General features: G+C 71.8%; 43 protein-coding genes (2 of these 43 running past the window's edge). 8 read left to right on the forward strand and 35 right to left on the reverse strand.

Annotation, left to right across the window (positions count from 1 at the left end; translation table 11 throughout):
• On the forward strand, positions 1-92 hold the 3' end of the coding sequence (locus ACFV9M_RS01925) for a M48 family metallopeptidase (RefSeq protein WP_385065169.1). Its footprint begins 1,003 nt before the window's first position; the window shows 92 of its 1,095 coding nt (coding positions 1,004-1,095); the start codon falls outside the window, past its left edge; the stop codon is at positions 90-92.
• A 50-nt stretch (positions 93-142) separates the two neighbouring features.
• Here the strand turns inward: ACFV9M_RS01925 and ACFV9M_RS01930 are convergent, their stop codons facing one another.
• The 5 genes from ACFV9M_RS01930 to proB all read right to left on the reverse strand — a co-directional run bounded on the left by ACFV9M_RS01930 (position 143) and on the right by proB (position 5,275).
• Positions 143-1,213 carry a hypothetical protein gene (locus tag ACFV9M_RS01930; RefSeq protein WP_385065172.1) on the reverse strand — a complete coding sequence of 357 codons (1,071 nt, stop codon included), beginning with the start codon at positions 1,211-1,213 and terminating at the stop codon, positions 143-145.
• A gap of 99 nt (positions 1,214-1,312) precedes the next feature.
• Positions 1,313-1,924 (reverse strand): hypothetical protein, encoded by a 612-nt coding sequence (locus tag ACFV9M_RS01935; RefSeq protein ID WP_385065175.1) that lies wholly within the window; start codon positions 1,922-1,924, stop codon positions 1,313-1,315.
• 78 nt (positions 1,925-2,002) lie between these two features.
• Positions 2,003-3,289: a glutamate-5-semialdehyde dehydrogenase gene (locus ACFV9M_RS01940; RefSeq protein WP_385065178.1), complete on the reverse strand. Its 1,287-nt coding sequence runs from the start codon at positions 3,287-3,289 to the stop codon at positions 2,003-2,005.
• Between the two features lie 93 nt (positions 3,290-3,382).
• Positions 3,383-3,988: a hypothetical protein gene (locus ACFV9M_RS01945; protein WP_385065181.1), complete on the reverse strand. Its 606-nt coding sequence runs from the start codon at positions 3,986-3,988 to the stop codon at positions 3,383-3,385.
• A 159-nt stretch (positions 3,989-4,147) separates the two neighbouring features.
• Positions 4,148-5,275, reverse strand: a complete 1,128-nt coding sequence (proB, locus tag ACFV9M_RS01950; protein ID WP_385065184.1) for a glutamate 5-kinase — start codon at positions 5,273-5,275, stop codon at positions 4,148-4,150.
• Between the two features lie 215 nt (positions 5,276-5,490).
• Here proB and ACFV9M_RS01955 point away from each other — a divergent pair, with 215 nt between their 5' ends.
• Complete coding sequence (locus tag ACFV9M_RS01955; protein ID WP_385065187.1) at positions 5,491-6,888, forward strand: polysaccharide pyruvyl transferase family protein; 1,398 nt, start codon at positions 5,491-5,493, stop codon at positions 6,886-6,888.
• A 507-nt stretch (positions 6,889-7,395) separates the two neighbouring features.
• Here ACFV9M_RS01955 and ACFV9M_RS01960 read toward each other — a convergent pair.
• The 7 genes from ACFV9M_RS01960 to rplU all read right to left on the reverse strand — a co-directional run bounded on the left by ACFV9M_RS01960 (position 7,396) and on the right by rplU (position 16,907).
• A complete protein-coding gene (locus ACFV9M_RS01960; protein ID WP_385065190.1) occupies positions 7,396-9,504 on the reverse strand; it encodes a hypothetical protein in 2,109 nt (702 codons plus the stop codon).
• 166 nt (positions 9,505-9,670) lie between these two features.
• Positions 9,671-11,170: a D-ribitol-5-phosphate cytidylyltransferase gene (locus ACFV9M_RS01965; RefSeq protein ID WP_385065193.1), complete on the reverse strand. Its 1,500-nt coding sequence runs from the start codon at positions 11,168-11,170 to the stop codon at positions 9,671-9,673.
• 226 nt (positions 11,171-11,396) lie between these two features.
• Positions 11,397-12,611 carry a hypothetical protein gene (locus ACFV9M_RS01970; RefSeq protein ID WP_385065196.1) on the reverse strand — a complete coding sequence of 405 codons (1,215 nt, stop codon included), beginning with the start codon at positions 12,609-12,611 and terminating at the stop codon, positions 11,397-11,399.
• Positions 12,612-12,731: 120 nt separating this feature from the next.
• Entirely contained in the window at positions 12,732-14,294 is a 1,563-nt protein-coding gene (locus ACFV9M_RS01975) for an alkaline phosphatase D family protein (RefSeq protein ID WP_385065197.1), read from the reverse strand.
• A gap of 449 nt (positions 14,295-14,743) precedes the next feature.
• Positions 14,744-16,189, reverse strand: a complete 1,446-nt coding sequence (gene obgE, locus ACFV9M_RS01980; protein ID WP_385065199.1) for a GTPase ObgE — start codon at positions 16,187-16,189, stop codon at positions 14,744-14,746.
• A 128-nt stretch (positions 16,190-16,317) separates the two neighbouring features.
• Positions 16,318-16,572: a 50S ribosomal protein L27 gene (rpmA, locus tag ACFV9M_RS01985; protein ID WP_385065202.1), complete on the reverse strand. Its 255-nt coding sequence runs from the start codon at positions 16,570-16,572 to the stop codon at positions 16,318-16,320.
• A 14-nt stretch (positions 16,573-16,586) separates the two neighbouring features.
• Positions 16,587-16,907 carry a 50S ribosomal protein L21 gene (gene rplU / locus ACFV9M_RS01990; RefSeq protein ID WP_004931419.1) on the reverse strand — a complete coding sequence of 107 codons (321 nt, stop codon included), beginning with the start codon at positions 16,905-16,907 and terminating at the stop codon, positions 16,587-16,589.
• A 240-nt stretch (positions 16,908-17,147) separates the two neighbouring features.
• Here rplU and ACFV9M_RS01995 point away from each other — a divergent pair, with 240 nt between their 5' ends.
• The 4 genes from ACFV9M_RS01995 (at position 17,148) to ACFV9M_RS02010 (ending at position 22,641) form a co-directional block, all read left to right on the forward strand.
• A complete protein-coding gene (locus ACFV9M_RS01995) occupies positions 17,148-17,750 on the forward strand; it encodes an acyltransferase (protein ID WP_385065205.1) in 603 nt (200 codons plus the stop codon).
• A gap of 210 nt (positions 17,751-17,960) precedes the next feature.
• Positions 17,961-19,064 (forward strand): non-hydrolyzing UDP-N-acetylglucosamine 2-epimerase, encoded by a 1,104-nt coding sequence (gene wecB, locus ACFV9M_RS02000; protein WP_385065208.1) that lies wholly within the window; start codon positions 17,961-17,963, stop codon positions 19,062-19,064.
• Between the two features lie 194 nt (positions 19,065-19,258).
• Complete coding sequence (locus tag ACFV9M_RS02005) at positions 19,259-20,503, forward strand: glycosyltransferase (RefSeq protein WP_385065309.1); 1,245 nt, start codon at positions 19,259-19,261, stop codon at positions 20,501-20,503.
• Complete coding sequence (locus ACFV9M_RS02010; RefSeq protein WP_385065210.1) at positions 20,500-22,641, forward strand: glycosyltransferase family 1 protein; 2,142 nt, start codon at positions 20,500-20,502, stop codon at positions 22,639-22,641. The genes ACFV9M_RS02005 and ACFV9M_RS02010 overlap by 4 nt, the downstream gene beginning before the upstream one ends.
• A 323-nt stretch (positions 22,642-22,964) precedes the next feature.
• Here ACFV9M_RS02010 and galE read toward each other — a convergent pair whose 3' ends face one another.
• The 8 genes from galE to ACFV9M_RS02050 all read right to left on the reverse strand — a co-directional run bounded on the left by galE (position 22,965) and on the right by ACFV9M_RS02050 (position 36,136).
• Entirely contained in the window at positions 22,965-23,933 is a 969-nt protein-coding gene (galE, locus tag ACFV9M_RS02015) for a UDP-glucose 4-epimerase GalE (RefSeq protein WP_385065213.1), read from the reverse strand.
• A gap of 84 nt (positions 23,934-24,017) precedes the next feature.
• The gene (locus ACFV9M_RS02020) at positions 24,018-25,301 is read right to left on the reverse strand and encodes a nucleotide sugar dehydrogenase (protein ID WP_385065216.1); all 1,284 of its coding nucleotides are present in this window, start codon (positions 25,299-25,301) and stop codon (positions 24,018-24,020) included.
• Positions 25,302-25,310: 9 nt separating this feature from the next.
• Positions 25,311-27,023 (reverse strand): glycosyltransferase family 2 protein, encoded by a 1,713-nt coding sequence (locus ACFV9M_RS02025; RefSeq protein ID WP_385065218.1) that lies wholly within the window; start codon positions 27,021-27,023, stop codon positions 25,311-25,313.
• 110 nt (positions 27,024-27,133) lie between these two features.
• On the reverse strand, positions 27,134-28,153 hold the full coding sequence (locus ACFV9M_RS02030; RefSeq protein WP_385065220.1) for a Gfo/Idh/MocA family protein: 1,020 nt from the start codon (positions 28,151-28,153) through the stop codon (positions 27,134-27,136).
• A complete protein-coding gene (locus ACFV9M_RS02035) occupies positions 28,150-29,265 on the reverse strand; it encodes a DegT/DnrJ/EryC1/StrS family aminotransferase (protein ID WP_385065223.1) in 1,116 nt (371 codons plus the stop codon). Before ACFV9M_RS02035 ends, ACFV9M_RS02030 begins: the two co-directional genes overlap by 4 nt.
• Before the next feature lie 463 nt (positions 29,266-29,728).
• Complete coding sequence (locus ACFV9M_RS02040; protein WP_385065225.1) at positions 29,729-33,982, reverse strand: ribonuclease E/G; 4,254 nt, start codon at positions 33,980-33,982, stop codon at positions 29,729-29,731.
• 273 nt (positions 33,983-34,255) lie between these two features.
• Entirely contained in the window at positions 34,256-35,020 is a 765-nt protein-coding gene (locus tag ACFV9M_RS02045) for a TIGR03936 family radical SAM-associated protein (protein WP_385065226.1), read from the reverse strand.
• Positions 35,021-35,068: 48 nt separating this feature from the next.
• The gene (locus ACFV9M_RS02050; protein WP_385065229.1) at positions 35,069-36,136 is read right to left on the reverse strand and encodes a hypothetical protein; all 1,068 of its coding nucleotides are present in this window, start codon (positions 36,134-36,136) and stop codon (positions 35,069-35,071) included.
• Between the two features lie 285 nt (positions 36,137-36,421).
• Here ACFV9M_RS02050 and ACFV9M_RS02055 point away from each other — a divergent pair, with 285 nt between their 5' ends.
• A complete protein-coding gene (locus ACFV9M_RS02055) occupies positions 36,422-37,420 on the forward strand; it encodes a hypothetical protein (RefSeq protein ID WP_385065232.1) in 999 nt (332 codons plus the stop codon).
• A 72-nt stretch (positions 37,421-37,492) separates the two neighbouring features.
• Here the strand turns inward: ACFV9M_RS02055 and ACFV9M_RS02060 are convergent, their stop codons facing one another.
• The 11 genes from ACFV9M_RS02060 to ACFV9M_RS02110 all read right to left on the reverse strand — a co-directional run bounded on the left by ACFV9M_RS02060 (position 37,493) and on the right by ACFV9M_RS02110 (position 53,059).
• A complete protein-coding gene (locus ACFV9M_RS02060; RefSeq protein WP_385065234.1) occupies positions 37,493-39,442 on the reverse strand; it encodes a TIGR03960 family B12-binding radical SAM protein in 1,950 nt (649 codons plus the stop codon).
• A gap of 64 nt (positions 39,443-39,506) precedes the next feature.
• Complete coding sequence (locus ACFV9M_RS02065) at positions 39,507-41,078, reverse strand: CHAD domain-containing protein (protein WP_385065236.1); 1,572 nt, start codon at positions 41,076-41,078, stop codon at positions 39,507-39,509.
• A gap of 85 nt (positions 41,079-41,163) precedes the next feature.
• Positions 41,164-42,363: a rod shape-determining protein RodA gene (gene rodA, locus ACFV9M_RS02070; RefSeq protein ID WP_385065238.1), complete on the reverse strand. Its 1,200-nt coding sequence runs from the start codon at positions 42,361-42,363 to the stop codon at positions 41,164-41,166.
• Positions 42,360-44,618, reverse strand: a complete 2,259-nt coding sequence (gene mrdA / locus ACFV9M_RS02075; protein WP_385065240.1) for a penicillin-binding protein 2 — start codon at positions 44,616-44,618, stop codon at positions 42,360-42,362. The genes rodA and mrdA overlap by 4 nt, the downstream gene beginning before the upstream one ends.
• A 197-nt stretch (positions 44,619-44,815) precedes the next feature.
• On the reverse strand, positions 44,816-45,484 hold the full coding sequence (mreD, locus tag ACFV9M_RS02080; protein WP_385065241.1) for a rod shape-determining protein MreD: 669 nt from the start codon (positions 45,482-45,484) through the stop codon (positions 44,816-44,818).
• A gap of 12 nt (positions 45,485-45,496) precedes the next feature.
• A complete protein-coding gene (mreC, locus tag ACFV9M_RS02085) occupies positions 45,497-46,429 on the reverse strand; it encodes a rod shape-determining protein MreC (protein ID WP_385065243.1) in 933 nt (310 codons plus the stop codon).
• A 173-nt stretch (positions 46,430-46,602) separates the two neighbouring features.
• On the reverse strand, positions 46,603-47,622 hold the full coding sequence (locus ACFV9M_RS02090; RefSeq protein ID WP_110628156.1) for a rod shape-determining protein: 1,020 nt from the start codon (positions 47,620-47,622) through the stop codon (positions 46,603-46,605).
• Between the two features lie 356 nt (positions 47,623-47,978).
• Positions 47,979-48,392 carry a nucleoside-diphosphate kinase gene (gene ndk / locus ACFV9M_RS02095; RefSeq protein ID WP_385065246.1) on the reverse strand — a complete coding sequence of 138 codons (414 nt, stop codon included), beginning with the start codon at positions 48,390-48,392 and terminating at the stop codon, positions 47,979-47,981.
• A gap of 63 nt (positions 48,393-48,455) precedes the next feature.
• Entirely contained in the window at positions 48,456-48,809 is a 354-nt protein-coding gene (locus ACFV9M_RS02100) for a DUF4233 domain-containing protein (RefSeq protein ID WP_385065249.1), read from the reverse strand.
• A 10-nt stretch (positions 48,810-48,819) separates the two neighbouring features.
• Positions 48,820-50,340 (reverse strand): bifunctional folylpolyglutamate synthase/dihydrofolate synthase, encoded by a 1,521-nt coding sequence (locus tag ACFV9M_RS02105; protein WP_385065252.1) that lies wholly within the window; start codon positions 50,338-50,340, stop codon positions 48,820-48,822.
• A gap of 94 nt (positions 50,341-50,434) precedes the next feature.
• On the reverse strand, positions 50,435-53,059 hold the full coding sequence (locus tag ACFV9M_RS02110; protein WP_385065253.1) for a valine--tRNA ligase: 2,625 nt from the start codon (positions 53,057-53,059) through the stop codon (positions 50,435-50,437).
• A gap of 136 nt (positions 53,060-53,195) precedes the next feature.
• Here ACFV9M_RS02110 and ACFV9M_RS02115 point away from each other — a divergent pair, with 136 nt between their 5' ends.
• On the forward strand, positions 53,196-54,170 hold the full coding sequence (locus ACFV9M_RS02115) for a hypothetical protein (RefSeq protein ID WP_385065255.1): 975 nt from the start codon (positions 53,196-53,198) through the stop codon (positions 54,168-54,170).
• Between the two features lie 71 nt (positions 54,171-54,241).
• Here the strand turns inward: ACFV9M_RS02115 and clpX are convergent, their stop codons facing one another.
• From clpX to tig, 4 genes are all read right to left on the reverse strand, one after another.
• Complete coding sequence (gene clpX, locus ACFV9M_RS02120) at positions 54,242-55,531, reverse strand: ATP-dependent Clp protease ATP-binding subunit ClpX (protein ID WP_385065258.1); 1,290 nt, start codon at positions 55,529-55,531, stop codon at positions 54,242-54,244.
• A 190-nt stretch (positions 55,532-55,721) separates the two neighbouring features.
• On the reverse strand, positions 55,722-56,402 hold the full coding sequence (locus ACFV9M_RS02125; RefSeq protein ID WP_385065260.1) for an ATP-dependent Clp protease proteolytic subunit: 681 nt from the start codon (positions 56,400-56,402) through the stop codon (positions 55,722-55,724).
• A 123-nt stretch (positions 56,403-56,525) separates the two neighbouring features.
• Positions 56,526-57,134: an ATP-dependent Clp protease proteolytic subunit gene (locus ACFV9M_RS02130; protein ID WP_385065311.1), complete on the reverse strand. Its 609-nt coding sequence runs from the start codon at positions 57,132-57,134 to the stop codon at positions 56,526-56,528.
• Positions 57,135-57,621: 487 nt separating this feature from the next.
• A protein-coding gene (gene tig / locus ACFV9M_RS02135) for a trigger factor (RefSeq protein ID WP_385065262.1) crosses the window boundary here: on the reverse strand, positions 57,622-57,671 show its end. It continues 1,369 nt past the right edge of the window; only the last 50 of its 1,419 coding nucleotides appear in the window; its start codon lies beyond the right edge, outside the window; the stop codon is at positions 57,622-57,624.

The following is a 57,671-nucleotide window of genomic DNA, read 5'->3' on the forward strand; positions in this document are numbered from 1 at the left end:
GCGGCCGGGTCCGGCGCGGCTTCGACGGCTTCACCAGCCCCCCGCCGCCGAACGACCGCCCGGCCGACGCGCCCCCGCGCGAGGACGGCTGAGCGGGCGGGAGCGTCACCGTGTCCCGGGCGCCCCGACGAGCGCCCGGGGTTCACACCTTCGGCTGGGCGCTGCCCGCCAGTGATCCGCACAGTGCCGTCGCTCCGCCCGTCGCGTACGGGTCCGTGCCGGCCGGGCCGCCCGCCTTGGCGATCTGGCCGGCGAGCAGGGGCCGCAGGTGGTTCGTGGAGTCGTCGCCGCAGGACAGCGGCCCGGCCTGGACGTAGGAGACGATCAGCTGGGTCTGGCGCAGCCGCAGGTCGTCGCGGTCGAAGCGGAACTGCAGCTCGCGGCGGACGGTGAACAGCGAGGCCGGCGTCCTCGCGTCGGCTCCGGCCGGCCGCAGCGCGTACACGAAGGTGTGGTCGGCGGTGACCTCGAGGGTGGAGGAGTCGGCCTCGGCGGCCTGGAGCGTGCCCTGGACGCGGATCCTGCGGTCGGCGAGTTCCGTCCTGGCCGGGTCGAAGCGGACGAGCCAGCCGGTCGGCGCGTGCCGTCCGTCCGCCGTCGGACGGGCGAAGCTCTGGTCGAACTGGTCGAGCTGGTCGGGGTCGATCAGCACCCGCACGGGTCGCACCTGTCGGCCGGTGAGCACCTCCGGGTAGAGGGAGGAGCGCACGATGTAGTCCTTGGCGGTGGTCAGGGCGGTGACGACCTGGCTGTCGGAGAAGTGCGCGGTGCGTCGGGAGGCGGGCAGCGGGATGCCCTCGGCGCCGATGCGGTACTGCGCGGCGGGGCTGTGCGCGTACAGGTACCCGGGGTCGGCCGTGCCGGGCACGGCGCCCTGCGGGGCGAGCGGGATGACGGTCATCCGCAGGGGTTCCACGGTGCGGCGGGCGGCCGGGTTCTGGTAGGGGTGGCGCACGCCCATGTAGATCGCGGTGCCGAAGGCGAGGGCTATCAGGACGACCAGGACGAGCGCCTGCCGGGACAGGCCCCGGTGCGGGGGCGGACGGCGGCGGACGGCGGGCGCGTGGTCGGTGATGCGCTCCTCGGCGGAGTACTCCTGGAGTCGGGCAGCGCGGACGAACGATTCGTCGAAGACGACGGATCGGTACTCGTCCTCCGCTCCACCGGGAGTTCCCTCGGGTGTCCCCTCCGGTGGGTCTCCGGGCCCGCCCATACCTTCAGAGTAGGTCGCGGGAGGCTCGCATAAACGCCCTGGTACACGACAACTTCTGACATGTTCTCACCCGTCGGCGAGCCGTCGTCCCGGCCGTCCTCAGGGCGTGCGCGGGACCGCCGAGACGGGTGGCCGGTAAGGGTCGGCGGACGCGGACGGCGCGGTTCCGTTCCCCTGTTCGAGTCCGGTCGAGGCGGGCGGCGGGACCTGCTCCCGGCTGCCCGCGGAGGCGCCCCGGTAGACCGCGGCGAAGGCCAGCGCGACCATGCCGACGCCCATCACCAGGGCGAGGATCCAGGCGACGGGACGGTGCCAGCGGACCTGTTTGCCGTACGTCCCGAAGGTGCCGTAGCGGCGGTCCCAGCCGTCGGTGTCGTCACCGTCGTCCAGGTCGTCGTAGTCCGGGTCATGGCCGAAACCGCCCGGTCCGTCGGGGCCGTAGGGGTCGTCGTAGCGGTCGCCGCGGGCGCGGGCGCGGCGGGCCTCGGCCTCGGAGGCCTCCGCTCTGGCCTGCGCGGCGGCCAGGAGGCGCTCGACGGCGGTCGGCTCGTGCACCGCGGCCGCCTGTACGAACGCCTCGTCGAAGACCACGGAGGCGAACTCTTCGTCCGACACCCCGCGGTCGTGGTCGTCGTCGGGCTCCCAGCCGTCCGGGAACGGCGTGCCCCCCACGTCCTCCGGCACGGATCCAGAGTAGACCTGGGGGGTCATTTTGGGCAGACGGTCCGGACATTCATCCGTCTGGTGAGACGCCCCTCACCGCCTGGCACCCGCCCCGTGGGGCCGCCGTCAGCGCCGGACGTGCCCGTCGCCGGTGACGATGTACTTGGTGCTGGTCAGCTCGGGCAGGCCCATCGGGCCGCGGGCGTGCAGCTTCTGGGTGGAGATGCCGATCTCCGCGCCGAAGCCGAACTGGCCGCCGTCGGTGAAGCGCGTGGAGGCGTTCACGGCGACCGTGGTGGAGTCGACCAGCTGGGTGAAGCGGCGGGCGGCCTGCTGCGAGGTGGTGACGATCGCCTCGGTGTGACCGGAGGTCCACAGCCGGATGTGCTCGACGGCCTTGTCGAGCGAGTCGACGACCGCGGCGGCGATGTCGTACGACAGGTACTCCGTCTCCCAGTCCTCGGGCGTGGCCTCGACGACGGTCGCCTTGGAGTCCTCGGCGTACGCCAGCACGCGCTCGTCGGCGTGGACGGTGACCCCGGCCTCGGCGAGGGCGTCGAGGGCGCGCGGCAGGAACCGCGCGGCGATGTCCTGGTGGACCAGGAGGGTCTCGGCGGCGTTGCAGACGCTGACCCGGTGGGCCTTGGAGTTGATGAGGATCTCGACCGCCATGTCGATGTCGGCGTGGGCGTCGACGTAGACGTGGCAGTTGCCGGTGCCGGTCTCGATCACCGGGACGACGGACTCCGCGACGACCGTCTGGATCAGTGAGGCGCCGCCGCGCGGGATCAGGACGTCGACGAGGCCGCGGGCCCGCATCAGCTCGCGGACGCTCTCGCGGCTCTCGCCGGGCACGAGCTGGACGGCGTCGGCGGGCAGCCCGGCGCCGCCGACGGCGTCGCGGATCACCCGGACGAGGGCGGTGTTGGACTCGTAGGCGGAGGCCGAGCCGCGCAGCAGCACCGCGTTGCCGGACTTCAGGCACAGGGCCGCCGCGTCCACCGTGACGTTGGGGCGGGCCTCGTAGATGATGCCGACGACGCCGAGCGGCACGCGGACCTGGCGCAGGTCGATGCCGTTGGGCAGGGTCGAGCCGCGCACGACCTCGCCGACGGGGTCGGGCAGCGCGACGACGTCGCGGACGTCGGAGGCGATGGCCCGCACCCGCTCCGGGGTCAGGGTCAGCCGGTCGACGATCGCCTCGCTGGTGCCGGCCTCGCGGGCCCTGGCGATGTCCTTGGCGTTGGCCTCGACGATCTCACTCGTACGGACCTCCAGCGCGTCCGCGACGGCGAGCAGCGCGTCGTCCTTGGCGGCCCGGGGCAGCGGCGCGAGATCGGCGGCGGCGGCCTTGGCGCGGTAGGCCGCCTGGGTGACCGGCGAGAGGGCGTCGTACGGCGAGAGCGTGGTCATACGGGAAGGGTAGTGCGCGGCGCGGGCCCGGACGGCGCTCGTTCCACACCCCGAGACACGTGGTGGGACCGCCCCGGCGCCGCCCTGAGGGGGTCAGTAGGGGTGGACTCCGACGGGTGTCGCGGGGGGCGGGCCGTAGCCCTCGGCGATGCGCTGGTGGTAGGTCTGGCGGTCGATGACCTCGAGGCCGACGATCTCCCACGGGGGCAGTCCGGCGGTCTGGCGGTGCTCGCCCCACAGGCGCAGGGCGACGGCGGCCGCGTCGTGCAGGTCGCGGGCCTCCTCCCAGTAGCGGATCTCCGCGTGGTCGACGGCGTAGCGGCTGGTCAGGAGGAAGGGGTGGTCGTGCGCGAGCTGTTCCAGGGCGCGCCGCAGCTCCCTGAGGTCGGCGTCCTGGCCGGAGACGCTGAGGGTGACGTGCCAGAGGCGGGGCAGGTCCTCCGGCCGGGTGGCCTCCGCAGGGCCGCCGCGCTCCGGTTGTTCCCGGTAGCGCTCGCCGGCCGCGACGCTGGTCAGCGCGCGCTCCTCACCGCCCGCACGCGCGGCGGGCCGGCCGGCGGCGGCAGCGGAGGAGCCCGACGGTCCGCCCGCCGCGGCGGGTGGCCGGCCGGCCGGGGACGGACCCCCGGCGGAGGGTGCCTCGCCGGTTCCGCCGGTACTCCCACGGGCCGCTGCCACCCCAGGGTGCACTCGTCTCACGACGGCCTCCTTCACGCAGCGCTCGTGCGGAATGTCCCGCGGAATATGTCCCAGTGACAAAGTTGAGCAGGCCGCACGGCTTCGTGGGGCGGTTTCACGGAACGTCCCCCACCGGTACTGACCGTTCGAGCGGGTGCGGGAGCGGCCGTTCGACGCCGGTCAGGGGTGCAGGATCACCAGGTCGTCCCGGTGGACGATCTCCCGCTCGTACTCGGCGCCCAGTTCCCGGGCCAGTTCGCGGGTGGACCGCCCGATCAGCTGGGGGATCTCCTTGGCGTCGAAGTTGACGAGACCGCGGGCCACCGCGCGCCCCGTGACGTCGCGCAGCTCCACGGGGTCCCCCGCGCTGAACTCGCCCTCGACGGCGGCGATCCCGGCCGGCAGCAGTGACGTACGGCGCTCGACGACCGCGCGGACGGCGCCGTCGTCGAGGGTGAGCGAGCCCTGCGGGGTGGACGCGTGCTGGAGCCACAGCAGCCGGTCGGCGGAGCGCCGGCCGGTGCGGTGGAAGTAGGTGCCGGTGTCGCCGCCGGAGAGGGCGTCGGCCGCGTGGACGGCGCTGGTGAGGACCACGGGGATGCCGGCGGCGGCCGCGATGCGGGCGGCCTCGACCTTGGTGACCATGCCGCCGGTGCCGACGCCCGCCTTGCCGGCGCTGCCGATGTCCACCCCGGCCAGGTCGGACGGCCCCCGCACCTCGGCGATCCGCGAGGTCCCCGGCTTGCCGGGGTCGCCGTCGTACACGCCGTCCACGTCGGAGAGCAGCACCAGCAGGTCGGCGTGGACGAGGTGGGCGACGAGGGCGGCGAGCCGGTCGTTGTCGCCGAAGCGGATCTCGTCGGTGGCGACGGTGTCGTTCTCGTTGACGACCGGGAAGGCGCCCATCGCCAGCAGCTTGTCGAGGGTGCGGGAGGCGTTGCGGTGGTGGGCGCGGCGGCTCATGTCGTCGGAGGTCAGCAGGACCTGGCCGACGCGGACGCCGTAGCGGGCGAAGGAGGCGGTGTAGCGGGCCACGAGGAGGCCCTGGCCCACGCTGGCGGCGGCCTGCTGGCGGGCGAGGTCCTTGGGGCGGCGGCGCAGGCCCAGCGGGGCGAGGCCGGCGGCGATGGCGCCGGAGGAGACGAGGACGATCTCCCGCTCTCCCCCGCTGCGGCTCTTGGCCAGGACGTCGACGAGGGCGTCGACCCGGTCGGCGTCGAGTCCGCCCGAGGCGGTGGTCAGCGAGGAGGAGCCCACCTTGACGACGATCCTGCGGGCCTCGCGTACGGCCTGCCTTGCCCCTGCCACCTGGTCTTCGTCCCCTCGCCTGGATCACGGCTGCCCTCCGGGCAATCTACGCGAAGGGACGCCCGGACGGCCTCCGGGTTTCACTCCCCGGACGCTCACGCTACGCGATCGATCGGTCACTCGGGCCGGGTGGGGGAAAGGGTGAACGCCTTCCCCGCGGGGAGGGAAGTCAGTCCAAATTCGTTTTGAAGTTTCCGTCACTTAAAGTTCGCCTTGTGAAGCGCATACTCCTGAGATCGGGGAAGGGCCCCTTCGACGTGATCCCCGTCGAGGAAGCCCTCCACCGCGACGTGATCGCCACCAATTCCGGCAACCTGATCTTCAGTGATGCCGCCCACAAGATCCTCACCACGCCGGACAGCGAGGTCTTCTCCAACGGCATGCGCACCGACATCGGTGCGGCAGGGCGGATCAACGACGAGTACGACGCCTTCGTCGTGCCGCTCGCCAACGCCTTCCGGCCGTCGTTCGAGGCGGCGCTGCAGCGGCTGACCCGGCTGATCGGCAAGCTGAAGATCCCGGTCGTCGTCCTGGGCGTCGGCGCGCAGACCGGGGTGACCTACGACCCTGCGCGGCTGAAGGCCATGGAGCCCACCGTGCGCGCCTTCTGCTCGGCGGTGCTGGACCACAGCGCGGCCATCGGCGTGCGCGGCGAGTTCACCGAGCAGTACCTCAACGACATGGGCTTCAAGGACGTCGAGGTCATCGGCTGCCCGTCCATGTTCCTGTGGGGCGACACCCTCACGATCGAGAAACGGGTGCCGGCGCTGAACGCGCAGTCCCGGATCGCGGTCAACGGCTCGCACACGGCGGTGCGCGGCGGAGGCCTGCACAGGATCATCACGCGGGCGCACGGCCAGTACCCGAACCTGCGCTACATAGGCCAGAACCTCACCGACGCCAAGCAGCTGCACTGGCGGGACGTGAACTCCCCGGCCGGCCTGATCACCGAGATGCCGACCCACCCCGACCACCCGATGTACCGCGAGGACAAGGCCCGCGTGTACATCGACCCGGTCACCTGGATCGACGACCTGCGGGACTTCGACTACTCGTTCGGCTCACGCATCCACGGCAACATCGCCGCGCTGCTGGCGGGCACGCCCGCGACCGTGCTGGCCTTCGACTCGCGCACGCTGGAGCTGTGCCGCTACTTCGAGATACCGCACCGCCTCCTCAACGAGGTGCCCGCGGACCTCGATCCGGCGGAGCTGTACGAGGAGGCCGACTTCGGCCCGCTCACCGGCAACCACAAGGAGCGCTTCGACCGCTTCACGGCGTTCCTGAGCAAGAACGGCCTGGACAACACCTTCACCCACGGCGACGGCGGTGAGGCCTTCGAGGCGAAGCTGCGCTCGCTGTCCTTCCCGGCGGGCGTGCGCCCGTGGAACGACACCGGCGTGGCGTCCCTGACCAGCCGGTTCGGGTGGCTCCAGCAGCGCATCGCGGAACTGGAGGGCGACAACGCCCAGCTGAAGAAGGACCTGGCCCGGTCCAAGGTCCTGGCCAAGGCGGCCGCCGCCAAGGCCGCGCTCCCCTCGCCCTCGATCTACCGCCGGGCGCGCCGTGCGGTCGGGGGCCCGCTGAAGCGCGCGCTGAAGCCGACGAAGTAGGCGCCGGCCGGCGCGGCCTTTCTGGCGGTCGCGCCGCGCCGGGACAGCAGCCGCCGCGCATGCCGGGGCTGCCCCGGTGACTCCGTCCCCGCATGTGCCCCGTGCCAGGGCGAACGGAAACGGCTCGGCCCCCGGAGATCGCTCTCCGGGGGCCGAGCCGTTGGTGCGGCCGGGGCAGCGCCCTGCCGGGGTGGGCCGCGCCGGTCGCGCCGTCGTCGGACGGTCGTCAGGCGGGGCGCGAGGCGACCGGCCGCAGCTGTCGCAAGGCGGCCGGCCGACTGTCGTCAGGCAGTCAGCCGGCCGTCGTCAGGCGGGTCGGCCGGCTGTCGTCAGACAGTCGGCCACCGCTGTCGTCAGGCAGTCGCCAGACAGTCGGCCGCCGCTGTCGCCAGACAGTCGGCCGCCGCTGTCGCCAGACAGTCGGCCGCCGCTGTCGTCAGACAGTCGGCCGCCGCTGTCGTCAGACAGTCGGCCCGGCTGTCGCGAGGCAGTCGGCCGCCGCTGTCGTCAGGCGGTCGTCAGCCCGTCCGTCAGGCCGTCCGCGACGCCCTCGTCCGCCAGGCCGTCCGCCACGTCCGCCTCGCCGGCCGCCGCGGCGACGGCCCGGGACTCCTGGCCGACGTTGCGTGCCTCGGCCTTCAGCGCGAGGTCGGCCACGGCGGTGTTGAACTGCTCGATGGAGGTCGGCTCGTCGGGGCCGAGCAGGTACTCCTTGAGCTCCTTGCGGTCCTCGGCCAGCGGGTCGGCGGCCGGGGTGCGCACGGCGTCCAGCAACTGGTCCAGCTCGTCCGCGCCGTTGGTGAGGATCACGGCCGCGCGCACGGCGGTGTTCTGCCGCCGGAACTCCTCCGCGCCCAGCCCGGCCGAGTCGGTGACCGCGTACGGCTTGCCGCTGGCGATGAAGTCGGAGACGACGCTGGAGATGTCGGAGACCATCGCCTCGGAGGCGTTGAAGCAGTCGTACAGACGCGGTTCGGCGCCCGTGACGACCCGGTGCTCGAAGGAGGGGAAGGAGCGCCAGTAGGCGTCGTTCCACTCGGTGCGCAGCCGGGCGGCCTCCTCGTGCTTGCGCATGTCGACCAGGCCGTCGCGGCTGGTCACGGCCTCGTCGGCCCTGTCGTCGAAGGCGAGCGACAGGGAGTCCAGGCGGGCCTTGAGGCGGGTCAGGTCGGACGCGGCACGGGCCTGGGCGGCCGGGTCCGCGGTGAAGCGGGGGTCGGCGGCGCGCTGGGCGGCGGCCTTCTTGATCAGCGCGGTGATCCGGCGGTGGGCGGCGCCCGCCTTGGCGCTGCGGGTGCCGGTGAAGGGGTGCGGCTTGTACAGGACGCGGACCGGGGGCTCGGCCGCGACCAGCTTCTTCACGATGTTCTCGCCGGCCAGCAGGAGCGAGGTGTTGCCCGGGTTGTCGTCCCAGCCCTCCCAGGTGGGCGCGTACAGGACCGTCGGGATCCTGTCCTCGGACGGGCCCCGCCACGGCTCGATGGGCGCGAGCTGCGGGCGGCCGACCTCGACGATGTCCTCGTCGCGGATGCCGACGTCGGCGATGGCGTAGCGGTCGCGGCCCGCGCGGCCGGCGGTCCACACCTCGTCGTAGACCTTGCTGAACGGGTTGACGCTGGCGACCTTGTCGCTGTCGCCGTGGCCGATGAAGACGTGCTTCATGGTGGGCACGCGCAGCAGGTGGATGTTCTTGCCGACGTTGGCCGCGTACAGCGCCACCCGCACCGTGGACAGGTCCATGTTCATCAGGTGCACCCCTCCGGGCACGCAGACGACGGGGACCGTGGTGGGCGCCATCTTCTCCATGATGTAGCGCTCCCGCAGGATGACCAGCGGCCGGGAGTCCAGCTGCTCCATGGTCTCCAGCCACATGTTGACCTGGTAGGCGGAGTCCTTGGAGCCGGAGAAGTACAGCACCGTCTCCGGGCGGTACTCGCGCAGCCAGGCGCTGACGGTCTTCAGCACCTTGTCGGCGGGGGGCGGGATCCGGTGGGCCCGCAGGTGCGGCACGAGTGCGAGGACGTAGAGCACGCCCAGGACCATGGTCACGCCGACGCCCGCGTAGGCGGCGGGCGCGGAGTCGGTGAGGGCGTAGACGAGCAGGCCCACGACGGCCGCGAGGTCCAGGTGGAGCATCTTCACGCCGGCCCGGCTCAGCAGGCGGCGCGGCGGGGCGTCCGGGATGCGCATCCGGGAGGCCAGGTCGACGTTGCGGGTGACGACCGGCATCTGGCGGCGGTTGCCGATGAGGGTGACCAGCGCGCCGTGCGGGGCCTGGAGGCCGAAGAAGGCCGTGAAGCAGGCGATCGCCGCGTAGAAGGCGGGCTCCTCCGAGTGGCCGAGCCGGGCCAGCAGCAGGATGAGCAGCAGTTCCCGGATCAGGAAGCGGGTCGACAGACCGGCTCTCACCTTGCCCAGCAGGGCGATGAGGTAGCTGCCCCTGCGATGGAGGTAGAGGTCCGCCAGGTACGTCACGGCGGCAACGGCGGCGAAGGCGGGGACGCTCGGGACGAGCGCGGCCAGCATGAGGCCGGGGTAGCCCAGCGTCATGAGGGCCGCCGCGGCCAGTTCGGCCGCACTGCCCACCCGGGCGACCCGAATAGCGGTGCTTATCACGGAGGAACCTGCTCTGAGAGGGGTGCCGGTCATAGGGGAAAAAGAGCCGGGAAGTCCGGAAAATCCCCTGTGGGGGTTTCGGGGGTCTTACGGATTCAGGCCTCTGTGAAATCTCCGTAAACGAGGAGCCACAGAGGCCTGAATTCTCATGGCTATGAGCGCCCGATTATGCCACGCCGTCCTGTCGGTCCAGGACTCCCGCCAGGGCCTGCTCGAAGCCGGAGGCCCGGCTGGCGTCGGCGGTGGGGTCCTGCTGGCGGACGTCGATGACGTGCCCGGTCAGCTCGGACAGCAGCACGTCGAGGGAGGTACGGGCGACCGCCTCGGAGGACAGCAGGCTGCCCGCGGGCTCCTGGCCGAAGGCCTTGGTGCGCATCGGGGTCGCCGTGCGCTCCGGGTTGATGCAGTTGACGCGGACGCCGTCGCCGGCCCACTCGTCGGACAGGGCCTGGGTGAGATTCACCATGGCGGCCTTGGTGGAGGAGTAGAGGCTGTACTCGGCGCGCCCGCGGGTGTAGCTGCTGGAGGTGTACAGCAGCAGCTGGCCCTTGGTCTCGGCCAGGTACTTGTAGGCCGAGCGGGCGATCTGCACGGGGGCCAGGTAGTTGACCTTCAGCGCTTCCTCGATGGTCGCGTTGTCGGTCTCGGCGAGCTTGCCGATGCGCAGCACACCCGCGGTGTTGACGACGTAATCGATCCGGCCGGTCTCCGAGTACGCCTTGGACAGCGCGTCGTCGACCTCCTCCGGGTTCTCCACGTGCGTACCGGTGGTGGAGCGGCCCAGCGCGTACACCGTGGCGCCGTAGGACTCGGCGAGTTCGGCGATGTCCTTGCCGATGCCGTACGAACCGCCGAAGACCACCAGGGTCCTGCCGGTGAGCAGGTCGCGGTAGGCCTCCTCGCCGTTCTGCTCGGGCGCGGCGGTGGAGGCGAGCTGGAAGAGCTTGTCGGCGATGAAGACGTCGACCGGCTGCGTCACCTTCATGTTGTACTCGTCGCCCGCGACGACGTGGATCGGCACGTCCGGCAGGTAGCGCAGCACGACCGTGCAGTCGTCGGTGGCCTGGAAGTTGGGGTCGCCCGACGCCACCTCGTAGGCCCGGCGGATCGTCGACAGCTTGAACGCCTGCGGGGTCTGGCCGCGGCGCAGCCGGGAGCGGTCCGGGATCTCGGTGATGAACTCGCCGTCCTCGCCGTGGGTCCGGGTGACGATGATGGTGTCCGCGGAGGGGATGGCGACGTCGACCGCCTGGTAGCGCTCGAGCGCGGCGACGCAGTCGTCGATGACGCGCTGCGAGAGCAGGGGGCGTACGGCGTCGTGGAAGAGGACGTTGAGGTCCTCGCCGTCGGCCAGCCCCTCGCCCAGGGCCGCGATGGCGCGCTCGGTGGTCTCGTTCCGCGTGGTGCCGCCCTCGATGACCCGGGAGACCTTCGTGAACCCGGCCTTGGCCACGATCTTCTCGACGTCCGGCACATAGCCGGGCGCCATCAGCACGATGATGTCGTCGACGGAGTCGGCCTGCTCGAAGGTGGTCAGCGTGTGCTCGATGACTGCCTTGCCGGCGATCTTCAGCAGCTGCTTGGGGATCGACAGACCCACCCGCTGGCCGGTGCCACCGGCCAGGATCACTGCGGTGGTACGGGGCTTGGCTATGTGCTGGGACACAGGTGACCTACCTTGGGGCGACAGGGAACGGGGAAATGGTCCCACTTGCGGTAACCGCGATGCAAGGTGAGCGCCCTTCCGTGCATATGTGCACGCCATCTGTCATTCACCTTGTCGGCCCGGTGATTGACGAGACATGAGAGCGCCTCCCTCGGAGGCCACCGCGAAATCCTGTGAGTAAGTCCACAGGAAGCGGTGGCCGACGGCCGGAAGCGGCGGAAAGCGCCTAGCGCCGCCGCAGCCGCTTCAGGCAGCGGTGCCCCAACACTCTCACGAGTTCCTTCGACGGCGTCCCGTGCACCGTGCGCACCTTGCCGGAGGGTTCGGCGGCCACCGCGGCGAGCGCACCGTACAGCGCCTGAGCGGCGACTTCCGGTGAGATCCGGGGCTCCTCCTCGGACTGCCCGGTCTCCTCGGCGGGGCCGTGGGAGGGCTTCGGCACGGCGGACAGCAGGCTCGGATCGCCGATGACGCGCACGCCCATGGCCTCGATGCGCCCGGTCATCTCGGCGCCGATCGCGGCGGCCGCCTCGGCCGCCCAGGCCGGGGTGGAGATCCGCACGTCGCGGGAGGTGGGGCTGCACGCGTTCTTCATATGCATGACCGCGCCGTGACGGACCAGCTTGGAATAGAGCTCGTCGGGAAGTCCATTGCCGCGAAATTCCTTATTGAGATTGCGCAGCATTTCGGTCTCGGCGAGCGTGAGCGAACGATTCGCCGTGTCGGGCACGGGCTGCAGGAGCCGGTCCGGCAGGCCCAGCAGCGCCTCGAAGGTGCGCATCAGCCCGTCGCGGTCCCGGTCGTCGACCACCACGACGGTGACCCGGCCGGCCCCCGCCACCCGCACCCACCGCTCGACGAGCCGGTCGTGCCGGTGGCGCCGCCAGAAGCTCGGGTTGGGCTTCTCGTAGGGCGCCTTGCGGAGCATGTGCTCCAGCCACTCCTCGTAGCTCATCCGCAGCCCGTTCTGCACGTACTGCTGCCACTGCGAGGGCATGATCCGCACCAGCGGGCGCAGGGTCACCAGGACGTGGACGCGCTCCCCGCCCAGGTCCTCGACGATCCGTGCGATCGTCTCGTCGTCGGGGGCGTCGGCGAAGAACTCGCTGCTGATCACCGATGTGTCGCGGCCGGTGGCGCGCACCTGCTCGACGAGCCGGGTCCAGTGCTGCTCGGTGGGGGTGGTGTCACCCATCATCCCGGGGCGGGCACAGGCGGCCAGCACGGCCTGCATCGGATGTCTGCTGGTCGCGGGGAACACGACGCCGTGCGCCGGCATCCGGTCCTTCGCCGCGAACAGGGCGCCCTGGATGGCGGTCGTCCCGGTCTTGTGCGGGCCGATGTGCAGCAGGCGGGTGCCGGGGGGCAGGGGCGCGGGGCGGCCGGCGGCCGCTGGGGTGTCGTTCACGTGCTTGTCGTCGCTCGTACAGTCCGTCTCCATGGTTAGGAGACGGTAAGAGCCGTTCCTGAGGCGAAGCTGAGAGGAGCCTGGGTGCGCGATGAGTGACCGCGGGTCCCGGGCTCCTCCCCCCGCCGGTGTCAGACCGGCTCCCCGCCGGTGTCAGACCGGCCGTACGCCCGGCCTGCCGTCGCTCACGCGCAGCTTCGCCAGCGTCCGGGCGGTCGCCTCGGGCTTCAGGACGGTGTCCACGACCCGGACCCGCGCGTCGACGGCGTCGCGGCGGACGTCGAAGAGGTGGTAGCCGCGGTGGGCGTCGATCAGCTTCCAGTGCGGGTTGTCGGCCTTCAGCGGGTCCCACTGCGCGTGGAAGGCGGCCTGGTCCTGGTCGCCGTTGCTGGAGATCGACGTGCCGACGAACTCGGCGCCGACGACCGCGGAGGACGGGTCGGCGAAGTCCTTCCTCAGATCGCTGACCATGGTGAGGTGCCGGTCCCCGCTGAGCACGACGGGGTTGCGGACCTGCTGGAACTCCGCGAGCAGGGCGTTGCGCTCGACCTGGTAGCCGTCCCAGGCGTCGTAGTACCACCGCTTGCCCGCCCCGGCCAGCAGGTCGGTCTCGGCCATCATGATCTGCGAGGCGACGAGGTTCCAGCGGGCGTCCGAGCCGTGCAGCGAGTCCAGCAGCCAGCGCTTCTGTTCGGCGCCGAGCATGGTGAGCGCGGGGTCCTGGGCGCCGGTCTGCCCGGTGGCCTGGTCGCTGCGGTACTGCCGGGTGTCGAGGACGTTGAGCCGGGCCAGCCGGCCGAACCGGAAGCTCCGGTGCATGCGGATGTGCGGTCCGTTCGGGATCGCGGTCGCCCGGACCGGCATGTGCTCGTAGTACGCCTGGTAGGCGGCGGTCAGCCGGGCCGTGAACGCGTCGTGGGTCTGCTTGGCGGGGTCCTGCGGGATCTCCCCGGCGTAGTCGTTGTCGACCTCGTGGTCGTCGAAGGTGACCACCCAGGGCGCGTGGGCGTGCATCCGCTGGAGGTCGGGGTCGGTGCGGTACTGCGCGTACCGGTTGCGGTACTGGCTGAGGGTGTACGGCTCCCCGCTCCCCTCGTGCCGGCGGACGGCCGTGGCGGACGGCGTGCTCTCGTAGACGTAGTCGCCGACGAAGAGGACGACGTCGGGGTCCTGCGCGTACATGTCGGCGTACGGCGTGAAGTAACCGTGCTGCCAGTTCTGGCAGGAGGCGAGGGCCAGGCGCAGGGAGCCGCCGGGGGCGAGCGGGTGGGGCGCGGTGCGGGTGCGGCCGACGCGCGAGAGCTGCCCGCCGGCGCGGAAGCGGTACCAGTAGGTGCGGCCCGCGCGCAGTCCGCGGACGTCCACGTGGACGCTGTGCCCGTACTCGGGCCGGGCCTGGGCGACGCCCCGGCGGACCCCGCTGCCGAACCGCTCGTCGGGCGAGATCTCCCACTCGACCTCGACGACGCGGTCGGGCATTCCGCCGCCGTTCAGCGGGTCGGGGGCGAGCCGGGTCCACAGCACGACGCCGTCGGGCAGGGGGTCGCCGGAGGTGACGCCGAGGCTGAAGACCCCGTCCGGCAGCCGGGTCTCGGCGGCCCGGGCGGTGGCGGGCAGCCAGAGCTGGGCGGAGGCGGCGGCACCGACCACGGCGGCACCGGCGGTGAGAAAGCGGCGGCGGTCGGGGGAAAGGGTTCTCTTCGGGCCCGGGGCCATCGTGAACTCCCTTGCGTCGCTGGTCACTCGGACACAAGGAAGGTGGCACGGCCATCCAACCGTCAGGCTGAACGGAGACTCTCGCGTGCATGACAAGCGGAGGGCCAGAGAGAGACCCGCCACGGCCGTGCCGCGGCGGGTCCGGGGCGCCGTTGGGGTCCGGGGCGCCGATCAGCCCCGGGGTGCCGGGGAACCCTGGGGGCGCCTACGGGGTTTGGGGCGCCGGAGGGGCCCACGTCGCGCAGACGTGCCCCAAGACGCAGGCGCGCCGAAAAACTTGGGCAAGCCTCAGAACGCCACCGAACCCCGGGACTCGGAAGGCCTCAGGGCGCGGAAGGCCCCGGGGACGCGGGCGCCCCCGAGGCGCGGGCGCCCCCGAGCGCGCGGGCGCCCCCGAGGCACAAGCCCCCCAGCCCCGGGGCCGCCAGAGCCCCGGGGTATCGGCGGGATCAGAAGGGCTCGAAGCCCTCGAACTCCTCGGTCGCCTCGTCGCGTTCGGCCTGGCGGTCGCGGCGGCGCTGGGCCGCGGGCCGCGGGGCCTCGAAGCGGTGGTCCTCGCCGCGGCGGCCGAGCATCTCGGCGCCGGCGGTCACCGACGGCTCCCAGTCGAAGACGACGGCGTTCTCCTCGGGCCCGATGGCGACGCCGTCGCCGGACCGGGCGCCCGCCTTCATCAACTCGTCCTCCACGCCGAGGCGGTTGAGCCGGTCGGCGAGGTAGCCGACGGCCTCGTCGTTGTTGAAGTCGGTCTGCCGCACCCAGCGTTCGGGCTTCTCGCCCCGGACGCGGAACAGCAGCTCCCCGTCGATCTCCTCACGCGTGACGGCGAAGCCCGCGTCGTCCACGGCCTTGGGCCGGATGACGATCCGCGTGGCCTCCTCCTTGGGCTTGGCGGCCCGGGCCCTGCCGACGAGGTCGGCGAGCGCGAACGACAGCTCCTTGAGTCCCGTGTGCGCGACGGCGGACACCTCGAAGACGCGGTAGCCGCGGGCCTCCAGGTCGGGGCGGACCATCTCCGCGAGGTCCTTGCCGTCCGGGACGTCGATCTTGTTCAGGACGACGATGCGGGGACGGTCGCCGAGCCCGCCGTACTCGCGCAGCTCCGCCTCGATGACGTCGAGGTCGCTGGTGGGGTCGCGGTCGGACTCCAGGGTGGCCGTGTCCAGCACGTGCACGAGCACGCTGCACCGCTCGACGTGCCGCAGGAACTCCAAGCCCAGCCCCCGGCCCTGGCTGGCGCCCGGGATGAGACCGGGGACGTCGGCGATGGTGTAGACGGTCGACCCGGCGGTCACCACGCCCAGGTTGGGCACGAGGGTGGTGAACGGATAGTCGGCGATCTTCGGCTTGGCGGCGGAGAGCACGGAGATCAGGGACGACTTCCCGGCGCTCGGGTAGCCGACCAGCGCCACGTCGGCGACGGTCTTCAGCTCCAGCACGATGTCGTGCAGGTCGCCGGGCTCACCGAGCAGCGCGAAACCGGGCGCCTTGCGGCGGGCGGAGGCGAGGGCCGCGTTGCCGAGGCCGCCGCGCCCGCCCTGGGCGGCGACGAAGGAGGTGCCGTGCCCGACCAGGTCGGCCAGCACGTTGCCCGCCCGGTCGAGGACGACGGTGCCGTCCGGCACCGGGAGGACGAGGTCCTGTCCGTCCTTGCCGGAGCGGTTGCCGCCCTCGCCCGGCTTGCCGTTGGTGGCCTTGCGGTGCGGGGAGTGGTGGTAGTCGAGCAGCGTGGTCACGGACTGGTCGACGGTGAGGATGACATCCCCACCGCGTCCGCCGTTGCCGCCGTCCGGGCCGCCGAGCGGCTTGAACTTCTCACGGTGGACGGAGGCACAGCCGTGGCCTCCGTTACCCGCGGCGACGTGCAGTTCGACGCGGTCCACGAAGGTGGTCATGGTGGGGTGCCTCCAGCACTTCGGTCTTGCGTACGGTTCTGTCTACTGCGTAACACGCGAAAGGCGGACCCGCCTTCCCGAACGGGAAGTGAGGTCCGCCTCGCGAAACGTTCGCGGAAAGCCTGAGGTCAGGCGACCGGAACGATGTTCACGACCTTGCGGCCACGGTGGGTGCCGAACTGCACCGAGCCGGGCTGCAGCGCGAACAGCGTGTCGTCGCCGCCGCGGCCCACGCCGGAGCCCGGGTGGAAGTGGGTGCCGCGCTGGCGGACCAGGATCTCACCCGCGTTGACGACCTGACCGCCGAAGCGCTTCACGCCGAGCCGCTGGGCGTTGGAGTCGCGACCGTTCCGGGTGGACGATGCGCCCTTCTTGTGTGCCATGTCTCCTCAGTCCCTTACTTCGCAGCCGCGGGGATCTCAGTGACCTTGATCGCCGTGTACTGCTGGCGGTGGCCCTGACGACGGCGGTAGCCGGTCTTGTTCTTGTAGCGCAGAATGTCGATCTTCTGGCCCTTGTGGTGGTCCACGACCTCGGCCTGGACCTTGATGCCGGCCAGCACCCACGGGTCGCTGGTCACAGCGTCGCCGTCGACAACGAGCAGGGTCGAGAGCTCGACCGTGTCGCCAACCTTGGCAGTGGAAATCTTGTCAACCTCAACGATGTCACCGACAGCAACCTTGTGCTGACGGCCACCGCTGCGCACGATGGCGTACACGCGGATCTCTCTTTCGCTCGGAGAACGGCATCCCCGCAGGCCAGCCACCCGGGCGGGAACACGGGCGGCCTCTCCCGGCCACCGAGGCAACTCGGGAGGAAGAGGTTTACGGGGATGTGGCACGTCTGTGGACACGCCGACGGTCAAGGTTACGGGGCCGGTGTACAGGGGTCAAACCGGGCCGGGACGCCCCCGGCCCGTATGCTCGCGGGGCGAAGCCGTACTGCGGAAGGCGAAGAAGTGAACTACAGGGTCCAGCCCAGCGCCCAGGTCGACGCGAGCGCCGAGATCGGTGCCGGGAGCAGCGTCTGGGACCTCGCGCAGATCCGGGAGGGTGCCCGCCTCGGGGAGGGCTGCGTGATCGGCCGCGGCGCCTACGTCGGCTCCGGGGTCCGCATGGGCGACAACTGCAAGCTGCAGAACTACGCCCTCGTCTACGAGCCGGCCGAGCTCGGCGACGGCGTCTTCATCGGCCCCGCCGTGGTCCTCACCAACGACCACAACCCGCGCTCCGTGGACCCCGAGGGCAACCAGAAGCGCGGCGGCGACTGGGAGGCCGTCGGCGTGCGCATCGCCGACGGGGCGTCGATCGGGGCGCGCTCCGTGTGCGTCGCGCCGCTCACCATCGGACGCTGGGCGATGGTCGCCGCGGGGGCCGTCGTGACGAAGGACGTGCCCGACTTCGCCCTGGTCCTCGGCGTGCCGGCCCGCCAGGTGGGCTGGGTCGGCCGCGCCGGCGTCCGGCTCGTCGAACGCGAGGGCGAGCCGGGCGTGTGGGAGTGCCCGCAGAGCGGCGCGCTGTACGAGGAGAAGGACGGGGTGCTCGTCGAGCGCTCCGCCTGATCCGTCCCGTCGCCGCCCGGACCGGGCGCAAGATTCACGAAACCGTTATGCGTCGCCTTCGAACCGTCGTTCCTGCCCCGCTGACCACGGCGTGAACACCGCATGAACACGGCCGGACAACTCCGGGCCGGCCCGGCCAAGGGCCTGCCCGGGGTCGCCCGTTGCCTACCATTCCCCTACCAAAAGCCCGACCGAGAAGAAGAGTGCTCAGTGAAAGTCATCAGCATCGTCGGAGCCCGACCCCAACTGGTGAAGCTCGCCCCCATCGCGGCGGCCTTCGCGGAGACTGAGCACGAGCACGTGATCGTGCACACCGGGCAGCACTACGACGCCGACCTCTCCGACGTCTTCTTCTCCGGCCTCGGCATCCCCGACCCCGACGTCCACCTCGGCGTCGGCTCCGGCAGCCACGGGGTGCAGACCGGTGCCGTGCTGTCCGCGCTGGACCCGGTGCTGGAGCGGGAGCGGCCCGACTGGGTCCTGGTGTACGGCGACACCAACTCCACCATCGCCGGCGCGCTGTCCGCCGTGAAGATGCACCTGCCGGTCGCGCACCTGGAGGCCGGCCTGCGCTCCTTCAACCGGCGGATGCCGGAGGAGCACAACCGCGTCCTCACCGACCACTGCGCCGACCTGCTGCTGGCCCCGACCGAGGAGGCCGTGCGCCACCTGGCGGGCGAGGGCCTCGCCGAGCGCACCCGCCTGGCCGGCGACGTGATGGTCGACATCTGCCTGCGCATCCGCGACCAGGTGCGGGCCGGCGAGTTCCCGGCGCCGGAGCTGCCCGAGGGCATCGACCCGGCCAAGCCGTTCCTGCTGGCGACCCTGCACCGCCCGGACAACACCGACGACCCCGAGCGGCTCGCCGCGATCGTCGGCTCGCTCGCCAAGCTGCCGGTGCCGGTGGCGCTGGCCGCGCACCCCCGTCTGGTCGCCCGCGCCGAGGAGCACGGCATCGAGCTGGCCCAGGGCAACCTCCACGTCGGCCGCCCGCTGCCGTACGCGAGCCTGGTCGCCGCCGTGCTCGCCTCCGTCGGCGTGGTCACCGACTCGGGCGGGCTGCAGAAGGAGGCGTTCCTGCTGGAGCGCATCTGCACCACCATCCGCCCCGAGACGGAATGGGTGGAAACCGTCAACACCGGCTGGAACGTCCTTGTACCCGACCCGCACACGCTGTCGCCGCAGGAGTGGGCCGAGACGGTGACCCGTCCCGTGCCGACCGCCGACCCCGGCACCCCCTACGGCGACGGCCGCGCGGCGCAGAACGTCGTCCGGCTCATGGAGGAGTGGAAGGGGGGCAGCCGGCCCGCCTGACGCGGTACCGGGGGTCGCGGCCGTCCGCCCCGCGGACGGCCACAAGCGACCCACAGTCCGCGCACGTCAGCGTGCTAGCGTCAACTGCTATGTCATCGTCTCCCACGTCCGGTCCGTCTGCGGAAGGCAGGCGGCCCCACGTCATCTACCTCGCGATCGGCTTCCCTCCGGCCGCCAAGAGCTCCACGTACCGGATGCGCGAGACCGCCAACCAGTTCGTGAAGGCCGGCTGGGACGTCACGGTCGTCAACATCGCCCGGGAGTCCTGGGAACTCGACTCCGGCATCGACCTCTCCCTGCTGGAGCAGGTCGACCCCCGGGTGAACATCGTCGAACTGCCGCTGTCGCGCGAAGACCTGGAGACGGACATCCGCCTCTACGACGAGGCGCGCGCCCTCGACCCCAACGGCTGGGTCGCCCAGCTCCGCCGCCGCCAGACCGCGGCCTTCCCGGAGCCCAACTTCGGTGAGTGGCGCGGCGACCTGGAGCAGGCCGTCCTGCGCATCCACCGGGAGCGGCCGGCCGATCTGCTGCTCGCCAGCTGCGTGCCGTACGTCAACCTCGCCGCGGCGTGGAAGCTGTGGGAGGACGCGAAGGTGCCGTACGCGGTGGACTTCCGCGACGGCTGGTCCATCGACGTCATCGACGGCGTCGAGGCGTTCTCCCGCGACTCCGAGGAGGGCCGCTGGGAGCAGAAGATCCTCGACCACGCGGTGTCCCTGTGGGTCGTCAACGACCCGATCGCCGAGCACTACCGCAAGCGCTACCCGGAGTTCGCCGACCGCGTGCACGTCGTGCGCAACGGCTACGACGCCGACAGCTCGCCGGGCCGGGTGCACAAGGCGGACCGCGAGTCCGGGCTGGTCTTCGGCTACCTCGGCACCGTCAACTTCACCATCCCGCACCTGGAAGTGGTGCTGAACGCCTGGCGCGCGGCCCGCGAGAAGGAACCGCTGCTGGCGAACGCGCGCTTCGAGATCCGCGGCCACCTCGGCAACGGCGCCAGCCGCGGGGCGAACCGGCACGCCGAGGTCCTCAAGGACGCCGAGACCGACGGCGTCTTCTACGGCGGACCCGCCGCCAAGGCCGAGGTCTCCTCGATCTACGCCGGCTGGGACGCCATGGTGCTGATCCTGATCGGCGGCCGGTACGTCACCTCCGGCAAGGTGTACGAGTACATGGCGACGGGCCTGCCGATCGTGTCGGCGCACGCCGTCGAACACGACGCCTCCAACGTGCTGAAGGGCCACCCGCTGTGGACGGGCGCCCCCGGCCTCGACGAGGAGGGCCTGACCGAGTCGTTCATCAGGGCCGCGCACATGGCGGTGGAGACGACCGACGCCGAGCACGCCGAGGCGATGGCCCACGCCGACCAGTTCACTCGTGAGGCGCTGATGTCCGTCGCCGTCAAGAACCTCGTCGAGGAGCTCGCCCCGTGACCGAAGTCCTGCTCGTCGCCGCCGACCGGCCGCAGCTCGGCGTCCTGGCCTCCGCGGTGCGCAAGTTCGAGGCCCTGGGGGCGCGCGTGCATCTGGCGGGCGCCTTCCACCTGGAGGCCGAGGGCGTTCCCGAGGAGCTCGCCAAGGTCGGGCTGGCCGGTGTGCACCAGCTGCCGCGCAGCCTCAAGCACCGCAGCCAGGCGCTGCGCCGCCGGGCCGGCAAGTCGCCGCGCGGCCTGCGCGTGTGGATGCAGATCGGCCGCGACTCGTGGCTGCGCGGCCGGGCCCGCAAGGCCGACGTGCTCGTCGCCCTGGACGCCGGCTCCGTGTACACGGTGTGGCGGCTGGCCGAGTACAACCGCGGCGCCGCCGCCAGGTTCGGGCTCGCGCCCGCGCTGAAGGCCGTCGAGGAGCTGAAGGAGAAGGGCGGCGCCGCGGCCCGCTCCTCCGTCCTGCCGCCGCTGCACGTCGTCGCCCGCGATGTGCGCCGCGGTGTCGGCGACCTGCCCGCCCAGCTGGTGCGGGCGGCCACCCCGCGGACCGTGATGCGCTCGGGCGTCGGCGCCCGGCTGTGGCGCTCCGCCGTGACCGCGCCCGGCATGCCCGTCAAGGTGCGCGCCGCGACCTCGCGGTACGTCGCCGAGGGCATGCAGTGGGCGGGCCGCACCAGCGGTGCCGCGCTGACCCTCGCGGACGCCGCCGCGCGCATCCCGGACCCGAAGCTGCGGGCGGACCTCTACTACGAGGGCGCCATGCAGGAGATCCGCAAGGGCATCAGCCCGCGCATCATCGGCAAGGCGGTCGGGGCCCATCTGGCCCACGCGGACGCGGAGTTCGCCAAGGGTGGCATCGGTGAGGCGGCCGAGGCGCTGAACCGTGCGCTGTTCCTGGACTTCCACCGGGTGCTGCACATCGACCAGCTGTCGTCGCCGCTGGCCAAGGACGCCGAGGGGTTCGTCGCCCCGCTGCACCGCTCCCCGGCGTTCCAGGCGCTGAGCCGTCCCCGCGGCCGCAAGGTGCCCGCGGCGCCCGTGCCCACCGACCGCCCGCTGCGGCTGCTGCTGGCGACGAGCGCCAACGACAACTTCCTGCACCTCGTCCGGGAGCACTTCGCCGACCACCCCGGCGTCGAGCTGCGCTACCTGGACCTCGCCTCGAACAAGCACCTCAAGCGGATCTCCTGGGCGGCCCCGAGGATGATCGAAGACCGTCTGTCGGACGGTACGAGCGCCTACCAGGAAGAGGTGGAGCGCCTGATGCGCCCCTACCTCGACTGGGCGGACACGGTGTTCCTGGAGTGGGCGGCGGGCCCGGCCGGCATGCTCACCACGATCGACCCGGGCGACACCCGGATCGTCGTGCGCCTGCACAGCTACGAGGCGTTCACCCGCTGGCCGCACATGACGGACTTCTCCCGGATCGACGACATGGTGTTCGTCGCGCCCCACGTGAAGGACCTCACCACCTCGCTCGTGCCGATGCTCCGCGGCGAGCAGGCCCCGCGTTTCCACGTCCTGGACAACGCCATGGACCTGTCGGGTTTCGACCGGCCCAAGCCGGCCGAGGCCCGCTTCAACCTGGGGCTGATCGGCATCAGCCAGGTCGCCAAGGACCCCAAGTGGGCCGTGGACGTCCTCCAGCGGGTCCGCAAGCACGACGAGCGCTACCGGCTGATCCTGGTCGGCGGGGACATGGACCCCAAGACCAGCCAGGCCACCCGCGAGTACCGGCGCGAGTTCGACCGGCTGATCGCCCCGCTGGAGGAGTCCGGCGCGGTCGTGAAGCTCGGTCCCACGGACGACGTCCCGTCGAAGCTGGTCGAGATCGGTACGATCCTCAGCTCCTCGGTGCGCGAGGGCTGCCACGTCGGCCTGATGGAGGGCGCCGCCAGCGGTGCCGTCCCCGTCGCGCGCGACTGGCCGTTCTACGCGGGCAAGCCCAACAGTGCCCGCACCCTCTACCCCGAGGGCTGGGTCGTCGCCTCCCCCGCGGAGGCGGCCGAGCGGATCCTGAAGGTCACGGCCACCGAGGAGGCCTGGCGCGCCGCCGGCGAGCAGGCCACCGAGCACGCGCTGACGGTGTGGGACTGGCCCGTGGTGCGCAAGCACTTCGAGAAGCTGTTCCTCGAGCAGGGCTGAGGACGGCGAGGCCCGACGGCCGAGGCACACCAGGAAGGGCCCCCGGATTCCGGGGGCCCTTCCTCGTCGCGCGGGTGGCGCCCGGCCTTGTCGCGCGGGTGGCGCCCGGCCTCGTCGCGCGGGTGGCGCCCGGCCTCGTCGCGCGGGTGACGCCCGGCGCGGGCCGGCGTCACCCGCGGGGCGTTGCGCGCGGGGCGTTGCACGCGGGCGGTGTGCCGCGGCGGCTGGTGTGCCGCGCGGGTGGCGTGCCGCGCGGGTGGCGTCACCTGGCGGGCGTTTCGCACGGGGGCGTGCCCCTCAGATGACGTGCCGCCCCGGCGGCATCACGGGTGCCGCAGCCGCCACCCCGCCCACGCCGACTCCACCATCTCGCGCACGTCCCGCCGCGCGCTCCAGCCGAGTTCCGTACGGATCAGGCCGCCGGAGGCCACCACCCGCGCCGGGTCGCCGGGGCGGCGCCCCCGCACCCGCGGCGGTACGCCGGTGAGGCCGGTGACGTCCTGGATGATGCCGACCATCTCCGCGACCGAGACGCCCTCACCGCGCCCGATGTTCAGGACCAGCCGGGCCTCCGGGTCGGCGGCGAGCCGGCGCGCGGCCGCGACGTGCGCGGTGGCGATGTCCTCGACGTGGATGTAGTCGCGGACGCAGGTGCCGTCGGGGGTGGCGTAGTCGTCGCCGAAGATCAGCGGCGACTCACCGGCGTCGAGCCGCTCGAACACCATGGGGACGAGGTTGAAGACGCCGTCGTCGCCCAGCTCGGGCGTGGCGGCGCCCGCCACGTTGAAGTAGCGCAGCGAGGCCGTGGCCATGCCGTGCCGGGCGCCGACCGCGGCCACCAGCCACTCGCCGGCCAGCTTGGTCTCGCCGTAGGGGTTGATGGGCGTGCACGGCGTCTTCTCGGTGACGAGGTCGACGTCGGGCATGCCGTACACGGCGGCGGACGAGGAGAACAGGAACCGGCCGACGCCCGCGCCGGCGGCCGCGTCGAGCAGGACGCGCAGGCCCTCCACGTTCTCGCGGTAGTAGTACAGCGGCCGGTCGACGGACTCGGCCACCTGCTTCTTGCCCGCGATGTGCACGATGCCGGTGACGGCGTGCTCGCGCAGCACCCGGTCGACGGTCCCGCGGTCGAGGACCGTGCCGGTCTCCAGCACGACACCGTCCGGGAGCCGCTCCGCGCGACCCGTGCTCAGGTCGTCGAGGACGACGACGGACTCGCCGGCGTCGATCATCGCCTTCACCACATGCGAGCCGATGTAGCCGGCCCCGCCCGTGATCAGCCAGGTCATGAAGAACCCTTCCTGCACCGGGGCCCCGCCCCGGGGTGCGGGGGGCGGGGCCACGAGGTTGTTCGCGTAACTGCGTGAGCGTCCTCAGCCGCCGATGACGACCCGGCGGACGCCCTTCCAGGCCTCCGGGTCGGTCGTGCGGCGACCGTCGACGAGGACGGTGACGTCCGGCAGGTCGGCCGGGGTCAGGGTGCGGTACTCCGCGTGGTCGGCCTGGAGGACGGCGGCGGTGACCTTCTCGCCCGCGTGCGGGGTGAGGCCGTGCGCGGCCAGTTCCTCGTCCGTGTACATCGGGTCGGAGACGAACGGCACCGCGCCGCGCGCCTTCAGCGCCTCGACGGTCGGGAAGACGCCGGAGAAGGCGGTCTCCTTGACGCCGCCGCGGTAGGCGGCGCCCAGCACGAGCACGTTGACGCCGGTCAGGTCGCCGTAGGCGGCGGCCAGCAGGTCGACGGCGTACTCGGGCATCGCGGCGTTCGCCTCACGGGCGGAGCGCACGACGGTCGCCGCCGGGTCGTTCCACAGGTACATCCGCGGGTAGATCGGGATGCAGTGGCCGCCGACGGCGATGCCCGGCTGGTGGATGTGGCTGTAGGGCTGCGAGTTGCAGGCCTCGATGACCTTCTTGACGTCGATGCCGTTGTCGTCGGCGAACCGCGCGAACTGGTTGGCCAGGCCGATGTTGACGTCCCGGTAGGTGGTCTCGGCCAGCTTGGCCAGCTCGGAGGCCTCGGCGGTGCCGAGGTCCCACACGCCGTTCGGCCGCGGCAGGTCGGCACGCTCGTCGAAGTCGAGGACCCGCTCGTAGAACTCCACGCCGCGGGCCGTCGACGCCTCGTCGATGCCGCCGACCAGCTTCGGGTAGCGGCGCAGGTCGGCGAAGACCCGGCCGGTGAGGACGCGCTCGGGGGAGAACACCAGGTGGAAGTCCTCGCCCGCGGTCAGGCCGGAGCCCTCGGCCAGCATCGGCGCCCAGCGGGTGCGGGTGGTGCCGACCGGCAGGGTGGTCTCGTACGACACGAGCGTGCCCGGCTTGAGGCCCTCGGCGATCGCCTTCGTCGCGGAGTCCATCCAGCCGAAGTCCGGCGTGCCCTCGGCGTCGACGAACAGCGGGACGACCACCACGACGGCCTCGGAGTCGGCGACCGCGGCCGCGGTGTCCGTCGTCGCCGTCAGCAGCCCGGCGTCGACGGCCTGCTTGAGCTTGACGTCGAGGTCGTGCTCGCCGGGGAACGGCTCGACACCGGCGTTGACCAGCTCGACGACCTTCTCGTTGACGTCCGCGCCGATGACCCGGTGGCCCTTGGAGGCGAACTGCACCGCCAGCGGGAGCCCGATCTTGCCGAGCGCTACTACACAGATGTTCATGGAGGGTCGCTACTTCCTTTTGGAACCGGTCGGCTTCTTGGCACCGTTCGGCTTGGACTTCTTGGCACCGCCCCGCTTCACGCGGACGGCACCGGACTTCAGTTTCCGGACCAGGCGCCCGAGCGCCCGCCGCACCAGTGTCCTCTTCGGGGGGTGCAGCTGGGCCGTGTCGATGACCACACGCCCCTTGTCGTTCACCAGCGCCGACGCACGGTACAGGTCCGTCTCCGGCCCCCACAGACGGGCCAGCGGCATGGGCAGCCCCTCGCCGCGCACGGGGATCTCGTACGTCCGCCCGGCGAGGTCCAGGTAGACCCGCACCCCGCGTTTGGCGGTGATGTGCTTCAGCGGGACACGGGCGTGCAGCACGCTCCCCGCGCCGTCCTCGGCGGGCTCCACCCGCATCTCGCCGACGGCCGGCGCCAGGACCTGCCCGGCCTTCAGCCGGCGCGCGCCGGGCTTGTCGGCCGACTTGGGCATCGCGCCCTTGACGAGCCGCAGCACCACGCCGGCGCGCTCGACGTCACCGACGACGGGCACCCGTACGGACGCCGTGTAGGTGAGCCCGTCGCCCTGCTGCTCCCAGCCGGAGGCGAGCAGTTCGGTGCCCTGGGCGAGCCGGCCCGGGACCGACTCCCCCACCAGCTCGTAGACGCGGTCGGACACACCGGTGCGCGGGTCGCGGAAGCCCGGGTAGCGGGCGTAGGCGCGCTCGCCCTCGGCGACGAACGGCGGTGCCCCGTGCTCCTTCTCGGAGGTGACAACCTCGCACAGCTCGTCGATCGCCCCGGCGTGCGCCAGCGCGACGCGCACCCGGCGCTTGACGTCCATCGCGTCACGGATGCCGTCGGTGAAGTAGCTGTCGGCGAGCCGCGCGATGCCCGCGCAGATCTGCCGCTGCACCTCGCGCTCCAGGTCGGGGAAGTCGTCCTGGACGAGCTTGGCCAGTTCCCAGGTGAAGTGCCGGCGCAGCACGGCGTCACGGTCGGGGCCCGCCTCGATGAGACCGGCCGTGAAGTCCATGATCTCGGCCGCGCACCGCAGCCGCGCCAGGTGGTCGGCGCGGTAGGTGATGTTGCTGGCGTCGCCGCGCTTGACCGCGTAGTAGCAGGTGTAGTCGGCGACCACCGAGATGCGCCGGGCGCGGACGCACGCCTCGATGGTGAACGGCTGGTCGCTGCCCACGGGCATGTGCTCGGGGAAGCGCAGCTTGTGCTTCTCGACCAGTTCGCGCCGGAACAGCTTGGTGTTGGCCAGGGTGAACGGCAGCGCGGAGTCGTACAGGCTGACGTCCGCGGTGTTCTGCTTGTAGAGCGCCTGGTGGACGTACCGGCCGTTGGTGCCGACCATCTTGCCGACGACGACGTCCGACTCGTTCTTGTCGGCGCACTTCACCATGCGCTCCAGGGCTTCCTCGCCGAGGTAGTCGTCGGAGCCGATGAAGTACACGTACCGGCCCGTGGCCACCTCCAGCGCCCGGTTGCTGGGCGCGGCGGGACCGCCGGAGTTGGGCTGGTGGATCACCTTGACGGTGTCCGGGTACAGCGCCGCGAACCGGTCGAGTTCGCGGCCGCTGTCGTCGGTGGAGCCGTCGTCGACGGCGACGACCTCCAGCCGGTCCCGGCCGATGCTCTGCCCGAGGAGGGAGTTCAGGCACTCCGTCAGGTAGGGCATCGTGTTGTAGACGGCAACGATGACGCTGACGTCAGGCGCAGCACTCATTCTCCGGCTCCTGGTCTCCGACAGCCGACGGCCGGCTGGGTCCTGCGGGGAAGGTCTCACAGAACATAGGAGTCCCGCCGAGCGCGTGCCGTTCCCCCCACGGGTGACGCTCAACTGCCATGGACGGCCAGGTCCTCCGGCTGAAGGGACACGCTGCGGTTCTCCGTCGCCGACAGCAGCACCGCGGTAGCGACCTCGACGGTCCGCATGCCCTGGCGCAGGGTGCAGATGTCGGCGTCCTTGCCGAGTACGGCGTCCCGGAACAGCTCGTGCTCGACGAGCAGCGGCTCCCGCTTCGGGATGGCGTAGCGGATCATGTCGCCCTCGGAGACACCGCGGAAGGCGCGCAGGGCCTCCCACTCGGTGGTCACCGCGGCGTTGGAGTGGAACGTCAGGTCGGCGGTGAGGGTGTCGGCGATGAAGCAGCCGCGCTCACCGGTGACGGACGTGAACCGCTCCTTGAGCGGGCTCAGCCAGTTGACCAGGTGGTTGACCATGGTGCCGTCGTCCAGGCGGCCGACCGCGGAGACCATGTCCTCGTGCTGACGGCCGCTCTTGGAGACCGTGTGCGCGGCGATGGACACGTACTGGCGGCCCGTCACCCAGCCGGTGAGGTCGATGTCGTGCGTGGCCAGGTCCTTGACCACGCCGACGTCGGCGATCCGGTGCGGGAACGGGCCCTGACGGCGGGTGACGACCTGGTAGACGTCGCCGAGCTCGCCGGCCTCCAGGCGGGCGCGCAGCGAACGCAGCGCCGGGTTGCACCGCTCGATGTGGCCGACGCCGGCCACCAGGCCCCGCGACTCGAACGCGTCGACGAGCCGGCGGGCTCCCTCGACGGTGTCGGCGACCGGCTTCTCGATCAGCGCGCAGACGCCGGCCTCGGCGAGCGCCAGACCGACCTCCTCGTGCAGGTGGGTCGGACAGGCCACGACGGCGTAGTCGATCCCGAGGGCGATCAGCTCCCGGACGGTGTCCAGGACGGGGGCGCCCTGCGCGGCGCCGAACGTGTCGCCCATCGGGTCGACGACGCCGACCAGCTCGACGCCGTCCAGACCGGACAGCACACGGGCGTGGTGACGCCCCATCGAACCGAGGCCGACGAGTCCGGCCCGCAGCGGCTTGCTCACAGCTGCTCTCCCAGCGCGTTCACGGCCGTCACGATGCGCTCCAGGTCCTGCGCCGAGAGGGCGGGGTGCACGGGCAGCGAGACGACCTCGGCGGCCGCGCGTTCCGTCTCCGGCAGGTCCCAGGTGCGGCCGGCCTTCTGGTCCGGCTCCCAGTACGGCTTGAGCCGGTGGATGGGGGTCGGGTAGTACACGGCGTTGCCGATGCCCGCCTCGGTCAGCTTCGCCATGGCCGCGTCGCGGTCGCCCCGGATGCGCACGGTGTACTGGTGGTACACGTGGCGGGCGCCCTCGGCCGGCTTCGGCGTCACCACGTTCGGCGCGGTGATGTGCTCGGTGAGGTACGCGGCGTTGGCGATGCGCCGCTCGGTCCAGCCCTCGACCTTGGTCCGCTGCACCCGGCCGATCGCGGCGGAGACGTCCGTCATGCGCACGTTGGCGCCGACGATCTCGTTGGCGTAGCGCTGCTCCATGCCCTGGTTGCGCAGCAGGCGCAGGGTCCGGGCGACCTCCGCGTCGGCCGTGCTGATCATGCCGCCCTCGAGGCTGTGCATGTTCTTGGTCGGGTAGAAGCTGAAGGTGCCCGCGGCGCCGAAGGCGCCGACCGGCGTGCCGTGCTGCGCCGCCGCGTGGGCCTGGCAGGCGTCCTCGACGACGGCGAGCCCGTGCTGCGCGGCGATCGCCATGATCCGGTCCATCGCGGCCGGGTGGCCGTACAGGTGGACCGGCATGACCGCCGCGGTGCGCGGGGTGATCGCCGCTTCGAAGGCCGCCGGGTCCAGACAGAAGGTGTCGGCCTCGATGTCGGCGAAGACGACGTCGGCGCCGACCAGCCGGACCACGTTGGCGGATGCCGCGAAGGAGAACGACGGCACGATGACCTCGTCACCCGGACCGATGCCCAGCGCCATGAGGGCCAGGTGCAGCGCGGAGGTGCCGGAGTTGACCGCGACGCAGTGCCGCCCGGCGACCAGCTCCGAGAACTCCTCCTCGAAGGCGGCCACCTCGGGACCCTGGACGACCCGGCCGCTGCGCAGCACGCGCACCGCGGCCTCGATCTCCTCCTCGTCGATCACAGGTCTGGCGGCCGGTATGAACTCATGGGCGTCGGTCATCGACATCCCCTCCTCTACGGCGACCTCGAAGGCGCGTCGTGCATGATCGGGAAGGGACCGCGTCGAACCCGGCACGGCCGCATCCCCGGGTGTTCACCGCAGCCTGTGGGCGGGCGAACGGCTTGTACACAAAACCCCGCCCCCGAGGGTTCCTTGCGGGACGACAGCCGTATCCGGGCTGAGGGACCGGACGTGCAGTTCGGCTGTGGTCACGGTGCGCATGGCTGTGGCCACCGAGACCGGCGCTCACGTTACCAGCACGGGGACAGCGATTTTCCCCAGGGTTACCACAGAGAAACCCCCTCAGCGGGTGCGGTCCATCACAAGCAGGACACAGGGTAACGCGCTCGGTAACAAGCGGCGAAACAGGCGGCGGCGCGGGTCGCCCGGTATCGCACCGGGTTCCCCGCACCGCCGTCATCTCACCGCCGTCACCGCACCGGCCCGGAGGCCGGCGGGACCGTCAGTCCTCCGTGGTGGCCGAGACGGAGGGGGCGCTCTGCTGCGCCGCCGCCGTCTTCTTCGACACCGTCTTGGCGGCCTTCTTGGCCGTCGTCTTCTTGGCGGCCGTCTTCTTCGCGGCCGTGGCGGTCTTCTTGGCCACGGTCTTCTTGGTGGCGGCCTTCTTGGCGGTGGCCTTCTTGGCCGTCTTGCGGGCGGCGGCCTTCTTGGCCGGAGCGGCCTCGGCCGGCTCCTCGGCCGACTCCGCCGCCGGCTCCTCGGTCACCGCTTCGGCCGGGGCCTGGGCGGGAGCCTCGGCCGGGGACTCCGCGGCGGCCCGCGCCGGGGACTCCGCCGGAGCGTCCGCCGCGGCCGACGGGACGACCACGACGGCCGTCTCCTCGGACGCGGTGGGCGCCGTCGCCTTGCGCACGGCACGGCGCCGCGGGCGGGCCGGGGCCGCGCTCTCGGCGACCGGCTCGGCGGCCGGCTCGGCGACGGACTCCGCCGGGGCCTGCGCCTCCGGCGCGGGCTCGGCCGGGGCCTCGGCCTGCGCCGGCGCGGTCTCGGCGACCGTCACGACGGCGGCCTCGGCACCCGCGGGGGAACCGGCCGGGGCCGACACCTTGCGGGTGGCCCGACGGCGCGCACGGCCCTTGGGCGCGGCCTCCTCGGCCGCGGCCGGGGTCTCGACGACCGGTGCCTCGACGACCGGGTCCTCGACGGCGGCCGGCTCGGCCTGCGCGGCGACGGCCTCGGCCGGCTGCACCGGACGCTCGGCCTCCTCCTCGGCGGTGACGTCCTGAGCGGTGGGAACCGTCTCGGCACGCGCCGCGGCCGGTTCCGCCGGCGCCTCGGACACGGCGGCCCTCGGCGCGGCGGAGCCCCTCGGCGCACCCGCCGGAGCGGACGCCCGACGGCTCGCCCGGCGACGGCCTCGACCGCGCGTGGCCGCGGCCTCCGCCTCGGCGACGCTGCTGTACAGCTCCTCGTCGGGCGCGAAGTCGGGGGCCTCCAGCGCGACCGGCGCGGCCGCCTCGGCGGCGACCTCGGCCTCGCTCTCGGTCTCCTCGGCGGCGGTCACCTCGGCGGTGGTCACCGGGATCTCCGCGGCCACGGCCTCGTGCTCGTGGTCGGGAAGCTGCCCGTCCCCGCCGCGGCCGCGCTTCTTGCGCTTGCCTCCGCCGCCGGCGGCGGACGGCTGGTCGACGTGGACGATGACACCGCGGCCGTTGCAGTGCACGCAGGTCTCGGAGAAGGACTCCAGCAGCCCCTGCCCGACCCGCTTGCGGGTCATCTGCACGAGGCCCAGCGAGGTCACCTCGGCGACCTGGTGCTTCGTACGGTCCCGGCCCAGGCACTCCAGCAGGCGCCGCAGCACCAGGTCCCGGTTGGACTCCAGCACCATGTCGATGAAGTCGATCACGATGATGCCGCCGAGGTCGCGCAGCCGCAGCTGGCGCACGATCTCCTCGGCCGCCTCCAGGTTGTTCCTGGTGACCGTCTCCTCCAGGTTGCCGCCCTGGCCGGTGAACTTGCCGGTGTTGACGTCGATGACGACCATCGCCTCGGTCCGGTCGATCACCAACGAGCCGCCGCTGGGCAGCCAGACCTTGCGGTCCAGCGCCTTGGCGAGCTGCTCGTCGATCCGGTACGTGGCGAAGACGTCGACCTCGGAGGTCCACCGGGACAGCCGCTGGGCGAGGTCCGGCGCGACGTGCGACACGTACCCGTGGATCGTCGACCACGCGTCGTCGCCGCTGACGACGACCTTGGTGAAGTCCTCGTTGAAGATGTCGCGCACGACCCGGACGGTCATGTCCGGCTCGCCGTAGAGCAGCGTCGGGGCGTTGCCGCTCTTGGCCTTCTTCTGGATGTCCTCCCACTGCGCCTGGAGCCGCTCGACGTCCCGGCGCAGCTCGTCCTCGCTCGCGCCCTCGGCGGCGGTGCGCACGATGACGCCCGCGTCCTCGGGGACGATCTTCTTGAGGATGCTCTTCAGCCGGGCCCGCTCGGTGTCGGGCAGCTTGCGGCTGATGCCGGTCATCGAACCCTCGGGCACGTACACGAGGTAGCGGCCGGGGAGCGAGACCTGGCTGGTCAGCCGGGCGCCCTTGTGTCCGATCGGGTCCTTGGTGACCTGCACCAGCACCGACTGCCCGGACTTCAGGGCGGACTCGATGCGGCGCGGCCCGTTGCCCATGCCCAGCGCCTCGAAGTTGACCTCACCGGCGTACAGGACGGCGTTGCGCCCCTTGCCGATGTCGATGAAGGCGGCCTCCATGGACGGCAGGACGTTCTGGACCTTGCCCAGGTAGACGTTGCCGACGTACGAGGTCGACTGCTCCTTGTTGACGTAGTGCTCGACGAGCACGCCGTCCTCCAGGACGCCGATCTGCGTACGGTCGCCGTGCTGCCGGACGACCATCACGCGCTCGACGGCCTCGCGGCGGGCCAGGAACTCGGCCTCGGTGATGATCGGGACGCGGCGGCGGCCCTGCTCACGGCCCTCGCGCCGGCGCTGCTTCTTGGCCTCCAGACGGGTCGAGCCCTTGATGGACTGCACCTCGTCGGACGGCTCGCTCGCCTTGCGCGGCTCGCGCACCTTGACGACCGTGCGCTCGGGGTCGCCCTCGCCCGGCTCGCCGTCCGCGGAGGTGTCCCCCGCACGGCGACGGCGGCGACGGCGCCGACGGCTGCCGGCGGTGGAGCCGCCCGCTTCGTCGTAGTGCCCCTCCTCGGCGTCCTCTTCCTCCTGCTCGGCGGTGTCTTCGGCGTCCTGCGCGGCCTGCTCGGCGACGAGGTCGTCGGACTCGCCGTCCCCGGACTCGCCGTCGGCGGACTCGCCACGGCGGCGACGACGGCCGCCCCGGCGGCGGCGACGGCGCGAGGCGCCCTCCTCGGCCTCGTCGTCGCCCTCGACGACGTCCTCGGCGGCCTCGTCGTCCTCCTCCGGCTCCGGCTCCTCCTCGACGGCAACGGGCGCGGCGGCGCTCTGCGCGGCCTCGGCGCTCTCGTCACCCGCGCCGGCACTGCGGCGACGGCGGCGACGGCGCGAACCGGCCGCCTCCTCGGGAACCTCCTCGGCGGACTCGACGGACACGACAGGCGTGGCGGTCGCGGCGGCCTCGGCGGGTTCGACGGCCTCGTCCGGCTCGACGGGCTCGGCCTCGGCGGCGGCCGCTTCGGCCGCCGCGCGCTGCGGCGTCTGGAACCGGGGCTCGGTGAACACGGGCGCCTGGAAGACGGCGACGGCGGGACGTGCCGGGCGCCGCGGCGCGTCGGCATCCTCGCCGGCCGGGCGCGCGGGCTCGGAGAAGCCGCCGGCGGCCTTGCGGACGACACGCCGGCGCGCACGGCGCGGAGCGGCGTCCTCGGCGGCCGGCGCGGCGGGGGCCTTGGTCTCGGGGGCACGGACCGGCTGGGCGGCCTCGGGGGCCGCGACCGGCTCGGCGGCGGGCTGCTCGGCAGCGGCGGCGGGCTGCTCGGCCGCTACGGCCTCCGGAGCCGCGCCGGTCTCGGTGGTCCCGGCGGTCTCGCCGGTCTCGGTGGTCCCGGCGGTCTCGCCGGTCTCGGCGGGCGCGGACACGCGCCGCGTGGCCCGACGGCGGGTGCGGCGCGGTGCGGCCTCCTCGGCGGGGGTCTCGGCGGACGCCTCCGTGCCGGCGCTCACGGCCGGCTCGGCGGCGGCTGCCGCGGCCTCGGTCCGGGGCTCGGTCTCCGTCTCGCCCTCGGCGGCCTGCGGCGCGGCGGCGGGCGCGGAGACCCGGCGGGTGGCGCGGCGGCGGGGACGGGCGGGAGCGGCCTCGGCGACCGGCTCCTCCACGGCCTTCTCAGCGGGCTCACCGGCGGACGCGGCGACCTGCTCCGCCTCCTCGGCGGCCACCGCGGGCACCACGGTCTCGGCCGCCTCGGCCGACACCGGAGCCCCGGCCGGCGCGGACGCCCGACGCGTGGCACGACGACGCGGACGCGCGGAAGCGGCCTCGACGACCGGCTCCTCGACAGTGGTCTCGGCAGTCTCGGCCGTCTGGGCGGCCTCGACGGTCTCGTCCGCCTTCTCCTCGTCGCTGGTGTCCGTCACCAGATCGGCGACGGACTCGGCGGCCGGTATGGCCGGCGCGACGGTCTCGGCAGGGGTGTCGGTGGTGCCGGCCGGCGGACCGGCCGGGCGGGAAGCGGCACGGCGCCGGCGGCGCGGCGGCAGGGTGTCGCTGGGGGTGTTGTTCGCAACGGAGTCCGTCACGGACTCGGTGGGTTCGGTCGGCTCGAGCATGCGGGTGTATCTCCCGTCAGGCTCCCGGGCGCCGCACCTGGTCCGGCATCGACCTCGTCGATCACCGTTGACGTCCGCGGCTCGCGCTGTGCGCGGTGCCGCCGTCCGGGGCGCGGCCGCCGCACGGGAGCTCTCTGTGTCTTGTCTCGCCGGTTCCGTACGCCATGTTGCGTACGGCCTGGCGAAAGTCTTCTGGTCGGTGCGCTGCCCGACCCAGGTGGCTCCCGAGTACGAGGGCGGCGCTACGACGTCCGTCCCTGTGCGGAACCTTCCTTACGCCGGCGCCTTCGCGGCGGCAGTCGGTTCGGCCGTTGAGTGGGCCTCGGCTGCCTCGCGGTCGGGCGCGAGCGGGTCGGTCACCGCGCCGGTCTCTTCATCGAACAGCCCCTGCGCCAGCCTGGTCACCGCTGCGGGGACCGGCGGCGCCAGGTCGGCCACGGCGCGGAGACCGGACAGGACGTCGTCGGGTCGTACGGCAGGCGTCACGTGCCGAACCACCAGCCGCAGTATCGCACAGGGCTGGTCGATAGGCCTATCAGCCGGTGGCAGAAGCGTTTCCAGCCGTACGACGGCGGGGCGGGCGTCGAAGGTGCGGACGCCGTTCTTGGTGCGGCGCTGGACCTCGACAGTGTCGGCCCCGTTGAAGGCCGCCACCGCGCGGTCGGCGTCCGCGGGGTCCACGCCGGGAAGGCGCAGTTCCCACACAGAGGCCGTGAGCCGGTCGGCGAGTCCCGGGGTGCGGGCCTCGACCGCCTCGATCACGTCGAGCCCGGCGGGCAGGGATTCGTCGAGGAGCTCACGCAGCTTCTCCGGATCACGCGCCTCGGTGAGCGCGATCTCCAGGTACTCCGCCTCGCTGCCCGTGCCGGTGGGTGCGGCATTGGCGTACGACACCTTCGGGTGCGGCGTGAACCCCGCCGAGTACGCCATCGGCACCTCGGCACGGCGCAACGCGCGCTCGAAGGCGCGCTGGAAGTCACGGTGGCTGGTGAACCGGAGGCGGCCGCGCTTGGTGTAGCGCAGTCGGATGCGCTGCACCGCGGGTGCGGGCGGCGGGCCTTCGGGCTGTCGCTTGCCCAGTGTCGTTCAGTCCTTCGTGAGAGCGGTCGTACTGCTACCAAGAGTACGTGTCCCACGGCCGGAAGGTTCCCCGCGGGCCGCGGCCTCCCGCTTCGGGGACTCGCCGAGGAGCAGCCGCCGGACGTCCGCGCGCGCCTGCCGTGCGGACCGCCGGGCGGCCGTCAGGGCCTGGCGGGCGGCCCGGCCCGCGGCGCGGACGGCCTCGGCCGCGGGACGCAGGACGGTGTCGCGGACGACGTGTCCCACCGGGGTCAGCACCGTCCGGTACAGCAGGCGCACCGGCTCCACGAAGATCCACCGGAAGAGGGTCGCCAGGAACCGTCCCACGGCGAGCGAGACGCGCCCCGCGATCCGCCAGGCGTGCCCGAGGGCGTCCCCCACCTCCCGTACGACGACGGCGAGGACCCGGCCGACGGGTGCGAGGACCCAGCGCCACAGCGCGACCGCGGGCAGGACGAGCAGGATCCGGACCGTCCAGTACAGGACATGGCCGATCCCGGAGACGAGCACGCGCAGCACCCACCGGACCCCCCGGGCGCACCAGGCGATCGCCCGGCCGGCCGGCGCGAGGATCCAGGCGTACACCGCGCGGGCGGGGACGGCGACCAGGTACCGCGCCGACCAGACGAGCACCACGCCGAGGCCGGTGCCGACCGGGGTGAGCACGCGCGCGTACAGCAGGGCGAGGACCGCGCCGACCGCCCGGACCAGCCAGGCGACGGCGTGGCCGACGGGCGTGAGGACGTAGCGGTGGAACGCCACCAAGGGGGTGACGACCAGCACCCTCCCGAGCAGTCCGAGCGCCCGTCCGGCGGGGACGACGACGTACCGCCACAGGCCGACGAGCGGCACGACGAACAGGACCCTGCCCAGCCACAGCAGGGCCCGCCCGACGGGCCGCAGCACCCTGCCGCGCAGGAAGCGGGCGGCAACCACGAGGGCGTCCCACGCCATCCGCACCGGCACGACCAGCACGAGCACGACGATCCGCACGGGCAGCCGGATCGCGGCCACGAGACACCCCTCGGGCGGCGGCTGCGCGGGCGGTCGGGCGGGCGGCTTGTCGAGGTCCATGCACGGGTAGACGCCACAGCCGCCCGCGCGGATCCCGCCCGCCCGGCGGAACAGGCGGAACAGGCGGAACAGGCGGAACGCCCCACGGTGACGAGCCGCCCCCCTGCCACCTGGCGACCACCCGTCAGCACGCATCAGCACCCATCAGCACCCATCTGATTAGTCCGATATGTCGACCAATGGGCGCGTTCCGGGCCGGAAACCGGCTGGGCACCCCGCCCTCCGGTCAAGCTCGCATCCGGGTTCGAGACATCACTCGAACCGGCTGAGGCAAGGAGCACACAGATGAGTCCTGTCTTCAGGACGCCTACGACGACTTCGCGGCGGAGACCGACGACTTCACGTCTGGGGCCGCCGGCCCGGCACGTCGGCGCGAGGGCGGGCCTGGTCGCCTCGCTCGCGCTGGCCCTGGCGGCCGGCCTGATGAGCCCGGCCACGGCGGCGGCACCGGGCACGGGGAACCTGACGGCCCCGGCGGATGCCTCCACGGACGACCGCTGCAAGCCGGTCAAGCCCGGCAAGGGGAAGCCGGGCAGGCCCGGAAGGCCGGTCAAGCCGGCCAGGACGGGCACGCCCGGGCCGAAGGCCGCGCCGTCCGGCGGCAAGGAGTGCAGGGGACCGGAGGGCCCCAAGGGCGACCAGGGGCCGGCGGGCCCCCAGGGCCCTCCCGGACCACAGGGCCCTCCCGGACCGCAGGGGGAGCAGGGACCGCAGGGCGAACCCGGACCGCAAGGGGAGCCGGGACCACAGGGCGAACCCGGACCGCAGGGAGAGCAGGGGCCGCAAGGCGAACCCGGCGCCCAAGGCGAACAGGGACCTCAGGGTGAACAAGGGCCTCAGGGTGAACAGGGGCCTCAGGGTGAACAGGGGCAGCCGGGTGCCACCGGGCCGTGCGCCGACATCGACGCCTTCCAGGACCAGCAGGTCTACGAGGTCCGCGCCGCGGTGAGCGACGGCAACACCTACGCCGGGATCCGGGACGTCCGCCCCAACCGGGACCACACGCTGAGGTGGACCGACCTCAGCACCCGGACGGGCTACCCGGACGGCGGCGACGCGGGCCAGGCCTGCGGCGTCTCCGTCAACGAGCACAGCCAAGGGAACCAGGACCTCGCGGGGATCAAGATCGACGTCCTGACCACCACGGGCCTCGTCTACGAGATCATCTGCACCGAGAGCCACAGCAGCAACACCTTGGCCACCCTGACCTGCCCCGACCCCGCTCCCCCGGCGCTGGCCTGGCTGCCGCTGAACTCCCCGCAGCCGGGCGACGACAACAGCTGAGCGAACAGCACGTCCACGCCGACAGCGCTGAGCCCCCCGGCCCATCGGGCAGGGGGGGCTCAGCGCTGGGCTTCAGTGGGAGTGTCCGCTCCCGGCCGGCTGCTTCACCGACAGCGGCAGCAGCTTCTTGCCCGTGGGACCGATCTGAATGCTCGTGTCCATCGCCGGACACACCCCGCAGTCGAAGCACGGCGTCCAGCGGCAGTCCTCGACCTCCGTCTCGTCGAGGGCGTCCTGCCAGTCCTCCCAGAGCCAGTCCTTGTCCAGACCGGAGTCGAGGTGGTCCCAGGGCAGGACCTCCTCGTAGGTGCGCTCCCGGGTGGTGTACCAGTCGACGTCCACGCCGAAGGCGGCCAGCGCCTTGTCCGCGCAGCTCATCCAGCGGTCGTACGAGAAGTGCTCGCGCCAGCCGTCGAAGCGGCCGCCGTCCTCGTAGACGGCGCGGATGACCGCGCCGATACGACGGTCGCCGCGGGAGAGCAGGCCCTCGACGATGCCGGGCTTGCCGTCGTGGTAGCGGAAGCCGATCGAACGGCCGTACTTCTTGTCGCCGCGGATCTTGTCCCGGAGCTTCTCCAGGCGGGCGTCCGTCTCCTCGGCGGAGAGCTGCGGCGCCCACTGGAACGGGGTGTGGGGCTTGGGGACGAAGCCGCCGATCGAGACCGTGCAGCGGATGTCGTTCTGGCCGGAGACCTTGCGGCCCTCGGCGATCACGTTCATCGCCATGTCGGCGATCTGGAGGACGTCCTCGTCGGTCTCCGTCGGCAGGCCGCACATGAAGTACAGCTTCACCTGGCGCCAGCCGTTGCCGTACGCGGTGGAGACCGTACGGATCAGGTCCTCCTCCGAGACCATCTTGTTGATGACCTTGCGCATGCGCTCGCTGCCGCCCTCCGGCGCGAACGTCAGGCCCGAGCGGCGGCCGTTGCGGGTCAGCTCGTTCGCCAGGTCGACGTTGAAGGCGTCCACACGGGTCGACGGGAGGGACAGGCCGATCTTGTCCTCCTCGTAGCGGTCCGCCAGGCCCTTCGCGATGTCACCGATCTCCGAGTGGTCGGCGGAGGACAGGGAGAGCAGGCCGACCTCCTCGAAGCCCGTCGCCTTCAGGCCCTTCTCGACCATCTCGCCGATGCCGGTGATGGAGCGCTCGCGCACCGGGCGGGTGATCATGCCGGCCTGGCAGAAGCGGCAGCCGCGGGTGCAGCCGCGGAAGATCTCCACCGACATGCGCTCGTGGACCGTCTCGGCCAGCGGGACCAGCGGCTGCTTGGGGTACGGCCACTCGTCGAGGTCCATGACGGTGTGCTTCGACACCCGCCACGGCACGCCCGACTTGTTCGGTACGACACGGGCGATACGGCCGTCGGCGAGGTACTCGACGTCGTAGAAGCCCGGGATGTACACCGATCCCGTCTTCGCCAGGCGGAACAGGACCTCCTCGCGGCCTCCGGGGCGTCCCTCCGCCTTCCACTCACGGATGATCTTCGTCATGTCGAGCACGGCCTGCTCGCCGTCGCCGATGATCGCCGCGTCGATGAAGTCTGCGATGGGCTCCGGGTTGAAGGCGGCATGCCCGCCGGCCAGCACGATCGGGTCGTCGAGCCCCCGGTCCTTCGACTCCAGGGGGATCCCGGCGAGGTCCAGGGCCGTGAGCATGTTGGTGTAGCCCAGCTCCGTGGAGAAGGACAGGCCGAACACGTCGAACGCCTTCACCGGCCGGTGGCTGTCCACCGTGAACTGCGGGACGCCGTGCTCCCGCATCAGCGCCTCCAGGTCCGGCCACACGCTGTAGGTGCGCTCGGCGAGGACGCCCTCCTGCTCGTTCAGGACCTCGTAGAGGATCATGACGCCCTGGTTGGGCAGGCCGACCTCGTACGCGTCCGGGTACATCAGCGCCCAGCGGACGTCACAGTCGTCCCAGGGCTTGACGGTGGAGTTCAGCTCGCCGCCCACGTACTGGATCGGCTTCTGCACATGCGGGAGCAGGGCTTCGAGCTGCGGGAACACCGATTCGACAGACATCGGGGGAACCTTCGTGAGCTGACTGGGGGTACCCCCGGCCGGAGGCTGGGGGCTGGGTGACCATCTAGCCTAACCCGCTCGTGGGTGCCTCCCAGACCGCCGTTCTCCCCCTGACCGCCGCCCACGCCCCGGGCAGCGCCGCCTCCGCGAGCTCCGCCCGCCGCTCCTCCCGGCCGTACAGCAGGCCGTAGGCGAAGGTGTCCTCCCCCGCCGCGTGCGCCTCGGCGGCGAGGTCGCGCAGGGCCTCGCGGGTCATCACGCTGTCCTGGTGGTCGCCGAGCAGGCCCTGGAGGGACTTCATCTGCCGGACGAGGTCGACGGCGGGCTCGCCGAGCGTCGGCACCGCCGCCTCCGCCGAGTACCGGGTCCGCTTGGCCTTCTTGCGGGCCTCGTGCAGCGCCAGGTCGCGCTCCGGCCCGGCCGGGTGCCCGAGCGCCTCCTCGACGAGGGCCGCCACCTGCCCGAAGTCCTTGCGCACGGCCCTGGCGATCACCTTCGACGGCTCACCGGCGGCGGCCGGAAGCAGCGGCGGTTCGTCCACCAGCCGGTCCAGCGCGTCCAGCAGCGCCAGGTACCGCCCGCCGTCCAGGACGGCGGTCAGGCGCCGGCGCGAGCCCCCGCCGCGCGCCTGCGACCAGGTGCGCAGACGGGCGCGGACCGGGCCGGTGGCCTGCGGGGCGGGCAGTCGGTCCAGAGCGGCCGTCAGCCGTTCCAGGAGCACTTCCCGGTCCCGGTCCACGCCCAGCTCCCCGGCGAGCCACTTCAGTTCCTCGCCGACGGGACCGGTGGCGGAGCGGTCGAGGACCTTGGCGTGGGACCGGAGGGCGCTGCGGGCGCGGCGGGTGGCGACGCGCATGCGGTGCACGGAGTCGGGCAGGTCCCGGCGGACGGCCGGGTCCAGTTCGACGAGGGCGTCGCGCTGGGCGCGGAGGTAGGCCAGGACGTGGTCGCCGGCCGTCACGGGCTCGACGGCGGACGGTCCACGCCCCGCTCCCGAGACGGCCTTCGTCCTCCCCGGCCGGGTCTCCGCCCGATCCCCCGGCCGGGTCTCCGCCAGTGCCCGCGCCAGTTTCGACGCCGACCGGGACGGCCGCACGCCCGCCCCGCGCAGCTTTCGCTCCACCCGGTCGAGGAAGGCGGGGTCGCCGCCGTCGGCGAGTTCGACCTCGATCTCGCTCCACCGGGCGGAGCCGCCCGCGCCGGTCAGCCGGTCCGCCCGGACGGCGTCCGCGCTGACCTCGGCGAGCAGCCGGCCCTCCGCGTCGACGAGCTCACGCACGTCACGGACGGAACGCAGCCGGACCACCGGGACCAGCTCGGCGTCCCGGACCCGGGAGCGGACCAGGCCGGCCAGGAGGTCCGGGACGGTGTCGGACAGCGGCGCGCGGATCTCGTCGCGGACGCCCGGGGCGACCGGGACCTTCAGGTGCCAGCCCGCGTCGGAGCCGCCGGTGCGGCGGCGCAGGGTGAGGGAGGCGGCGGCGAGGCGTTCGTCGGCGGTGTCGTAGTAGACGGCGTCCAGTTCGGCGACGCCCCGGTCGAGGACGGCCGCGACCCCGGCGACGCCGGTCAGGTCGGGCAGTCCGCTGTCGTCGGATTCGTACTTGCGCTCGATCTCGCGTCTCGTCTCCGCCATGAACTGAACTTAGTGGCACGCCGGGGCCGGGGGCAGTGCCCTCCGGCCCCGGATCAGGAGTTCGACGGACCGGGTCGCGAGCCGCTCACGCGGACATGGGCCGTTGGACCCGGATCGACTGCAGCAGTCCCACCGCCACCCACACCGCGAACATCGACGAGCCCCCGTACGACACGAACGGCAGCGGAAGGCCGGTGACCGGCATGATGCCGAGCGTCATGCCGATGTTCTCGAAGGACTGGAAGGCGAACCAGGCGACGATCCCGGCGGCGACGATCGTGCCGTACAGCTCGGTCGTCTCACGGGCGATGCGGCAGGAGCGCCAGAGGATGACGCCCAGCAGAACGATGATCAGGCCGCCGCCCACGAAGCCGAGTTCCTCGCCCGCCACGGTGAAGACGAAGTCCGTCTGCTGCTCGGGGACGAACTGGCCGGTGGTCTGGGACCCCTGGAACAGTCCGGACCCGGTCAGTCCGCCCGAGCCGATCGCGATGCGGGCCTGGTTGGTGTTGTAGCCGACGCCCGCCGGGTCGAGGCTGGGGTTGGCGAAGGCCGCGAAGCGGGCGATCTGGTAGTCGTCCAGGATGTGCAGCTGCCACACCGCGACCGCGCCGCTCGCGCCCGCGCCGAGCAGGCCGAAGACCCAGCGGTTGGAGGCGCCCGAGGCCAGCAGCACCCCCAGCACGATGATGACCATGACCATGACCGAGCCCAGGTCGGGCATGAGCATCACGATCAGCATGGGGACGGTGGCGAGGCCCAGGGCCTGGAGCACCGTGCGGTGGTCGGGGTAGGGCTTGTCGCCCGCGTCGACCCGGGCCGCCAGCAGCATCGCCATGCCGAGGATGATCGTGATCTTCACGAACTCCGAGGGCTGGAGCGAGAAGCCCCCGCCGAGCACGATCCACGAGTGCGCGCCGTTGACGGTGGAGCCGAGCGGGGTGAGCACCAGCAGGATCAGCAGGACCGACAGCCCGTAGAGGACCGGCACCGCGTTGCGCAGGGTGCGGTGGCCGAGCCAGACCGTGCCGACCATCAGGGCGAGCCCGATACCGGTGTTCATCAGGTGCCGGATCAGGAAGTAGTACGGGTCGCCCTGGTTGATCTCGGTGCGGTTGCGGGTCGCCGAGAACACCAGCAGCGAGCCGATCAGCGACAGGGCGATGGCCGACAGCAGTATCGGCCAGTCCAGGCGCCGGGCCATCGAGTCGCGGGCGAAGAGTCGCGTCCAGCCGGCCCGCTCGGGCCCGTACCCGGAGACGGAGAAGCTGTTCGCGCCGGTCATGTGCACTTCCTCCGGCTTCCTCGCCCGCGCCGTCGCCGCCGGGTGTCACGGTTCTCCGCCTCGGGCGAGGCCACGGTCGCCGCGGGCTGCGTCCCGTCGTCCGTCGGCGCGCCCTCCTCGGTGGCCTTCTGGCTGGCCTGCTGCTCCTTGGCCGGGTCCTTGGAGATCTTCGGGGAGGCGATGGTGCCGTCCGTCTTGATCTTCGGCAGGTCCTTCAGGGGGGTCGGCAGCAGCGCGTTCTCCTTGTTGATGGTGCCGTCGTCGGACACGCCGTACAGCGCGTCGTAGATGTTGCGCACGGCCGGGCCCGAGGCGCCGGAGCCCGTGCCACCCTGGGAGATCGTCATGACGATGGTGTAGTCCTCGGTGTACGTGGCGAACCAGGACGTCGTCTGCTTGCCGTAGACCTCGGCGGTACCGGTCTTGGCGTGCATCGGGATCTCGTCCTGGGGCCAGCCGCCGAAGCGCCAGGCGGCGGTACCGCGGGTGGCCACGCCCTCGAGGGCCTCGTCCATCTGGGCCAGCGTCTTCTGGGTGACCGGCAGTTTGCCGTGCGACTGGGGCTCGATCTCCGTCACGGTCTTGCCGTCGGCGCTGACGATCGCCTTGCCGACCGTCGGGTCGTAGAGGGTGCCCCCGTTGGCGATGGCCGCGTAGACGGTGGCCATCTGGATCGGGGTCACGAGGGTGTCGCCCTGGCCGATGGAGTAGTTGATCTCGTCACCGGCGCGCATCTTGTTGCCCTCGAGGCAGTTCTCGTACGCGATCTTCTCGACGTAACTGCCGTCCTTCTTCCCCGTCTTGCACCAGGCGTCCTTGTTGGCCTCCCAGTACGACTGCTTCCACTCGCGGTCGGGGACGCGGCCGGTGACCTCGTTGGGCAGGTCGATGCCGGTCTCCTGGCCGAGGCCGAACTGGTGGGCGGCCTTGTAGAAGTAGTCGTTGGGCTTCGCCTTCGGGTCGATGCCGCCGTCCTTCTGCCACTGGCTGTGGGCGAGCCGGTAGAAGACGGTGTCGCAGGAGACCTCCAGGGCGCGGCCGAGGCTGATCGGGCCGTAGTTCGCCGACTCGAAGTTCTTGAAGACCTGGCCGCCGACCGAGTACGAGCTGGAGCAGTCGTAGCGGCCGTCGAAGTCGTAGCCGGCCTCCACCGCGGCGGCCGTGGAGACCACCTTGAAGATGGAGCCGGGCGCCGCCTGGCCCTGTATGGCCCGGTTGAGCAGCGGGTAGTTGGAGGACTTGCCGGTCAGCTGCTGGTAGTCCTTGGCGGAGATGCCGCCGACCCACGCGTTCGGGTCGTACGTCGGGTTGGACGCCATGGCGACGACGCGGCCGGTCTTGGCCTCCATCACGACGACCGCCCCGGCGTCGGCCTTGTAGTTGACCCCGGTGTTGCGGTCGAGCTGCTTGCGGGCCTCCTTCATCGCCTCGTTCAGCTCGTACTCGGCGACCCGCTGCACGCGGGCGTCGATGCTGGTGACGAGGTTGGAGCCGGGCTCGGCCGGGGTGGCCTCGGCCTCGCCGATGACGCGGCCGAGGTTGTCGACCTCGTACCGGGTGACGCCCGCCTTGCCGCGCAGTTCCTTGTCGTACTGGCGCTCCAGGCCGCTGCGGCCGACCTGGTCGGAGCGGAGGAAGGGCGAGTCGGTGTCCTGGGCCTTGGTGATCTCCTCGTCGGTGACCGGGGAGAGGTAGCCGAGGACCTGCGCGGTGTTGGCCTTGCCGGGGCTCGGGTAGCGGCGCACGGCCTCGGGCTCCGCGGTGATGCCGGGGAAGTCCTCGGCGCGCTCACGGATCTGGAGGGCCTGCTTGGGCGTGGCCTCGTCGGTGATGGGGATGGGCTGGTACGGCGAGCCGTTCCAGCAGGGCTGGGGGGTCTCCGCGTCGCACAGCCGGACCTTCTGCATGACCTCCTCGGGGGTCATGCCGAGGACACCCGCGAGCTTGGTGAGGACGGCCTTGCCGTCGTCCTTCTGCTTCAGCAGGTCGGTGCGGGAGGCGGAGACGACCAGCCGGGTCTCGTTGTCCGCGAGCGGCACCCCGCGCGCGTCCAGGATGGAGCCGCGCACCGCGGGCTCGACGACCTGCTGCACGTGGTTGCCGGAGGCCTCCTTGGCGTACTCCGCGCCCTCCCTGATCTGGAGGTACCACAGGCGGCCGCCGAGGGTGCCGAGGAGGGAGAGGACGAGAATCTGGATCACGACGAGCCGGATCTGGACGCGTGGAGTCCGCCCGGTCTCGGGAATGTTGGTCACTGCGGCTGTCTCCCCCTCTCAGCGCGCGAACGTATGTGCGCGGACGAATGATGAACGACGGGCCTGTGGCGCCTCGTTCCGCCGGAACTTCCCCGTTCGGGTGAACTCCCGGACCTTCCCTGTTCGGGTGAACTCCCGGACCTTCCCCGTTCGGGTGAACTCCCGGGCCTTCCCCGTTCGGATGAACTCGCCCGCGGTCACAGCCGCTTGACCCCCTTGATCCGGCCGGCGCGGGCGACCCGGGAACGCGCGGCCCGCAGTTTCAGGCCGCCCCGCTGGCCGCCGATCCGCAAGCCGGTGCCGGAGGCGAGCCAGCCGGAGGAGATGTCGGCCTTCTTGGCGGCGTTGGTCTCGGCGAGCGGGTCGTTCTCCGCGCGCCGGGCCAGGAACATCACGGCGGGGACGACGAACGGGGCGAGCAGCAGGTCGTACAGGGCCGCCGAGAACAGCAGCCCGGTGAGGCCCACATGGCGGGCGGTGGTGTCGCCGACGAGCGCGCCGACACCCGCGTAGAGCAGGGTGGAGCCGACCGCGGCGGCGACGACCACGACCATGGGGCCGGTGGCCGACTTGATCTGCCCGGTCTCCGGCTTGACGAGCCCGGCGAGGTAGCCGATCACGCACAGCACGAGGGCGTAGCGGCCGGCCGCGTGGTCGGCGGGCGGGGCGAGGTCGGCGAGCAGGCCGGCGCCGAAGCCGATGAGGGCGCCGCTGACATGGCCGTACACCATGGCCAGGCCCAGGACGGTGAGGAGGAGCAGGTCGGGGACGGCGCCGGGGAGGTGGAGGCGGGCGAGGACGCTCACCTGGACCACCAGGGCGACGGCGATCAGCGGGACGGAGAGCAGGATCCGGTTGACGCGCATGGTGGTCAGCTCCTACTGCTCGTCGGCGGGTGCGTTCGCGTCCGGGGTGACCGTGACGGTCACCGTGGGCGTGGGGACCGGTTGGGGCTTCGCGGGGAGCACGGTGTCGCGGGGGTCCTTCTTCGGGGCCTCGACGACGACACCGACGATGTCGAGCTTGGTGAAGCTCACGTACGGCGTGACGTAGAGGGTGCGGGTCAGATCGCCGCCGGAGGGGTCGACGCGGGAGACCACGCCGACGGGGACGCCGGGGACGAACGGCTTGTCGGCCTGCGAGCCGAAGGTGACGAGCCGGTCGCCCTTCTTCACCTCGGCCTTGCCGTTGAGGAGTTCGACGCGCAGCGGGCGGTCGCCCTGTCCGGAGGCGAAGCCGAGCTCGTCGCCGGCCTCCATGCGCGTGCCGACGGTGAAGTCGGGGTCGTTGGCGAGGAGGACGGTGGAGGTGTTCGGGCCCACGGTCGTCACCCGGCCGACGAGTCCGTCGCCGTTGAGCACGGTCATGTCCCGCTCGATGCCGTCGTCGGCGCCGATGTCGATGGTGACGGTCCAGGAGAAGCCCTGGGCCGCTCCTATCGCGATGACCTCGGCGCCCTTGATGCCGTACTGGCCGGCGCCGGCGGTCCGCAGCATCTTGTCGAGCTGCGCCAGGCGGCTGCGGTTGCGGTCGTCGCTGCCGAGCTTCGCCTTGAGGGCCGCGTTCTCCTGCTCCAGTTCGGCGAGCCGGTCGTGGCGCTCACCGGAGTCGCGGACCGCGGAGACGGCGTTGCCGACCGGGTCGACCGCCGAGGCCACCCCGTTCTCGATCGGGCCGAAGGCCGCGGCCGCGGCCCGCCGGGCGCCGTCGACCGGGGAGTCCTCGCCACCGCGGATGTCGACCGTGATCAGTGCGAACGCGACGGCGATCAGCAGCACCAGGAGCAGCCGGCTCTCTCGTGTGTCCCTCACGTGCGGCGGCCGTGCCCTTCTCATAGGAATCGGGGAATTCGGGTGGCCCCTGGAGAAATCCCGAGGGGCGCCGTATGGGATGTTTCGAGGCTCTTTGCGGATCTTATGCCTCTATATCAACGATCCGCCGCACGAGAACCGATCATCTCGTACGGCGGAATCGAAGCGCTACGTCATCTGCGGGGCGCGGCGTCCAGGACCTGCTGGAGTGCCTCGAACTCCTCGACGCACTTGCCGGATCCGAGCGCCACGCTGTCCAGCGGGTCCTCGGCGATGTGGATCGGCATTCCGGTCTCGCGCCGCAGCCGCTCGTCCAGACCGCGCAGCAGGGCGCCGCCGCCGGTCAGAACGATTCCGCGGTCCATGATGTCGCCGGACAGCTCCGGCGGGCACTTGTCGAGCGTGGTCTTCACGGCGTCGACGATGGCGTTGACGGGCTCCTCGATCGCCTTGCGCACCTCCGCGGCGGAGATGACGACGGTCTTGGGCAGCCCGGAGACGAGGTCGCGGCCGCGGATCTCGGTGTGCTCGTCGGTGTCGAGGTCGTACGCCGAACCGATGGTGATCTTGATCTGCTCGGCCGTCCGCTCACCCAGGAGGAGGCTGTACTCCTTCTTGATGTGCTGGATGATCGCGTTGTCCAGTTCGTCGCCCGCGACGCGGATGGACTGGGCGGTGACGATGCCGCCGAGCGAGATGACCGCGACCTCCGTGGTGCCGCCGCCGATGTCCACCACCATGTTGCCGGTGGCCTCGTGGACCGGCAGGCCGGAGCCGATGGCCGCCGCCATGGGCTCCTCGATGATGTGCACCTGCCGGGCGCCGGCCTGGGTCGACGCCTCGATGACGGCGCGGCGCTCGACACCGGTGATACCGGAGGGCACGCAGACGACGACGCGCGGCCGGGCGAGGTACCGCCGCTTGTGGATCTTCAGGATGAAGTAGCGGAGCATGCGCTCGGTGATCTCGAAGTCGGCGATGACTCCGTCCTTCAAGGGACGCACGGCCACGATGTTGCCAGGGGTCCGCCCGATCATCTTCTTGGCTTCGGCGCCGACCGCGAGGATGCCACCGGTGTTGGTGTTGATCGCGACGACGGACGGCTCGTTGAGTACGATCCCACGACCCCTGACGTACACCAGCGTGTTGGCGGTCCCGAGGTCGACAGCCATGTCACGGCCGATGAACGACATTGAGTTCCCCATCAGGATTCGACTGGCCTTCCCATGAGCTTTTGAGGGCTTTTCAGGTCGGCGAGGTGGGTGCTGTGACGTGAAGGCTTACATCGTAAACGCGCCTGCACGAACACTGCGCGAGGGTCTTCGCCATTGTCAGCAGATGCCGTGACGCCTCGCTTGTGGAGACGGGCCATCGGGGGAACGCGTTCCCCCGATCGGCACGCATATGCCGAAGGACGGCCGAAAAGGTACGGCCGTCCTCGGTCGGGCGGACAGGTGAACTGACGCGCCGTCAAAAAGTTGCACGAAAACTTCGCGGGTGCCTCAGCGGGAGCGCCCCGGCTCTCCGGAGAGTCGCGCGGCGCCCGGGGCTACGCGTGGCCCGGGAAGAAGATCTTCACCTCGCGCTCCGCGGACTCCTCGGAGTCGGAGGCGTGGATCAGGTTCTCGCGGACGATGACGCCGTAGTCGCCGCGGATGGAGCCGGGGGCGGCGGCGATCGGGTCGGTCGGGCCGGCCAGCGCGCGCACGCCCTCGATGACCCGCTCACCCTCGACGATCAGCGCCACGACCGGGCCGGAGGACATGAACTCCACCAGCGGCTCGTAGAAGGGCTTGCCCTTGTGCTCGCCGTAGTGCTGCTCCAGGGTCTCCTGGTCCAGCGTGCGCAGCTCCAGCGCCGTGATCCGCCAGTCGGCCTTGCGCTCGATACGGCTGATGATCTCGCCGGTCAGGCCGCGACGGACGGCGTCGGGCTTGAGGAGGACGAGGGTGCGCTGGCTCACGGAGGGCTCCTTCTACTGCCGGTGTGCGGTGGGACGAGATTACAGGGCGTGTCCGTGCACCTGTCACACAGCGTCAGGGGTGGAACCGGCCTGTGCGGCGAAGCGGGCCTTCGCCTCGTCGATCTTCCGGCCGTAGTGCACGGACGCCCACCACAGGGCTCCGAACAGCACTCCCAGGACGAACATCATGGGGACGAAGAAGCCGGAGGCGACCAGGGCGATCTGCAGGGCCCAGCCGAGGGCGACGCCCCCGGGCCGGGTGACCATGCCGCACAGCAGCACGCTCAGCAGCATCGCGACACCGCACACCGTCCACACCGTGGTCATGGACAGGTCGGGGTCCTTCATGGCGACCAGACCGGCGAAGCCGATGATGAAGAACTCGCCGATCAGGGTCGAGGAACAGAGCGTACGCATGGTGTGAGCCTCAGCCCTTCCCCAGGAGCAGCCGGGCTTCCCCGACGGTGATGACGGAACCGGTGACGAGGACACCGCCGCCCGCGAACTCGCCCTCCTCCTCGGCGAGCGTGATCGCCGCCTCCAGGGCGTCGGGCAGCCGCGGCTCGACCTGGACGCGTTCCTCGCCGAACACCTCGACGGCGATCGCGGCGAGCTCGTCGGCGTCCATCGCGCGGTGGCTGGAGTTCTGGGTGATCACGACCTCGGCGAAGATCGGTTCGAAGGCCTCCAGCAGCCCCCGTACGTTCTTGTCGCCGCTGGCCCCGACCACGCCGATCAGCCGGCTGAAGTCGAAGGCCTCGCCGACCGCCTCGGCGGTGGCGCGGGCGCCCGCGGGGTTGTGGGCCGCGTCCAGCACGACGGTCGGGGACCGGCGTACGACCTCCAGGCGGCCCGGCGACGACACGGACGCGAAGGCCTTGCGGACGGTGTCGATGTCCAGCGGCTCGGGCCGCTGGGAGCCGACGCCGAAGAACGCCTCGACGGCGGCGAGCGCGACGGCGGCGTTGTGCGCCTGGTAGGCGCCGAGCAGCGGGAGGTACACCTCGCCGTACTCGCCGCCCAGGCCGCGCAGGGTCAGCAGCTGGCCGCCGACGGCGACCTGACGGGACACCACGCCGAACTCCAGCCCTTCCCGGGCCACGGTCGCGTCGACCTCGACGGCCTTCTTCAGCAGCACCTGGGCGGCGTCGACCGGCTGCTGGGCCAGGATGACCGTCGCGTCCTGCTTGATGATCCCGCCCTTCTCGGCGGCGATCGCGGCGGTCGTGGCGCCGAGCCGGTCGGTGTGGTCGAGGTCGATCGGGGTGACGACGGCGACGTCCCCGTCGATCACGTTGGTCGCGTCCCAGGAGCCGCCCATGCCGACCTCGACGACGGCCACGTCGACGGGGGCGTCGGCGAAGGCCGCGTACGCCATGCCGGTGAGCACCTCGAAGAAGGACAGCCGGTACTCCTGCGCCTGGTCGACCATCTCCACGTACGGCTTGATGTCCCGGTACGTCTCGATGAACCGCTCGGCCGACACGGGCGCGCCGTCCAGGCTGATCCGCTCGGTGATCGACTGGACGTGGGGAGAGGTGTAGCGGCCGGTCCGCAGTTCGAAGGCGCCCAGCAGGGCCTCGATCATGCGGGCGGTGGACGTCTTGCCGTTGGTCCCCGTGATGTGCAGGGAGGGGTACGACCGCTGCGGCTCCCCCAGCACGTCCATCAGCGCGGCGATCCGGCTGACGGACGGCTCCAGCTTGGTCTCCCCCCACCGCGTGGCCAGCTCCGCCTCGACCTCCCGCAGCGCCTTGTCGATCTCGGGGTCCTCGGGCCGGGCCGGCACGTCGGCCTGCGGCGGACCGCCCTGAGTGCGCAGGGTGCGGCTGCCGGCCTCGATGACCGCGAGATCGGGGTCGCGGTCGGTCTCCGCCGCGATGATCTCGTCGAAGGAGTCGAGGGGGTCGGGCTGGTCGTGGTTGCCGTTCGGGGGGAGCTCGCTCACGGAACCAGTCTACGGAGGGGAGGTGACAGAGGTGGGCGAAGGCCCCCGGAACCGTCGGGTTCCGGGGGCCTTCACCTGCGTACGTACGGGACTCTCACGCCTGCGGCAGCCGCTCCAGCTGGGCCTGGATGCGGGTGATGTCCTCCTCCGCCTTGGCCAGCCGCGTGCGGATCTTCTCCACGACGTGGTCCGGCGCCTTGGCGAGGAAGGCCTCGTTGCCGAGCTTGGCGTTCGCCTGGGCCTTCTCCTTCTCGGCGGCGGCCAGGTCCTTGGCCAGCCGCTTCCGCTCCGCCGCCACGTCGATCGTGCCGGACAGGTCCAGCGCGACCGTGGCCCCCGCGACCGGCAGGGTCGCCGTCGCCGAGAAGGCCTCGCCCTCCGGCTGGAGCCGCAGCAGCTGGCGGATGGCCGCCTCGTGCGGGGCGAGCGCGGTGCCGCCCAGCTCCAGGCGGGCCGGGACCCGCTGGCCGGGCTGGAGGCCCTGGTCGGCGCGGAAGCGGCGGACCTCGGTGATGACGGACTGGAGGGTCTCGATCTCGCGCTCGGCGGCCCGGTCGCGGAAACCGGAGTCCTTCGGCCAGTCGGCGACCACCAGGGACTCGCCGCCGGTGAGGGTCGTCCACAGGGTGTCGGTGACGAACGGGACGATCGGGTGGAGCAGACGCAGCAGCACGTCGAGGACCTCGCCGAGGACCCGGCCGGTGACCTTCGCCGGCTCGCCGCCCGCGAGGAACGTGGTCTTGGTCAGCTCGACGTACCAGTCGAAGACCTCGTCCCACGCGAAGTGGTAGAGCGCCTCGCTGAGCTTGGCGAACTGGTAGTCCTCGTAGTAGGCGTCGACCTGCGCCACGGTCTCGTTCAGCCGCGACAGGATCCAGCGGTCGGTCGGCGACAGCTCCTCGGCCGGCGGCAGGTCGCCCTCGATCGTGGCGCCGTTCATCATCGCGAAGCGCGTGGCGTTCCAGATCTTGTTGGCGAAGTTCCGGGACGCCTGGACCCAGTCCTCGCCGATCGGCACGTCGGCGCCGGGGTTGGCGCCCCGGGCCAGGGTGAAGCGGACGGCGTCGGAGCCGTACTTGTCCATCCAGTCGAGCGGGTCGACGACGTTGCCGAAGGACTTCGACATCTTCTTGCCGAACTCGTCCCGGACCAGGCCGGTGAGGGCGATGGTGTGGAAGGGGACCTCGCCGTCCATCGCGTACAGGCCGAACATCATCATCCGGGCGACCCAGAAGAAGATGATGTCGTGGCCGGTGAGCAGGACGTCGGTCGGGTAGAACTTCGCCAGGTCCGGGGTCTTCTCCGGCCAGCCGAGCGTGGAGAAGGGCCACAGGCCGGAGGAGAACCAGGTGTCGAGGACGTCGGACTCCTGGGTCCAGCCCTCGCCGGCCGGCGGCTCCTCGTCGGGGCCGACGCAGACGACCTCACCGTCGGGGCCGTACCAGATCGGGATGCGGTGGCCCCACCACAGCTGGCGCGAGATGCACCAGTCGTGCATGTTGTCGACCCAGTCGAAGTAGCGCTTCGACATCTCCTCGGGGTGGATCTTGACCCGGCCGTCGCGGACCGCGTCACCGGCGGCCTGCGCGAGCGGGCCGACCTTGACCCACCACTGCATGGACAGCCGCGGCTCGACCGTGGTCTTGCAGCGCGAGCAGTGGCCCACGGAGTGCATGTAGGGGCGCTTCTCGGCGACGATCCGGCCCTGCTCCCGGAGCGCGCCGACGACCGCCGAGCGGGCCTCGAAGCGGTCCAGGCCGACGAAGGGGCCGTGGACGGTGATGACGCCGTGCTCGTCCATGATCGTCATGGCGGGCAGGCCGTGGCGCCGGCCGATCGCGAAGTCGTTCGGGTCGTGGGCCGGGGTGACCTTGACGGCGCCGGTGCCGAACTCGGGGTCGACGTGCTCGTCGGCGACGACCGGGATGGTCCGGTCGGTCAGCGGGAGCTTGATCTGCCGGCCGACCAGGTGCCGGTAGCGCTCGTCGTCGGGGTGGACGGCGACGGCCGTGTCACCGAGCATCGTCTCGGCGCGGGTGGTGGCGACGACCAGGGAGTCCTCGCCCTCGCCGTACCGGATGGAGACCAGCTCGCCGGCGTCCTCCTGGTACTCCACCTCGATGTCGGAGATGGCGGTCAGACAGCGCGGGCACCAGTTGATGATGCGCTCGGCGCGGTAGATCAGCTCGTCCTCGTAGAGCTTCTTGAAGATGGTGCCGACGGCCTTGGACAGGCCCTCGTCCATGGTGAACCGCTCGCGGCTCCAGTCGACGCCGTCACCGAGGCGCCGCATCTGGCCGAGGATCCTGCCGCCGTACTCCTCCTTCCACTGCCAGACGCGCTCGACGAACGCCTCGCGGCCCAGGTCGTGGCGGGACTTGCCCTCCTCGGCGAGCTGCTGCTCGACCTTGTTCTGGGTGGCGATGCCGGCGTGGTCCATGCCGGGCAGCCACAGCGCCTCGTAGCCCTGCATGCGCTTGCGGCGCGTGAGGGCGTCCATGAGGGTGTGCTGGAAGGCGTGGCCCAGGTGGAGCGAGCCGGTGACGTTCGGCGGCGGGATGACGATGGTGTACGCGGGCTTGTCACTGCTCGCGTCGGCGGCGAAGTAACCCCGTTCCACCCAGCGCTCGTACAGCGTCCCCTCTACCTCGGCCGGCGCGTACTGGGTCGGCAGTTCGGTCGTGGGCGCGGGTGGCTGCTGCTGAGCGTTGTCGGTCACGGGCTCAGTTTAGAGGTGTCACGACGCCGTCCCGAAACGCGTTTGTTCTGTAACGGTGGGGCCCCCGGCGCAGGGGCCCCACAGGCTGTGAGCCAGGATGTGAAAAACACATAAGCTTCTGGAGGGGAACCCAGGAATGAGCTACAACCAGCCGGGCCCGTACGGCGGGCAGCAGCCTCAGCAGCCCGGCCCGTACGGCCAGCCGGGTCCGTACGGCCAGCAGCCGCCGGCCCCCCAGCCCGGCTACGGCTACCCCCAGCAGCCCCCTCAGGGTGTTCCGCCCCAGACCCCGCCCTACGGCCAGCAGCCCCAGCAGCCGGGCCCGTACGGCCAGCAGCCGCCCACCCCGCCCTACGGCGGCCAGCCCCCCTACGGCCAGCAGCCCCCGTACGGCCAGGCCCCCTACGGCGTCCCGCAGCCGCCGGCGCCGGGCGGCGGCAAGAAGAAGGCCGGCCTGGTGATCGGCGCGGTCGCGGTGGTGGCGGCGATCGGTGTGGGCGCCTACTTCGTGCTCGGCGGCGGCGGGGGTGCCGGCGGCCTGGAGGACGACGGCCCGCACAAGCTGACCGCGCCGGCCTCCCTGCTGTCCGACAAGTACCAGCGGATGGGCGACTCGGCGGAGGAGGAGGCGAGCGAGAGCGACGAGAAGGACCTCGCCAAGGCCGGCGTCAGCGACGCCACGTCGATCGGCGCGATCTACTCGACGATCGACCTGACCTCCCTCGACACCACCGACCCGTCCGACGTGGCGAAGACCGAGACCGCCGAGAACGTCACCTTCTTCGGTGTCTACGGCACGATCGAGGATCCCGAGAAGGCCCTCGACATCACCTTCTCGCAGATGAAGGCGGAGTCGGACGACGACGTGACGCTGATCGGCGAGGCCGAGACCGTCGAGCCCGACAACCTGGACGGCGCCGTGATGAGGTGCCAGAAGGCGGAGAGCGAGGACGCGCTCACCGAGAAGACCCAGACCACCTACATGTGCATCTGGGCCGACTACAGCACCATGGGCGTGGTCGAGCCGACCGCGGGCGCCAAGACCTACTCGCTCGACGAGTCCGCCGAGATCGCGGCCGACGTGCGCAAGGAGGCCCGCGTCGCACTCTGACGCCGCCCGTCGCACGCGAAGGGGCCCCGGTCGGTCGACCGGGGCCCCTTCGTCGTGTCGCGGGTGGCAGGTTACGCCGTCTTCTGCTCCCCCGAGCCCCGGCCGCCCCGCGCGTCGCGGGGGATCAGGGTCGGGTTGACGTTGGAGTGGACGACGTCCGCCGTGATGACGACGCGGGCGACGTCCTTGCGGGACGGGACCTCGTACATCACCGACATCAGGACCTCCTCCATGATGGCGCGCAGGCCGCGGGCGCCGGTCTGGCGGAGGATCGCCTGGTCGGCGATGGCCTCGAGGGCCTCGCGCTCGAAGTCCAGTTCCACCCCGTCGAGTTCGAAGAGGCGCTGGTACTGCTTGACGAGCGCGTTGCGCGGCTCGACCAGGATCTGGAGCAGGGCCTCGCGGTCCAGGTTGTGGACCGAGGTGATCACGGGCAGACGGCCGATGAACTCGGGGATCATGCCGAACTTGACCAGGTCCTCGGGCATGACGTCCTCGAACTGGTCCTTGGCCTCCAGCTCCCGCTTGGAGCGGATCGTCGCGCCGAAGCCGATGCCCTTGGCGCCGGCCCGGGACTCGATGATCTTCTCCAGGCCCGAGAAGGCACCGCCCACGATGAACAGCACGTTCGTCGTGTCGATCTGGATGAACTCCTGGTGGGGGTGTTTGCGGCCGCCCTGCGGCGGGACGGAGGCGGTCGTGCCCTCCAGGATCTTCAGCAGGGCCTGCTGGACGCCCTCGCCCGACACGTCGCGGGTGATGGAGGGGTTTTCACTCTTCCGCGCGACCTTGTCGATCTCGTCGATGTAGATGATCCCGGTCTCCGCCTTCTTGACGTCGTAGTCGGCGGCCTGGATCAGCTTCAGCAGGATGTTCTCGACGTCCTCGCCGACGTACCCCGCCTCGGTGAGCGCCGTGGCGTCGGCGATCGCGAACGGGACGTTCAGCATGCGGGCCAGCGTCTGCGCGAGGAGGGTCTTGCCGGAGCCCGTGGGACCCAGCAGCAGGATGTTCGACTTCGCCAGCTCGATGGCGTCCTCGCGGTTCTGCGCGCCGCCGTTCTCACCGGCCTGGACCCGCTTGTAGTGGTTGTACACCGCGACCGACAGGGCCTTCTTGGCGGCCTCCTGGCCGACCACGTAGCCCTCGAGGAACTCGTAGATCTCGCGCGGCTTCGGGAGTTCCTCCCAGCGGACCTCGCTCGTCTCCGCGAGTTCTTCCTCGATGATCTCGTTGCAGAGATCGATGCACTCGTCGCAGATGTACACACCGGGCCCTGCGATGAGCTTCTTGACCTGCTTCTGGCTCTTGCCGCAGAACGAGCACTTGAGCAGATCGCCGCCGTCACCGATGCGTGCCACGGTGTGCTTCCCCTTCGCCTGGGAGACGCCTGGACGCTAAGAGTCCAGCGGCTCCTGGTGCTGCCTTATGTCGACGGTACCTTGCCGGGCCCCCCATTCGGGCCCCCCTTGGCGCGGTTCGGGTCCCCGCTTGAACGCGGACCGTGCCCCACCGTGCCAAGGGGCGGCAGACGATACTCCCCCTGGCGCGCTAGCGCAGGTTGGTGTTGTTCATCTTCCGGGTCGAGATGATCTGGTCGATCAGCCCGTACGACAGCGCGTCCTCGGCCGTGAGGATCTTGTCGCGCTCGATGTCCTCGCGGATCTTCTCGATCGGCGTGGTGGAGTGCTTGGCCAGCATCTCCTCCAGCTGCGAGCGCATCCGCAGGATCTCGTTCGCGGCGATCTCCAGGTCGGAGACCTGGCCGCGGCCGGTCTCGCTGTACGGCTGGTGGATCAGCACGCGGGCGTTCGGCAGCGCCATGCGCTTGCCGGGCGTACCGGCGGCCAGCAGGACGGCGGCGGCGGAGGCCGCCTGCCCCATGCAGACCGTCTGGATGTCCGGCTTCACGAACTGCATCGTGTCGTAGATCGCCGTCAGCGCCGTGAAGGAGCCGCCGGGGCTGTTGATGTAGACCGAGATGTCCCGGTCGGGGTCCATCGACTCCAGGCACAGCAGCTGCGCCATGACGTCGTTGGCGGAGGCGTCGTCGATCTGGACGCCCAGGAAGATCACCCGCTCCTCGAAGAGCTTCGCGTACGGGTCGTACTCGCGGATGCCCTGGGAGGTGCGCTCGACGAAGCGCGGGATGACGTAGCGGGACTCGGCCGTGGGGCCGGTGTACTCGGCGCGGGGGCGGTCGTACGGGCCGCTGCCGGGGAAGTCGTTCACTGTGTCTCCTGGAGAGGGGCCGGGCGGTGGGCTGGAGGGGCTGGAGAGGGCGCTGACGGCCTTGTGTGCGCCGTGTGCTCCCGCCGGGGAGCGCACGGGGCCCCGAGGCCGTGACGGGCCCTGCTAGGCCGCCCCGGTACCGCCGCCGCCCGGCATGCCGGCGGCCGTGGGGATCACGTCGTCGATGAGGCCGTACTCCTTGGCCTCGAAGGCGTCGAACCAGCGGTCGCGGTCCGAGTCGCGGGTGATCTGCTCGATCGTCTGGCCCGTGTGCTGGGCCGTGAGCTCGGCCATGCGCCGCTTGGTGTGGAGCAGCCGCTCGGCGTGGATCTTGATGTCCGAGGCCGAGCCGGCCAGACCGGCGGAGGGCTGGTGGATCAGGATCTCGGCGTTCGGCAGCGCGAAGCGCTTGCCGGGGGTGCCCGCGCTGAGCAGGAACTGACCCATGGAGGCCGCGAGGCCCATGGCGATGGTCACCACGTCGTTCTTGATGAACTGCATCGTGTCGTAGATCGCCATGCCGGCCGTGATCGAACCGCCGGGGCTGTTGATGTACAGGTAGATGTCCTTGTCCGGGTCGGCGGCAAGGAGCAGCAGCTGTGCGGTGATCTTGTTCGCGATGTCGTCGTCGACCGGCTGGCCGAGGAAGATGATCCGCTCGTTGAGCAGCCGGTTGTAGACCTGGTCACCGAGGCCACCACCGATGGAAGGCTCGCCGGCGGCGGAGGGCATCAGATTCGTCACGTATCCACCTGCTCGTCTTACGACGGCGCCGGGCCGTCTCACGTGTTCTGCCGGGGCGTGGGGCCGTCCGGCGGTTCGGCGACTCCCCTGCCCGCGTATTCATGGACCCTAACGCGCGGGTCCCTTCGGAGAATCCCGGAGAGTGGAGTGTTCGCCGGGGGCGTAGCGGTGGGCTCCGCCGGGGGGCCGGTGCGGTTCGGCCGGGGGGCTGTGGCGGTCGTCGGGCCGGGGGGCCGGCGCGGCTTGGCCAGGGGGCTGTGGCGGTCATCGGGCCCGGGGGCCGGCGCGGCTTGGCCAGGGGGCTGTGGCGGTCGTCGGCCGGGGGGGCGGCGCGGCTTGTCGCGCACACGCGGCGGAGCCGCACCCCGGTACGGCCCCGCGCCCCCCGGGCGGGCCGCTCCCGGCGTACGGCGAGAGGCCCCGGAGCTGATGTGCCCCAGGGCCCCTCTTGCCTACGTCAGCGGGGACGCGGTGATCAGGCGTCGGCCTTCTCGTCGCCCTCGCCGTTGGCCTCGTCCTCGGTCT

The sequence above is a fragment of the Streptomyces sp. NPDC059895 genome (assembly GCF_042731035.1).
In the GTDB taxonomy this organism is placed as follows: domain Bacteria; phylum Actinomycetota; class Actinomycetes; order Streptomycetales; family Streptomycetaceae; genus Streptomyces.

Bases quoted from the DNA above. Each gene is read 5' to 3' on its own strand.
- rodA (WP_385065238.1), bottom strand. From the start codon at position 42,363: ATGACCGGCGCGAACAGCTTCTCCGTCTCCGGGTACGGGCCCGAGCGG.
- ACFV9M_RS01935 (WP_385065175.1), bottom strand. From the start codon at position 1,924: ATGACCCCCCAGGTCTACTCTGGATCCGTGCCGGAGGACGTGGGGGGC.
- ACFV9M_RS02090 (WP_110628156.1), bottom strand. From the start codon at position 47,622: ATGTCGTTCATCGGCCGTGACATGGCTGTCGACCTCGGGACCGCCAAC.
- ACFV9M_RS02065 (WP_385065236.1), bottom strand. From the start codon at position 41,078: ATGGCGGAGACGAGACGCGAGATCGAGCGCAAGTACGAATCCGACGAC.
- ACFV9M_RS02100 (WP_385065249.1), bottom strand. From the start codon at position 48,809: ATGCGTACGCTCTGTTCCTCGACCCTGATCGGCGAGTTCTTCATCATC.
- galE (WP_385065213.1), bottom strand. From the start codon at position 23,933: ATGACCTGGCTGATCACGGGCGGGGCCGGCTACATCGGCTCGCATGTG.
- ACFV9M_RS02055 (WP_385065232.1), top strand. From the start codon at position 36,422: ATGAGTCCTGTCTTCAGGACGCCTACGACGACTTCGCGGCGGAGACCG.
- mreD (WP_385065241.1), bottom strand. From the start codon at position 45,484: ATGCGCGTCAACCGGATCCTGCTCTCCGTCCCGCTGATCGCCGTCGCC.
- ACFV9M_RS02005 (WP_385065309.1), top strand. From the start codon at position 19,259: ATGCGCGAGACCGCCAACCAGTTCGTGAAGGCCGGCTGGGACGTCACG.
- ACFV9M_RS02025 (WP_385065218.1), bottom strand. From the start codon at position 27,023: ATGAGTGCTGCGCCTGACGTCAGCGTCATCGTTGCCGTCTACAACACG.
- ACFV9M_RS02060 (WP_385065234.1), bottom strand. From the start codon at position 39,442: ATGTCTGTCGAATCGGTGTTCCCGCAGCTCGAAGCCCTGCTCCCGCAT.
- ACFV9M_RS02050 (WP_385065229.1), bottom strand. From the start codon at position 36,136: ATGGACCTCGACAAGCCGCCCGCCCGACCGCCCGCGCAGCCGCCGCCC.
- ACFV9M_RS01930 (WP_385065172.1), bottom strand. From the start codon at position 1,213: ATGGGCGGGCCCGGAGACCCACCGGAGGGGACACCCGAGGGAACTCCC.
- rpmA (WP_385065202.1), bottom strand. From the start codon at position 16,572: ATGGCACACAAGAAGGGCGCATCGTCCACCCGGAACGGTCGCGACTCC.
- ACFV9M_RS01940 (WP_385065178.1), bottom strand. From the start codon at position 3,289: ATGACCACGCTCTCGCCGTACGACGCCCTCTCGCCGGTCACCCAGGCG.
- ACFV9M_RS02130 (WP_385065311.1), bottom strand. From the start codon at position 57,134: ATGCCCTCCGCCGCCGGCGAGCCTTCCATCGGTGGTGGCCTCGGTGAC.
- ACFV9M_RS01975 (WP_385065197.1), bottom strand. From the start codon at position 14,294: ATGGCCCCGGGCCCGAAGAGAACCCTTTCCCCCGACCGCCGCCGCTTT.
- ACFV9M_RS02035 (WP_385065223.1), bottom strand. From the start codon at position 29,265: ATGACCGACGCCCATGAGTTCATACCGGCCGCCAGACCTGTGATCGAC.
- ACFV9M_RS01970 (WP_385065196.1), bottom strand. From the start codon at position 12,611: ATGGAGACGGACTGTACGAGCGACGACAAGCACGTGAACGACACCCCA.
- ACFV9M_RS02020 (WP_385065216.1), bottom strand. From the start codon at position 25,301: ATGAACATCTGTGTAGTAGCGCTCGGCAAGATCGGGCTCCCGCTGGCG.
- ACFV9M_RS02115 (WP_385065255.1), top strand. From the start codon at position 53,196: ATGAGCTACAACCAGCCGGGCCCGTACGGCGGGCAGCAGCCTCAGCAG.
- ACFV9M_RS02040 (WP_385065225.1), bottom strand. From the start codon at position 33,982: ATGCTCGAGCCGACCGAACCCACCGAGTCCGTGACGGACTCCGTTGCG.
- obgE (WP_385065199.1), bottom strand. From the start codon at position 16,189: ATGACCACCTTCGTGGACCGCGTCGAACTGCACGTCGCCGCGGGTAAC.